The sequence below is a fragment of the Psychrobacter sp. PSi21 genome, assembly GCF_054960615.1.
Genome location: NZ_JBHNYR010000016.1, coordinates 1 through 57671 on the forward strand (window position 1 = coordinate 1; position 57671 = coordinate 57671).

Consider the following 57671-nt stretch of genomic DNA (forward strand, 5'->3'; position numbering starts at 1 on the left):
CATCGCGGGGTTTTTTATATCGATGACCACTTTTATAATGTGCTAAAAGCATGATGAATACGGTGCAGCCCCTCCGTCAATACGGATCTAGGACAGGCCACATTTAGGCGCATTTTTAAGTGCCCTTCCTCGCCATATTTTATCCCCGCGTTTAGCTCCACTTTTGCCGCACGCAGCACATCATACAGCTGCTGATCATCTTGGCTATACGCTGAGCAATCGATCCAAATCAGATACGACGCTTCAGGGCGCATGACTTTGATACTGGGCAAATGCGTTGCTAAAAAGTCTAGCGTAAATGCAATATTGTCCTCGATATAGGCCAAGGCGTGCGTGAGCCACTCGCCGCCCTCGTTATACGCGCTCTGCATCGCTGCATACGCAAATAAATTGAGCTCATACTCATCATTTAACTGCTGCTGTTGACTGATTTTTTCGATTAAACCCTTATCTTTAGCAAAAATCATCGAGCCTTTGATACCCGCGATATTAAAGGTTTTGGTCATCGATGTCAGGCTGACCACCTTGTGCTCATAGCCTTGTGCCACTGTTAAAAACGGCGTGAACGTGTGACCGCGCAAGGTCAAATCCTGATGAATCTCATCACTGACTATTGCCACATCATGCTTTTTGCAAATAGCAAATACGGCTGCTAGCTCATCCCGCGTCCATACGCGCCCGCCCGGATTGTGCGGATTGCAGAGCAAATACAGCTTCACATCGTGCTGGATAATCTTAGCTTCCATATCAGCCAAATCCAGATGATATTTGCCCTCGCTCTCTTTAAGGTTTGAGGTCACCAGCGTTCGTCCGTTTTGCGCGACCTTACTCATAAATGGCTTATAAATCGGATCATTGACCAGTACCGCGCCCCCGACTTCGGTAAAGACGTTCATCATTAAAGCTAGGCTTGGCACCACCCCTGGTGAAAACAAGATATTATTTTGATTCAGCGCCAAATCATAGCGACTGCCATGCCAGTTAATAATCGCCTCATACAGCGCCGCGGTGGGCTTGGTATAGCCCAGTATGCCGTGCTGCAAAGCTTGCTCAATTGCATTTAAAATTGGCGGCGCGGCCTTAAAGTCCATATCTGCCACCCACAGCGGGATCGTGTCATCGTCATAATGCCACTTGAGCGACCCTGTACTGCGTCGGTCGATGACTTCATCAAAGTTATAGATCACCCGCACCCCCCTTCATTTAAAATAATGGTTCAGGGTACAACAGGAATGGCGTCATCAACAATCGCTTTATACAGGATATATAAAGTCGCTATATGATTATCAAAATCACACCTATTTCGTCCCTTTTAAAACCTGATACTATTGGCTGATAGTGGTATACACTCAAGACATCAATCAAGGAGATCGATGATGACGACAGAACAAAAGCCGCGTAAAGGCACACGAACATACGTCTTGACCAAATCCGCTATCGATAACACACCTGAGACCCGCCATGTGCATCAGTTCAATGAGCACGCTATTCGCCATACGGTGTCGCTCAGTGACATCGCGGGTCTGACCAAGGTTGGCTTGCATCTGGTGCGGGTGGCAGCAGGCAATGAGACAACGACCCATCACTATCATGAGGAGTCTGATGAGTTCATTTATATGCTGTCGGGTGAGTTGTCACTGCGCTATGGCGATGAGCAGTATGTGCTAAAGGCTGGCGACTTTGCGGCGTTCCCTGCGCATGGCGTGGCGCACTCGATGCGCAATGATAGTGATGCGTACGCGACTTATTTGATGGGTGGCAGCCGACCTGATATTGATATTACCCTGTATCCAGAGATCGACCGTAAGATGTATAAGATCCATGGCAAAAAAGAGTATGTGGATTTGGAAGATTTGGGTGAGGTATAAACTATGTAATGGCAGAAAGTAGCCAATCCTGCCATCCGCTATTATCTGCTTATCTAGGCGTGGCGAGGCTACGGTTTGGGTCATTCCTGTTTGGTCACGATACTGCCCCAAAACCTAGCCTTCGCAACACGCCTATCCAAGCAGGATAGCCGATACTGTCAGGGCTAAAACGCGACTTCGTAGCAACCTTTATAGAAAAAGTAAGATTGTACTTAATCAAAAATAAAGTTTTCCACGTCATTCAAAGCATCGTTTCTATTAGTTAAAATTAGTTTTTTAATATGTTCAATTAACTCAAAGCTCCATTCTCCATAACGCGAACCACCCATACGACAAACTAGACTTTTCTCAAAATCGTCCAACTCTTCAAGCATTATAGCTTGCTTATCGTTTAAGACTAATTCAAAAAAATCTGTTTCTTCATAAGTAAAATCATGAGAATGATGTTTGTTATTCAAATAAATAATTTGACTGTAACAATCGTATTTTTTGATTAGATAGTATAGGAAATGAGAGTTTTCATTGTGTGTGAACCCTATTTCCTTTTTCCCTCTATCTTTTACCTCTTCAACTTGACTGAAGAACACTGAAATTAGGGTTATTTTATTATGTATATTTGCAATATCTAGCGGTTTTGACTCTAGAATTTTATTAATCTTTGGAAGTATCCAATTGTCTTCTATTATTTCTTTGTTCATAGAAAATGCCATATCAACAACATTATCTGAATAATATCGTCCGCACACACGTTCAAAAACCTGTTGTTTAACTGCATGATGCACTATGTAATATGCGGTAAAATATTCTTGAAATGAGCGATGAGTAAAGCAATAATTTAAGCCATCTCGCATTAGAAGAGGCACATTATTCAGCAACTCTAATTTCAAATCTTTGTAACTTACTTCAGATTTTAGATGTATTAGGCATTTTCCTAATAGTGTATTAATTTCATTTTCTGTCACTTCAAACATCTGTTTGCTATAAGTAAATAGACTAAATAAAGCGAAAATATTCCTTAACTCATACATATCTAAGTTTGTTAAGCTTTTTCTTAAAAATCCTTGCTTAGATACATCATGTTTATTGAATAATGCCTGATAGGCTAAGTCATAAAATATATAAGCCCTATCAGGAATACTTCCAAATTGCTCATAAGTTACAAGCATAATTGTGAGCAAGAGCGGGTTACTAGAAAATCCTTCCTGCTTATGAAAAAGACTATTTTGTAACGCTAAGATGAATCTTGCTTTTACATCTTCATCGTAAACTAGCTTTCTTATTACCTCTATGGCTTGAGGCAAGATTAGAGGCTGAATATGAGCGACGTTATATAGCGACCAATCAGAGAATAGATTGTATTCTGGTCTTGATGAAACTAGGATGATAAGATTTGGATACTTATCTGCTAAGTTATTAATTTCTTTCGTGAACCTATCCTTTAAATCATGGTTCACTTCATCAAAACCATCTAAAAATACTATTGTCCTTTCTCTATCAAGTAAATAGTTCAAATTATCTTTATTAAATTTTTCGTTATATATTGCTATATCTGTCCTGAGCGTTTCGAAAATAGAGTCGTTAGTCTCATTCACTTTTCTAAGTTCTAGGAATAAAGGCAGTAGATTACTCTTATCTCTTATTACACTTATAAACATACTCTTCAGAAGACAGGATTTTCCTGAGCCTGCTGTGGCACTAACTACCATTTTTTTATTTTGTAAGAGTGAATTAAAAAAAGTTTCCTGTGAGCAGAGTTTACCTCCTAAACGAATAAACTGCGCGACATAAATTTCATCAAGTTCAACTACTTGTGAGGAAAAAAAAGCCATTTTGACTTTAGAAAGGCTGCTTCGCTTAGCTTCTAAGTAGTCACTCAACGCAAAGTTGTATTTGGTAGCGAACTTTTGATAATCCTTACCAATAAAATTAGTAACAAACTGACTAACCTCTACAAAGACATCTCTAATTTCTTTGACACTTCCTGTAGTTTCAATACCCATATCAACCTACCTATTCCAACTCTAATTATCTACCGAAATCTGTTTGTTAATATTAGGGCTTAATATTAGAAAACCTATACTTAACGCCCTTTAAACTCAGCCTCCCTTCTCTCAACCATCGCCATCACACCCTCTTTCGCATCTTCTGAATGAAACAGTGGCGGCAGATAACTATGGATATTAGCCAGTGCCGTCGCTGCCCCATTGCGGCTGGCATCTTGCGCGGAAGATAGCGCGCCTCTGACGCCCAGCGGCGCGGCTTGACAGATTTCTTGTGCCAGCGTCAATGCACGCTCATATTCAGTGCCATTTGCCACCACCTCACTGACCAAGTTCAGTCGATCAGCCGTCTGCGCATCGAACGCTTTACCCGTAAGCAGATACGGCATGGCTTTTTGCCAGCCTGCCGCCGCGACAAACCGTACCGTCGCCCCGCCAAATGGCATGATGCCGCGCTGGACTTCCATTTGCGCAAAGTTGCAGTTGTCACTGGCGATGACCACGTCACAGTTGAGCATCAGCTCGATAGCCACGGTAAAGCATGTGCCTTTGACCGCCACCACCACAGCTTTGGTACGCAGGCGTCCGCTAATGCCCCACGGGTCAATGTGGTTGTCATCAAACTCAAATACACCATCACCCAGCTTGTCTTGCAGCTCGACCAGATCAAGCCCAGCGGTGAAATGATCGCCATGCGCAAAGATAAGCGCGCAGCGTAAATGCTCATCGTCTTCATATTGAGTCAACGCATCAGATAATTGGGTGATCATATGACTGTCAAAGGCATTGCGTTTGTTGGCGCGGTTGAGCCCGATCAGGCAGATAGTGCCGTCCGTGTCATACGTGATGCGCTTGTCTTGGTGGTCACTGTCCGTCGTCATGGTACTGTCCTTGTAAAATTCAGATTATTGTTATAAGTGTAGTCATTAGTGCACTTTTTTAATATAGACATCCTTACGCGATAACACAAGTAAGAGAACTGACGCGAATAAATCGCACACCGATAAAAGTTGACCTCATTTGCGATAAGTGCAACTATGATTCGGACTGGGTGACGTATCAAGGTATAGAGGGTTTTATGGAGTTTTGGCACGGGTTTTTGTTGATCACCAGCGTTCATTTGCTAGCGGCGGCCTCACCAGGGCCGGATTTTGTCTTGGTTTCACAGCAGACCTTAGCTAAGGGTCGCCGTACTGGGTTGATTTGTAGTTTGGGGATTACGTTAGGGCTGTCGGTGCATATCATCTATTCGGTGTTGGGGCTGGCGACAGTGATTGCCCACTCGCAGCCGCTATTGACCGCGATCAAATGGCTGGGCGGCGGTTATTTGATCTATCTGGGATGGCAAGGCATTCAGGCCAAACCCAAACAGCCAGCAGAAGTAGCAACGCAAGAGCGTGCGCCCGTGGATACGTCCGCTAGAAATACCAGCTCAGCCGCCACCACATCAGCCACCTTGCGCCGTGGGTTTTTCTGTAATGTCTTTAACCCAAAAGCGCCTGTGTATTTTGTGGCGATTTTTACCCTCGTCCTGTCGCCAGACATACCGCTTTGGCAATTGGCCATCTACGGTGTCTGGATGATGGTGCTACAGATGGCGTGGTTTAGCACGGTGGTGATGCTGCTCTCTATCCCTGCGATTCACCGCCGCTTTCAGCGTTTTGAGCATTGGATCGACCGCGTGCTGGGGTCGGCGATGATTGTATTGGGACTCAACCTGATCTTGCGCCATCGATAGGGTATCGATAACTCATTTGTCAGCATTGAAATCTGCTACACTGCTGACTTATAACCATATATCGTAGCCTAATATTATGACCAGCAAGCCCATGACCCGTAATCCTGCCAACAGCAAACACAGAAACCGATCGCCTGCGACTGCCAAAAAACTCGGTAAGCTGCATCCGCGCAATCCGCACCAAGGTCGTTACGACTTTGCCGTATTGACCCGCGCCTTGCCCGAGCTGGCTGAGCACACCATCACCAACCCAAAAGGCGAGCCGACGATTAATTTTTCGGATCATCAAGCGGTTCGTGTGCTCAATAAAGCACTGCTGGCACACTATTACGGCGTTAAATTTTGGGATATTCCTGATGGTTATCTGTGTCCGCCGATTCCTGGACGTGCCGATTATATTCACTATATTGCGGACTTACTGGCGCAGACCACGCATGTCAATGCCGACAACACACCGCCGACGGGTAAAGAGATTCACGCCCTTGATATCGGTACAGGTGCCAGTGCCATCTATCCGATCGTCGGCAGTCAAAGCTACGGCTGGCGCTTTACCGCGAGCGATATTGATCCGATTTCAGTCAATACGGCTGCCCTTATTTGTGATGCCAATCCCAAGCTAAAAAGTGCGGTCAAAGTTAAGCTGCAACCTGAGCCTAAGTTCATCTTTAAAAATATCATCGGTCGTCAAGATTACTTCGATGTGGTGGTGTGTAACCCGCCGTTTCACGCGTCATTAGAAGAGGCGATGGAAGCCAACAGCCGCAAACAGCACAACCTACAACGTCATCGCGGTAAAAACGAAAGCGAGCAAATCAGCCGTCATTCAACCAAGTCGGGCAATGCGGCGCAAAACCTAAACTTCGGTGGTCAGCACAAGGAGCTATGGAGCGAAGGCGGCGAGATTGCATTCCTTACCAAGATGGCAAAAGAAAGCCAACAATTTGCAGAGCATGTCGGCTGGTTCACGACGTTGGTGTCAAAGTCTGAAAACGTGAAACCTTTGCAGCTGCTCTTAAAGCAGCTCAATGTCGCACAAATGCGTATCATTGAGATGAGCCAAGGGCAAAAAAGCACCCGCGTGCTGGCGTGGCGCTTTGATACCGACGAAGCATAATTTTTATATACTCTGAATTTTGTTTCACGTGAAACAAAAAAGCACCGCTTTGACCATCGAAGCGGTGCTTTTTATTAGAAAATAGCTTGAAGCAAAAGAAATGATTAAGGCGGTGTCCCTATTTTAAAAATGGTGATAAACGTTTGAATGAGGGACACGCCCTAGCCAAAGAACATCACTTTTATACCAATCGCAATCAGCACCACGCCGCCCAATGCCTCAACCTTATCCTCCAGAAACGTGCCAGAACGGCGGCCCAGATACACCCCAAGCCAACCAAATACCGCGGTTACGACCCCGATAATCAAACAGGCAAGCCACGCATTTAACGCCAATAAATTGAGCGTAAATCCTGCTGCCATGGCATCGATACTGGTGGCAATGGCGAGGGTAAACATGGTGCGGTGATTAATGACACTACCACCTACCTCAATGTCATCCTCGTCATCATCGCCGCTGAACACTTCGTACAACATCTTGCCGCCCAGCGCGATCAAGATAGTACCGCCGATCCACGGCGCCGCCGCTGCCAACCAGCCTAGAAGCGCCGCTCCCAACAAGTACCCGATGAGTGGCATCACGCCCTGCGCAACCCCAAAGTATAACGCGGCATAAATAGCCAAACGGCGTACATATTGCTGGCTGTGTCTTTGCGACTTTGCGCCAAGGCCGATGGATACCGCAAACGCATCCATCGCGAGCGCAATCGCTAATAATATGACTTCGATCATTTGATTTCCACAAATTATGACTGCTTATCAATAGCAATCTGGACATACAAGTTTCACGTGAAACAAAAAAATACCGCCTCAGTGATAGATGCGGTATTTTTAACACTGATGCAGCAGTCACCAACTAGATGTCTAGGTTCGATACTGTCAGGGCGTTTTCTTCAATAAAGGCGCGGCGCGGCTCCACATGGTCACCCATGAGGCAGGTAAACAGATGATCAGCGGCGATGGCATCTTCGATAGTGACGCGCAGCATACGGCGATTTTCAGGATCCATGGTCGTATCCCACAGCTGGTCGGCATTCATCTCACCCAGACCTTTGTAACGCTGAATGGCCAGACCACGGCGCGCATCAAGCATCATCTGTTGCCACAGATAATCAAAGTCACGTATTGGCATGTCTTTGCTGCCACTGCTGCTCTCACGGCGGATAAAGGCGCTGTCCGTGAGCAGGCTGTTCCACTCAGCAGACAGACGCAGCAGACGCGCGTATTCTCCTGAGTTGATAAAGCTGGCATCCAGCAAGTAATGATGCGCCAATTGATGCACATAAATGGTCACACGCGGCAGCCACTGCGCTTTGCTTGAGAGCAGCTCACTGCTTGGCGCGGCCTCTACCTGCGGGGGCATGCCCAAAAGGTCTTGCGCCGCTGCATCCATATTTTCGTTTTGCGGGGCATGGATGTTAACCAGCTCAATCTCAGGACGCAGTTCAGGGGCAAAATGGGTCAGCTGGGTTTGTAGCGTCTCTTTCCATGCCTGCATCGCATCCGCGTCATACGTCATGTCCGTTGACAGCTTTGGCGTGTGCGTCAACGCATCCAGCATCACGGCAGGATAGCGAATCTGCAAACGCGCTTTGATCAGCTGGGTTTGGTTATAGTCATTGAGTAAGGCTTCGAGCGCTTGACCTGTAATGGCAGGCGCATCTTCGCTGACATGCAGCTGCGTGTTGTCAATGGTCGATGACAACAGATACGCTTTTAGCGCCTCATCGTCTTTTAGATAGAGCTCTTGGCGACCTTTTTTGACCTTGTATAGCGGCGGCTGGGCAATATACACATAGCCACGCTCGATCAACTCAGGCGTTTGACGGAAGAAAAAGGTCAGCAGCAAGGTGCGAATGTGCGAGCCATCCACATCGGCATCGGTCATGATGATGATTTTGTGATAACGCACCTTATCAGGGTTGTACTCATCAGGGCCAATACCGCAGCCAAGTGCGGTGATGAGCGTACCCACTTCTGCTGAAGACAACATCTTGTCAAAGCGCGCACGCTCAACGTTTAGGATTTTACCTTTTAGTGGCAAGATGGCCTGCGTTTTACGGCTACGGCCTTGTTTGGCTGAGCCGCCTGCTGAGTCACCCTCCACGATATACAGCTCAGAGAGTGCGGGGTCTTTTTCTTGGCAATCGGCCAATTTACCCGGCAAGCCTGCGATGTCCAGCGTGGTCTTACGGCGGGTCATCTCACGCGCCTTACGGGCCGCATCACGGGCGCGTGCGGCATCGATGATTTTGCCTGCGATGGATTTACTGGCGCTAGGATTCTCAAGCAAAAAGTCATTAAATTTATCATGCATCGCCGACTCAACCGCCGACTTGACCTCGCTTGAGACCAGCTTGTCTTTGGTTTGGCTTGAGAACTTAGGATCAGGCACTTTGACCGAAACAATGGCGGTGAGGCCTTCACGCGCGTCATCACCACTGACCGCGACTTTCTCTTTTTTAAATAAGTTTTCACGATCCATATAGCTGTTCAAGCAGCGGGTAAGTGCTGAACGAAAGCCTGATAAATGCGTACCGCCATCACGCTGAGGGATATTGTTGGTAAAGCAGTAGACTTTTTCGTTATAAGTGTCTGACCACTGTAGGGCCACTTCGACCCCGATGCCGTCTTCTTGGCTACTGGTAAAGTGAAACACCTCATTGATACTGTCTTTGCCTGCATTGATGTAGCTGACAAATTCCGATAGACCACCTTTGTGCTCAAACTCATGGCGCTTATCAATGCGCTCATCGGTTAGCACAATACGCACACCAGAGTTCAAAAATGACAACTCACGTAGGCGCTTGGCCAAGATATCATAATCAAATACAGTGCCCGTGAACACATCACTGCTCGGATAAAAGCGGATTTGTGTGCCAGTCTGTTCAGTGGCTTCTAGCTGTTCAATATCGTGATCTGGCACACCATCAGTATACGTTTGCTGATAGTGATAGCCTTCGCGCCAAATGTTCATTTCCAGCTTTTTTGATAGGGCATTGACCACTGAGACCCCAACGCCGTGTAGACCGCCTGAGACTTTATAGCTGTTGTCATCAAACTTACCGCCTGCATGCAAGACAGTCATAATCACCTGAGCCGCTGATACGCCCTCTTCAGGATGAATATCAACGGGTACGCCGCGGCCATTATCCATTACGCTGACTGACTCATCCTCATGGATGATGATGTCAATTTGATCACAGTGGCCAGCGAGTGCTTCATCGATAGAGTTATCCACCACCTCAAACACCATATGGTGCAGGCCTGTACCGTCATCGGTATCACCGATATACATGCCCGGGCGTACCCGCACCGCTTCGAGTCCGCGTAGGACGCGAATGTCTTTAGAGCTATAATCAGATGGCAATACGCCTTCAGGAGCGATGGTCTGCGCCATGCTATCGGCGGTCAGCATCTCATTATCCGTAGGTAGTGACTCATTCATGTGCATTCCTTAATTAAGCCATCCTCATCCAGCAAAAACGCGCACGCCCTACTTATACTGGTGGGCAAGCATCATAGTGTTGTCTATCAAGCCTCTCATAGGCTTATTTAATCGGCGCACGCAGCAAAAAATACGGCCGAGTCGCCGTCATCTTGTCGCATACTGCTACTGTGATCGTTGCTAAAAGCATCATAAAATAAAAGCGAGAAATAAAACGCTTTATTTTCAAATACTTAAAATAGAAATACGATAGGCTCGCAGTCGATAAAATAACCAGACAATCTGCTGAAAATTGGACAAAAACAAAGCTGTATTTTAGCATTTTTTTGGCTTTAAGTCACTGTTTACTGGGCAGTTTATGGTGACCGCTGAGCCGACTGGATAAGGCCAGCAGCACTTGTAGATTTGTACCAAATCATAGCGAGATTTAACCATTTTCAGGCCATTTAGAAACCTTCGTTCAAATTGAGCACACGCCCTAGATAGATAAACCTAAAAAACCGTAGATGGCGTATTAGGGAGGAGATATCGCGCCATGTTTCACATGAAACACATTAGGCTCTGACCAATACTTCTTGATCAATGGCAAAATATCATCGGTCAAACTGGTCATCATAATTTGGCAAGGCAGCTGCGCGAGTGTCGACAACAAGATCTCAATCGCTCGGGTATCAAGCTCGGCGGTCAAGTCATCCAGCAAAACCACTGGCGTGGCATTAGCACGAGTATTGACCAGCCGTTGATCTGCACCGTCCGCATTCAGCAATAGTGGCAGCTGTGACAAGCGCAGCGCAGTGATCAAAAGCTTTTTTTCGCCGCGTGACAGCACATTAGCGGCTTGCTCTTTTAGCGTAGGTAGCGATGCGGCTTGAGTGTGCGCTGATGCGTTATCAGCATCACTAGAGGCAGTGTTATTTTTTGCCGCGTTTGAACGCCAATGTACATGAATATCGGCGCGGTGACTGCCGATACGGGTATAACCCAATTGCAAATCCTGCATCAGACGCGCCTCAAGCTGCTCATCTAACGGAATACTGGTATCGTAGCCAGCGTGGTAGCTTAAACTGATCTGCTCTGCATAGGCAGGCAGTAATTCAGCAATACAGCGCTCAAAATAAGGCTGCCATGCAGCAAACAAATGCGAGCGGTAATGGTGGATCAGATCCGCATGATTTGCCAAACCACTATCCCATGACTTTAACTCGGCGCGCTCAGCAGTGCTTAACTGCTTGGTTTTTTTTAACAAACTGTTGCGCTGCTTGAGAAGTCGCTGATACGCCATCCACTGCGGATGAAAACCTTGTTTCATGTGAAACACCAACCAATCTAACAGCTGACGACGGCTGGCACTGCCTTGCTCCAGCATGTCCATCGATGACGGATCGATAAGCAAGGTTGGCAACTGCTCGGTGAGCATACTTTGGTTATAGACTGTGGATTGGTCGAGACGCAGTACCGTGGTGGCATCAATCTGCTTTTGAATCGCCAGCGTACTACCATCATGTAAGCGGGCATGAACAACAGCCGCTTGCTCATGATGCTGGATATAGCGCTTGGGCTGATGATGGCGAAAGCTTTTGCCACGTGACAACAAAAAAATGGCTTCAAGAAAGGAGGTTTTACCACTACCATTGGCACCGATAAATACATTGCAGGCTGCGGTTTGCAGATCAAGATGACTCAGATTGCGTAGATGCGAGACCTGCAGACGTTCGATCATAATATTCACACAATCTAAGAGAGATAAAAAAGCAGCGCAGCATAACTGAGACGTTGTTATCTATTTTTGTCTACCACGCATGCAAATAGAGGCGATTAGGGCTTGTCCCTATTTTAAAAATAGTGATAAACGTTTAGATTAGGGAGAAGCCTTAGATGCGCATCGGCATAATAACGTACTGGTGCAGCTCATCCCCCAGCTGATTGACAAGCACAGAGGCATTAGATTGGCTCATATGCATCTGTATATCACCTTGGGTAACACTAAGCACATCTTGCAAGTAAGCGGCGTTAAATGACAGCTCCATAGGCTCACCTTGATATTTCACTTGCAACATCTCTACCGCTTCGTCTTGCTCTGCATTGTTGGCACGTATTTCAACCATACCATCATTAGCAAAATTAAAAATCACGCCACGAGATTTTTCATTGCTCAAAATGATCACGCGAGTCAAAACATCACTTAGCTTTTGCTGATTGAGTAAAGACACCTTGTCATTACTATTTGGTATCACACGGCGATAGTCTGGAAACTTACCATCGATAAGGCGTGCTGTCAGCGTTATCAATAAAGTATCATCTAATTGAATATTGTTATCAAAATCACCAAAAGCGATGCTAACTTGCAAGAATTCACGTCCAAATTTTAGATGTATCTGACTATCAACAACGCCTTGATGTTTTCTTTTCTTTACCTCAGCTTCAACCAGTTTTTCAATCGTTTCTAACAATCTTTGCAACTCTAAGACAGCTTTGCGTGGCAAAATTGCTTGCATGTTTAGATCTTTATTAATATCCACAGCACTACGCGCCAAAGCAAGCCTGTGACCATCGGTCGCAACCGTCGTTAACTTTTGGTCCGACACATCAAACAGCATACCCGTCAGATAATAACGCACATCTTGAATGGCCATCGCAAACTGAGTTTTTTGAATCAAATCTGTCAAACGGCTACGACTGATATTTAGCGCCGTGATGTTTTCAGGATTGCCTAAACTTGGATAGTCCTGACTTGGTAACGTACCTAACGTAAAGCGGCTTTTACCACTGGTGAGCAAGCAGCGCTCATTGTCTTGAGTTGTTAAGGTGATTTGAGCTTGTGCTGGTAGCGACTTGCAAATATCTTTTAACTTTATCGCAGGCAGGGTAGTGCTACCCGCTTGCACACAGGCACCAGCAGGTAGCTGTAAGGTAGAGGTCAGCTCAACCTCCAAATCTGACGCTGTCAGTACCAATACTGACTCAGACAGTTGCAGCTTGATATTACCCAAAATTACCATATTGTGCCGCTTATCGGCAGCCTTGGCGATCAAATTGATGGCTTTAAGTAGTGACTCTCGATTAATCGATAATTGCATACTGGATTACTCTTATTTGAATAACACTTAGGTATATATGGGCTGTCAATAAGCTTACTGAAGCCCTTTTTGCAGCGGCACAAAGGATCATATTATAAACCATTTTGACTGCTTAAACATCTCACAACCACAATCAGCTAAGCTGCTTGTAACATCAGCGACAAAGCCTTGTAATCTTTGTCAAACGAAGGGTCAGCTGCACGCAGCTGTGCCACTTTATCACACGCATGCATCACTGTTGTGTGATCACGACCACCGAATGATTGACCAATATCAGGATAACTATCACCAGTCAGCTCTCGAGCTAAGGCCATGGCTATTTGACGCGGACGCGCAATGCTACGCGTTCGTTTTCGGCCCATAATATCTTTTACCGTCACATCATAATATTCAGCGACTATCTTACGAATGTTATCCATATTTACCGCCTGCACGCGCATGGCGACAATGTCTTTTAAAGCGTATTGCACCATCTCAAGGGTGATGGGCGCACCTGTTAGATTGGCATTGGCAAATACTTGATTAAGCGCTCCTTCTAGGCGTCTGACATTAGATACCACGTTTTGCGCGATAAACAACGCACAGTCTTTAGGCAATGCCATACCATACCATGCCGCTTTTTTTTGCAAGATTTGCACTCGCGTATCAATCTCAGGAGGGTCGACAGCAACTGTTAACCCCCAAGAAAAGCGAGACCTAAAGCGTTCATCAAACTCTGTCATTTGTGAGGGATGGCGATCAGAGGCTAAAATCAGTTGTTTATCACCACTGGTGAAATCTGCAAACAATGTTAAGAATTCATTACTACTTTTGGTTTTTCCTGCCAATACATGAATATCATCAACAATTAATAAATCCACTTTTTTTATTTTCTTTTTAAAATCTTCTATTTTATTATTTCTTAATGAATAAACTAATTGATTAATAAATTTTTCAGAAGTGAAATAATAAAAACTTCTATTTGATTTTAAATAACGATGTGCAACAGAATGCATCAAATGGGTTTTGCCCAAACCTGAAGGTCCGTAAATAAACAGCGGGTTGTGACGATTTTTTGACTGGCGTTTACCAAGCTCGTAGCAGGCTTTATAGGCTAGATTATTGGACTTGCCAGTGACAAACGTTTCAAAGGTAAAGTCAGGATTGAGATAACTCAGCGACTTGGTATCAGCGGCATCGGCAAGAGAGGCTTGCAAAAAATCATCAGAGATATTCTTCTTAGAATCAATAGCTTGCATATTAGAAACTGTAGGCACAGTCGGGGTAGGGGAGGGGTTCTCTTCAAACAACGAGACCGAACGCTCCGAGGTACTCTCGCTGATCGGAGCATGTTGACCCACGTTATCGACGCGAACCAATACCTCTTCAATAGAACCTTGACCGTGTTTTGCTACCAGCTGCTCAATATCATACAAATGGTTTTTTTTGATATAAGAAACAAAGTAATCATTGGGGGCTCGCACCACTAGCGTGCTGCCCTCTTGATGTGCTGACAAAGGACGAAGCCACATCGTGAAGACGTTGTCTTTGACTTGATAACGCAAGTCGTTGAGACATTTATCCCAAATGGTTGCCGTGTCGATCATGGAGTGTATGAACCTCTTTACCTAAAGTGATTGATATCTCGCTTATACAGACGCTACAGCGATCTTTTACTCACCAAAAATGCAATATTACTGAGTTGTCTCTAGCAAAATAGCCTGTATCAGGCTGGGCGCTAATTTAACACAAATAGGCTGTGGATAACATCTAATTTTTTGGGGATAACCTTGTGGATAGATTTGGTGACAAGTAGAAACTGCGAGTTATCCATATTTCATACACAGGTTATCCACAGGGTTACCCATAGATCAAAATGTTGATTTATATATAAAAAATAGACTTAACCCCAGATTTTACCCTCCCCAATAACAACAATACTTATATATATATTAATAATAATTATTATAGAGCAGACCAATTTCTGTGGATAACTTATCAAGCAAAACCTATTTTTTAAGAAAATTACTGCTCAGTAAGACTACGCTCTGGTCTCTATTTTACATTTACTGACTTTTAGATTCTGCATGAATAGTTCATTGACCAGTATATGATGAAATGATATAATTCTCCGTTATTGCCAATTCAGTCCATTATTTAGATAGGTGAGTTATGAAACGTACATTCCAGCCAAGCGTGATCAAACGCAAGCGTACTCACGGTTTCCGTGCTCGTATGGCAACTAAGAAAGGCCGTCAAGTTTTGGCTCGTCGCCGTGCTAAAGGTCGTCATCGTCTTACCGTCTAATATCATTAATCGGTAACACACGATAGCCATGGCGCTTATTGATTATCAACTGATATGTTTGAAGATAAGCAAAAACAGTTACTATCAATACACTGCCATATAAAAAAGCGCCCATTCAGGCGCTTTTTTTATTGCTATATTTTACTTATATATCATATGCTTATCATTAACCGCCATTATCAGGTGCTGTCATGTCTCATGTCTCTTCATCTCAATTTACCAAGGCTCAGCGTTTACTGACGCCTGCCGCTTTTCGCTATGTGTTTGATGCGCCTGAACGTAAGCTACATCAAAGCCATTTAATGGCCTTTGTACGTACCAATGATGCCCATCAAGCACGAGTGGGCATGGCCATTACCAAGCGTAAGGTGCCAACGGCGGTTGAACGCAACCGCATTAAACGGCAAATCCGCGAGCAGTTTAGAAAAAAATCAGAAAAATTAGAAAATAAAGATATAATTTTTATTATTAAAAAATTTAATAAAGAATTTTCAAACTTAGAAATAAAAAATGAAATAAATAAAATTTTTAAAAAAATAGAAAAAAAATAATATGAATTTTATATTAAAATCAATAAACAATTTTTTTTATAAATTAATTTTAAGTATTGTTTATTTCTACCAAAAGGTTATCAGCCCAATTTTACCAGCACGTTGTCGCTATTATCCAACCTGCTCACATTATGGGCAGCAAGCCATAAAGTGGCATGGCGTTTGGCGAGGCAGTTGGCTTTTACTTAAACGTCTTGGTCGCTGTCATCCACTGGGTGGCAACGGCATAGACTTTGTGCCGTTGCCCTTAGCGACTTACCGCTATCAATATCTTCCTCAGACTGCTTTGTTGCCCGCAGCTATCAATTTTTATCCATATGTCTACCGAGATGGCCACAGCTACGTCGCTCGCTTAAACGCTTGGATGGCAACAAGATAAGTTCGTCTATACAGTGCTGCGTAGCTTATCTGTGCTGTTGGTATCATTCGAAGTGGTTTTTTAGTAAAATGATGACCATTTTATGTAAATGATTGCACCTGTTAGGGCTACTTATATAAGTAGCCGTAGGGTGGCAGTCAGAATACATGCCCTAACTTCTCACTCTAGGAAAGGTTTATGCAAAAGATATTTCGGGTGATGATCCTCATTGCGATGGGCATCACCGCTTATCTGCTGATTTTGGCGTGGCGAGATGATTATGTGAATGTACCAGTAGTCAACGCAACACCAGAGATGGCCACGACAGTGGGTGCAGATATTCCATCTACCACAGGTACTGCGGGTGACATTCCAGCCTCAACCTCATCTGGCAATACCGTGATGGCACCAACAGCACCTGCTAAAGATGCTGGTTTGATTACGGTCACGACTGATCGCTACGATATCAAAATCAACCCAGAAGGCGGTGATATTGTCTATGCTGCGTTGAAGAAATATGATGCCACGCTCAATAGCGATGAGCCTTTTGTATTGCTAGAGAACAATAGCAATCGGGTCTATGTGGCGCAGTCAGGTTTGATCGGTCCTAACGGTATCGATACCGCTGCAGGTCGTGCCAATTACAGCCATAGTGCCAACAGCTATACGATGAAAGATGGTCAGCAGACATTATCAGTACCGCTGACTTATCAAAAAGATGGCGTGACTATCACTAAGACCTTCACCTTTACTCACGATAAATATCCTATCGATATCAGCTATCAGATTCAAAACCGCTCTGATCAGCCGTGGCAAGGTCAGATGTTTGCTCAGCTCAAACGTGATGACAGTAAAGACCCTGGTATGTCTAACAAAGGCGCGCTCAGCATGGCGACTTACTTGGGCGGCGCATGGGGCACACCAGACGATCCATACAATAAGCTGAAATTTAAAGACTTTAGTGATGGTGAACTGACGGCGTCTAGTGACAAAGGCTGGGTGGGTGTTGTTCAGCATTATTTTGTTTCTGCATGGACACCTGATAACTTCACGGGTAAGTTCTTTAGCCGTGAGACCAATGGCGACTACTTTATTGGCTTTAACAGCCAGCCGATCAATGTGGCAGCCAACAAGCAGATGACGCTTGATGCGACATTGTATGCAGGGCCAAAAGTACAGTCAGACTTAAAAGAAGTGGCCGTTGGTCTGAACAAAACGGTCGATTACGGTCTGTTATGGCCGATCTCAAAAGTCTTGTTTGCACTGCTTGAAGGCATCCATAAAGTCCTTGGCAACTGGGGCTGGTCCATTATCATGCTCACCATCTTGGTGAAAATTGCGCTGATGTGGTTCTCTAACAAGAGCTACTACTCAATGGCGAAGATGCGTGCGATTGCGCCACGTTTGCAAGCGCTTAAAGAAGAGCATGGCGACGATCGTATGAAGATGTCGCAAGAGATGATGGCGATCTACAAAGAAGAAAAAGTCAATCCAATGGCGGGTTGTTTGCCTATTTTGATGCAGATGCCCATCTTCTTAGCATTATACTGGGTATTGGTTGAGAGTATTGAACTGCGCCATGCCCCTTGGATTTTTTGGATTCATGATTTGTCAGCGATGGATTCTGCGTTCATTTTGCCAGCGCTAATGGGTGTATCTATGTTTGTGCAGCAGCAGCTCAACCCGCAGCCAACTGATCCGATGCAAGCAAAAGTGATGAAGTTTTTGCCGATCATCTTTACCGCTTTCATGTTGTTCTTCCCAGCAGGTCTAGTGCTGTACTGGACAGTGAACAACTTGTTCAGTATGACGCAGCAGTACATCGTCAACAAAAAGGTACAAGAAGAGCAAAAACGTCGCACAGTAAAAGTATTAGACTGATTTACCAGATAATGTATTAAAACAACCATCGCTTCGGCGGTGGTTTTTTTATGGCGTCAGAATAGCAAGTTGTATCCAGTCAAAAGCAAAACCAGATTCTTTGTAGTAGCAGTCGTGTACTATCAGATAAAGTTTATTTTGTCAGTGCTGTTATAGGTGTCTATAATGAAGCCCTGAGTCATTTAATACGATAGTGAGAGAGATTGTGGATTTTGTTAATGCAGCGGCCATGCCGACTGATGCGGCGCATGGCACGTCTGGGATGAGCACCATAGCTGCAATCGCCACCCCACTAGGACGCGGTGGTGTGGGTATCATACGTCTGTCAGGCGCTAAGGCATATGCGATTGCTTGCCTACTGACAAAAAAGCGCGAATTTACGCCGCGTTTGGCCAGCTTTTGCCGTTTTTATAATGCTGATGGTAGTGTCATCGATGAAGGATTGGTGTTGTATTTTAACGCGCCGCATTCCTTTACGGGTGAAGATGTGATCGAGCTACAAGGTCACGGCGGCGTGATTTTACAAAATCTGCTGTTAGCACGGACATTTGAGCTGGGTGCGCGGCAGGCAGGCGCGGGCGAATTTTCTTATCGCGCTTTTGATAATGATAAGCTAGATTTGGTGCAGGCTGAGGCGATAGCTGACGCCATTGATGCCACCAGTGCCGCCGCCGCCAGCAGTGCGATTCGCTCTTTAAGCGGTGAGTTTTCGGTCAAAATCAATGCCTTGCTAGAGCAGCTGATTCATTTACGCTTGCATGTAGAGGCGGCTATTGACTTTCCTGACGAAGAGGACGTTGATTTTTTATCCGATGGCGTGATTTTAGCCAAACTTGAACACACACAGACGCAAATTCAGCAGGTACTGGCAACAGCAAAACAGGGCCAACTATTGCGCGATGGTATTCATGTGGTGCTTGCAGGCAGACCCAATGCTGGTAAATCAAGCTTGCTGAACCGTCTGGCAGGACAGGAGCGTGCGATTGTCACCAATGTGGCAGGGACAACGCGGGATACCTTGCAAGAGACAGTGGTGCTGGGCGGCTTGACCCTACACCTAACCGACACGGCAGGGCTACGCGATACTGAGGATACCGTGGAACGTATTGGTATAGAACGTGCGCGTACAGCCATCACGCAAGCGGATATCTTGCTACTGGTTTATGATGTGACGCGTGATTTGGCTGGTGATGGTAACCCGTTAGAGCTGGCAAAACAGCTTTTTGGCACGCTGCCTGATGCCAAGCGCTTGCTATTAATTGCTAATAAAAGTGACTTACTAGACAGCGCATCGCAAAGCGCAGTACATGTCGAGCGTGAAGGCTACGATCAGGTAAATGTTTCATGTGAAACAAGCACTGGCCTTGATACGTTAACAACAGTGTTGTGCGATAAAGTAGGTTTTCACCCTCCTGAAAACAGCTTGATCGCACGAACTCGGCATTTGGACGCCCTTAGACGCACTGCCGAACATTTGCAAGATGCGCATGAGCAGCTGGTTATTTTCGCTGCAGGCGAGCTGGTGGCAGAGAGCCTACGCCAAGCGCAGCAAAGCTTGGGCGAGATTACAGGCGAATTCAGTGCTGATGATTTATTGGGTAAAATATTTGGCAGCTTTTGTATTGGTAAATAGGTGATGAGTACGATTATATCCAGTCTGCCATGACTATGTTATGACCGCCACGCTACCCACCACATGATGCGCGAACACAAGGAAGAAGGTATGCACTGTCCTTACTGCAATGCTTCAGAGACCAAAGTTATCGACTCACGCTTAGCGGCCGACGGCGCGCAGGTACGTCGTCGCCGTTCCTGTAGCAGCTGCCAAGAGCGCTTTACGACCTTTGAGATGGTCGAGGTGGTGATGCCAAGAATCATCAAATCAAGTGGCAAAATCGAGCCTTATGACAATGAAAAGTTGCGCCGCTCGATTTTATTACCATTACAAAAACGCCCCATTACCTTGGATGAGCAAGAGGCCATGATCAGCCGCGTGGAAAAACGGGTACGGCAGATGGGCGAGCGAGAAATTGACAGCAAAGTACTGGGGGAGATCATCATGAGCGAGCTTAAAGCCTTAGATGATGTCGCTTATGTTCGTTTTGCCAGCGTTTATCGTGACTTTCAAGATATCGATGCGTTTCATCAAGAAATTGCCAATATTCGCCCTACCGAAAAAAATAACAGCTAAGGCTATGTCCCTACGTTGTGACTGTTAAAAAATTTTGGAAATTTTGTTATGGCACTATCAACTCAAGCGATCCATGCGCAAGATGTGTATTTTATGGCGCTGGCCATTGAGCAGGCAAAACATGGCCTGTATACCACCCGCCCCAACCCTGCTGTGGGCTGCGTGGTGGTGCAGTCAGAGGCAGTAGTGGGAGCAGGCTTTCACCCACAGGCAGGTCAGCCGCACGCTGAGGTGTTCGCGCTTAGCGATGCTGGTGTGCAGGCCGTAGGCGCGACCGCTTATGTGACGCTAGAACCATGCAGCCATACAGGGCGTACGCCGCCATGTGCCAAAGCATTGATTACAGCAGGCATTGCGCGCGTGGTTATTGCAGGTCTGGATCCCAACCCGCAGGTAGCAGGACGCGGCGTACAACTGTTGCAGCAAGCGGGCATTGAGGTCAAGGTCGGTGTATTGACCGAAGAGGCCGAGGCACTCAATGAAGGCTTTTTAAAAGCGATGCGTATAGGTTTGCCGTACGTGCGGCTAAAGATTGCCACCAGCCTTGATGGCCGTACGGCGATGGCAACAGGGGAATCAAAATGGATCACCTCAGCAGCAGCGCGTGATGATGTCCAAGCGCTGCGTGCGCGTAGCGGTGCTATCATCACTGGTAGCCAAACCGTCATCGACGACAACCCCCAACTGACGGTACGCACCACGCAGCTTGGTATTCCTCTTGAACAGATACCGCAGCCTATGGTGGTCGTGCTCGATCGCCGTATGCGCTTAGCGCTTGATGCAGAGTCGACTTATCAACTTTGTCGCCGTTCAGATACCCTATTTTGGCGCAACGATGATGTGTTAACGTTATTAACAACGTTGGTCAGCGACTATCAATGTTTTGATGTGTTGGTAGAAGCAGGAGCTGGCGTAGCAGGTCACTTTTTAAGTCAGCAATTGGTCGATGAGTTGATTGTGTATCAAGCACCGTGTTTGTTGGGTGCGGCGGCACGCGCTATGGCCGATTTTAACCCGCTGTCTCTGGCGCAGCAGCTTCGCTTTGCCTTTCAATCGCATGAGCGCATGGGTACGGATATGAAACTGACGTTGATCCCTTTATAGGTTTATCTCTAGGGACACGCCCTAGACAAAAAACAACCTACAAACCATTTATCCCCAGTATTGTGAGCTATGCTGCGACTGAGGATAACCACAAAACGGATCAAAAGGTTTCACATGGAACTGTGTATAACTTTACCTTGTTAAGGTTTCACATGGAACATACTGTTGGCTAATAAAATATCAAATACGATTAAAAATATATTAAAAACATGTGCTTAACATGATTTTCAATCGTTCTATTTAATGGGCTATATGATATAAATGGGTTGTGGATAACTCATTAAATAATACTTATCTGGGCAGTTTTGACGATCAATAACGTAAGTTATCCACAGCTTATCCCACAATACAACAAAACGAGGTGGTTATGTTTACAGGTATTATCGAGAGTACTGGGCGGGTCAAATCTATGCAGCCTGTTGGCGGTGATATCCGCTTGATCATTGAGTCAGACGATTTGGACTTTAGTGATGTCGCATTAGGAGACTCTATTGCTTCTAATGGTATTTGCCTGACAGTGGTAGCATTTGGTAGCAACCATTATGCCGTTGATGTTTCACGTGAAACTATAAAACATACGGCACTTGATACTCTAAAAACAGGCGATGTGGTCAACCTAGAAAAAGCCATGTTGCCAACCACTCGCTTTGGTGGTCATATTGTCGCAGGCCACGTGGATGGTGTGGGCACAGTACGTCAGCTACAAAAAGACGCGCGTTCTATATATATCGAAATCGAAATACCAGAAACGATTGCACACTATACGGCGACCAAAGGTTCTATTACTGTCGATGGCATCAGCCTGACCACCAATTTGGTGCGGGACAATATTGTCTGTCTCAACATCATCCCGCATACCGCGCAGGTGACCAATATCGCGCAGCATTGGTTGGTGGGCAATAAGGTTAATATTGAAGTAGACATCGTTGCCCGCTACCTAGAGCGACTGTTGACCAAATCGCATAATTTGCCTACTGATAACAGTAAAGCCGCTTCAATCACCGAAACCTTTTTGGCAGACAATGGGTTTATGAAATAAATCAGTAACTAGTCATCAAGGCTGATGTTTTGATGCTAGTGATTCATTGAGTAATGAATTGCTGCAGTGCTGCTTCAAGCTTGGCCTTGTTAATAGGCTTGGTCAAAAAACCATCCATCCCTGCGGCAAAACAAGCGGCGCAGTCATCATCGCTATCGTTTGCAGTCAGCGCAACGATAGTGATGTCATCACCAGACGCCCGAATCGCCATAGTGGCCTCCAAGCCATCCATCACAGGCATGCGGCAATCCATCAAAATCAGCGCAATGTCTGCACGCTGCACGCTCAATACGCTTAGTGCTTGCTGGCCATCTTCTGCCACGGTGCTGCGATAGCCCAATTTGCTGAGCAATTTACAAGTGATTTTTTGGTTGGTTAAGTTGTCTTCTACTACCAGCACTAGCTTGGATGGTTCTGCATCTGACGTTGTTTCTGATACTGTTTTAGGTAAGGTATCTTGGCTGTCAGAGGTTACAGCGACTTCTTTTTGATTGTTTGTCTCACTACCTAACGTAGATTCTGTTGGTGCTACGGTATGCGCTGTGTTCGACGCTGTTAAGCGCGCCAGCTCTGATAGTAGCAGCGTAATGTCTAAGGGTTTGGTCAAAAAGCTGTCAAACTGCTGTAGTAGGGTGGAGGGAATACCGCGTTCAGGCTTCATGCTGAGCAGTATTTTGGGTACGTGCGCTTGTTGCAATAAAGTATCCAAATCATGCGTGACATTGGCAATGGGTAAGGCTGGTAGGTCACTATCATGGGGGGCATGAATGATATGCTGCGCGCTGTGTTTGACATAATATTCATAGTCGAGCAGTAAGACGGGCATATGTTTATCTGACGAGCGTGTGAGCTGAGCGGTAATCTCATGCTGCGCGCCGCCAGTAAAGTCTGTATAGACATGAGCGCGAATTTGCAGGTGTGCACACAACGCTTGTAAGTAATGACGGCTGATGGCGTGGTGGACGATCGCAATCAGTTCAATACGCGAAAAATCGGCGCGAGAGTGGTATACCGGCTGATAAGTGGGTGATTCACAAGGCAAGTACAGATGAAAAGTGCTCCCTGTTTTCACTTGGCTATCAAGCTGCATAAAGCCGCCCAACAACTGAGCAAAGCTATTGGAGATGGCTAGACCCAGTCCTGTCCCACCAAATTGTCCGCCTATGCGTGTGTTGGCTTGGTTAAAATACGCAAACAGTTGGCTTTGTTCGGCTTGATTGATGCCAATGCCTGTATCTTGTATTTCAAAATGCAACCATGTGTCATGTAGACGGGTGGTCTTTTGCAGCCACTTCTGATGACCAGACTCTAGCGCTGCGATCTGATCGGTTGCAATCACTTGCTGCATTTGAGCATTGTCTAGGGTTTTTATGATCAAGGCCACATAGCCTTTACGGGTAAATTTGATGGCGTTGTCTAACAAGTTTAATAAAATCTGCCGCAAGCGGTTGCTGTCCGTACAGATATAACGTGGGCAGTTTGGCATAAAAAAATACAATAGCTCAATACCTTGACGCCGTGCATTGCCAATCATCAAATCCGTAGCTTGTCGACTGGTGTCAAAGACATCAACAGGTTCACTGACGATATCAACCTTACCTGCTTCAATTTTGGCCATATCCAGCATGTCATTGAGCATGGTCAGCATAAACTGACTGGACTCGGTGAGAATGGTCATAATCTCTTTTTCTTTGTCCGACAGCCCGTCTACCTCGATCAAATCTAATGTACCGATAATGGCATTGAGTGGAGTGCGCAGCTCGTGACCCATGACCGACTTTAAGCGCGTCATTGCTGACAACTGCTGACTCAGTTGCTGGTTTTGCTGCTCGATATGATGATTTTCGGTGATCAGTTTTTGTACGTTACTAAAGATGGCCGTGAAACCATGTACTTGTCCATGCTCGCCAAACCAAGGTGTGATATGTAGATGATAGGCTTGCTTGTCCTCTATTCCGGTAACCAGTAAGGTACGAACCACGCGCTGTGCATTTATTTTTTGTAGTTGCTGCTGCACTGTTTTGTCACTACCGACCACAAAGTCGGTCAGGGTATAGTTGGCATTACGCTGAATGGTAGTGGCAAACACATGCTCAAAGCGCTGATTGAAAAAACTGATCTGACCCAAGCGCGTGACCATCAGCATGGGTAGTGGCGAGCGTTCAACCAATCGCTCTAGGCGGTGGTTAAGATTTTTGATACGTCGTTGTTTGCTGTGCAGCTGGTAACTGATACGACTTAATGAGTGACCTAAACGTAAAAACTCAGATGTATTGCCTGCCTCTTCAAAAGGTGTGGGGGCATAATGGTCTTTTTCGGTGGTGGTAATGGCCTCTGCATAGCGCAGTAGCTTTTGCCAATCATTACGGCGTTTTAGTAAATACAAGGAGGCAATCACAAAGAGAATAATGGCCGCCATAAGCGGTGTCCATACCTGATAGGCAGTCCACTCTATATGTACTGGTCGATGATTCATTATCGCGTACATCTGCTGATCATTGGGTAGGTTCAGATGACCGATAAGGTAGTGACGGCTCACTTGATAGGCACTGCCAGCATTTTTTGGCTGAGTGGTGAGAACTGGAAAACTAACGGTGGCGAAATCATGATCACCCTCTCGTACATGGCGATACACGGCTGTTTCACCAGAAGGCATCATCATTACCAATTGATAGCTGATGTCCTGAAAAAACGGCCGATCAAGTATGGCATTGATGTCATCATCGGTTGGAATCCCCGTTTCTGTCAGTTCATGAATCAGGGCCTGAAAAATAATCTGACTGTACTCTTGACTATGAGACTTGAGTGTCAACAGCATCATGGAGTAATACAAGACCAGCATCACCAGCAAGGTCAAGGCATAAAAAGAAAGTAAGCGTTTTAGTGATTGATACTGTTGCATGGATAAAAATCCTATATCTACACGTCTTAAATATTACTCTGATCGTACTGATAGGTTCAGGTGATTTGTTGTCACGGATGATTCTGCGCTATGGCCACGTAGCCACATAAAATGGGTCACTGTTATATCTTATACCACAGTCGTCGGTATAACCGCTATGGTGTCTAAAAGCGGTATTGTTCACAATGCGTATCCATGGCAAGCGTGATTTGAGACCATATGAGGTCATCGCGGCGATGGATACAGGTGATCGTATCACTATGTACTTTGCTTAAAAGTCGTTCAGAATAAAAAGTCATCTGCAACGATACCTTGTTTATCAGATATTATTGTGACTGATCTTAATACGAGGTATTGGCTAGCGCACAACACAACCCTCTATTGAAAACAGGACGCTCGTATGATTTTTGGCGGCTATTCTAGCGCATTTTGCTAAAAGAGACGCCATTTTAAAGGTGACCTATTGCCAGATGGCACATCACTACAAACTCCCTTATAATGTGGCGGGTCTTTATCAATCATATTGAGCAGGTGCGACCACGATGACCGTTTTATCCTCTATAGCAGCAGATCCTTTGTCTCACTCGCCGCTGCGCGTTGTTTTTGCAGGGACGCCTGAGTTTGCGGCGGTCAGCTTACAGGCATTAATCGATCAGCAAGACGATCTCAATATCGATATCGTTGCCGTCTACACCCAGCCTGATCGTAAAGCAGGCCGCGGGCAAAAACTATCCGCTTCAGCGGTAAAAGAAGTGGCCTTGGCACATGATATTGTGGTTGAGCAGCCAGTGACCTTTAAAAAATCGAGCACAGAGGGTATGGCTGCACGGCAAGTGCTGCGCACTTATCAGCCAGATCTTATGATTGTCGCCGCTTATGGGTTGATCTTACCTATTGGCGTCTTAAACACGCCCACGCATGGATGCTTGAATATTCATGCCTCATTATTACCGCGTTGGCGCGGGGCGGCGCCTATCCACCGTGCTTTATTGGCGGGCGATGAGGAGACAGGCATCACCATTATGCAGATGGATAAGGGACTGGATACGGGTGACATGCTCTATAAAGTGAGCGCCAGTATCGCATCCGATGAGACGGCAGCGAGCCTACACGATAAGATGGCGGCGCTGGGTGCGACAGCGGTGAGTACGGTACTCAAAGCGTTACCAGAGTATCAAGCTAACGCAGTTGCTCAAGATGACAGTCAGGCCAATTATGCTGAAAAATTGGTCAAAACTGAAGGTGCAATTGACTGGACGAAGCCTGCTGCTACCATTGAGCGCCAAATACGCGGCCTGACGCCATGGCCAGGTGCTTATACTTTTTTAAATGGGCAACGCGTCAAAATACTCGCGGCACTACCCATAAATAGCACGCAAAAAACCGACAAGCCTGCTGGCACGGTGGTCAGTGTCGGGCGCAAGGCCATTTTGGTGGCTTGCGGTCAAGAAACAGACGCTGAACAAGCGGATACTGATTCAGCGCCTGACAAAAAACCACGCAACACGTTAGCCATTACCAATCTGCAATTTGCTGGCGGCAAGCCGATGAGCGCCGAACAACTCTGTCATGGCAATCAGCTAAACGACGGCGACCAGTTCACAACAGAATCCAAATAGCTTTTATAACATTAGCATCCAAATAGCTTTTATAACATTTAACCCTACTGGCATAAGACGCGATCGATCATACGTCAAGGAAACACAACTTCATGAGACAAACCAACAGCGCGTCTAACAACCATGCGTCTAGAAACAATAAGCTTAAACCGTCAAGTAACCTGATCATGAACGGTAGCGTACGTGTGCGCGTGATTCGTACGCTCATTGCTATCCAAAACGGACAGTCGCTCTCAAGCGTGCTTGATCCATTATTAAACAGTCTGCACGATGGTGATAAAGGCTTTGCACATGCGCTATTGCTCACCACGTTGCGCCAATGGCATGCGCTGGCGCGATTACTCGACACGCTAGCGGACAATCCGATTGACGAGATCGAAGTACGTACCACGATTCAGGTGGGCTTGGCACAGCTGCTGTATTTAGAAGTGGCGGATCATGCCGCGATTCATGAGACAGTAGAATCGGCAAAAGAGATCCAGTTTGCGCATGCCACAGGCTTGATCAATGCCATCTTGCGTAAAGTCGCCAAAAACCCGAGCAAGTTTCGCAAGAAGTGCGACAAAAAACACAGCTTGCCCAATTGGCTTGCTTATCAGTTAAAACAAGACTGGAGTGAGCACTATGATGCGCTTACCCAAGGCTTGCGCCAAGCAGCGCCGATGTTTTTGCGGGTCAATAATGCCATGACCTCGATTGCGGACTATCAGCAAGCATTGTACGGCGCAGAGATTGACGTCGACTTGGTGGAGCTAACCAGCGGCCTGCAACTGGCAGACTCAAACTCATCAGAGACAGCCGCTTTGATGCTGTCTACCAAAGGGTTAAGACTGCATCAAAGCACAGCGGTTAACGCTTTGCCACAATTTGCCGAAGGGATTACCAGCGTGCAAGACATGCACGCTCAGCTTGCCGCGCCTATTATCAATCAAGCGTTAACAAACAAAGTGGCCTGCGACAGCGACCTTACTGACCTTCATGTCTTAGATGCCTGCGCCGCCCCTGGTGGTAAGCTTGCGCATTGGCTAGAGCTGCTCAGCTCAGAGGATGCTTCATTGTTTCACGTGAAACAAGACGATACAGAAGCAGGTTCGTCAGTCTCTACCCTCAAGCTCACGGCGATCGATAACGAAGCGCCGCGTATCGAACGCATCTATGATAATTTGCAGCGTCTCAATATCACCCAGCAAGACCTGCAGCATGCTGAAAAAAATATTGCCCTTAATATCGTTTGCGCTGACGCCACCAGATGGCAGCATGGCAAAAATAAAAAAGCTGCCACCAATGAGCCCGTTTTTGACGCGATATTATTGGATTCGCCTTGTACCGCGACAGGCGTGATTCGCCGTCATCCTGATATCAGTATCTTGCGTACTGAGGAAGATATCGAACAAACGGTGCTGCTACAAGCTGATATTTTGCACAACCTTTGGCCACAACTAAAAGCGGGCGGTTATTTGCTGTATGTGACATGCTCCATCTTAAAGCAAGAAAACGTGGCGCAAATGCAGGACTTTATCAGCCATCATAATGATGCGGTAGTGATTGGGTTTACTGAGGACTGCAATTGGGGTATTGCCCAAGCAATTGGTCGTCAGTGCTTGCCAATTGATAGCGAGAGCGGCGATGGTTTTTATTATGCGCTGCTTCGTAAAAAGTAGGTATGGGTATGAATCAATTGTCTGTTGTCAGAGTGCAAAATAAGTGGCGGCCTGAAATATTTTATTCAGTTTTTGCCATTGATGGTATGGTTATTAATGAATGGATAGCCCAGTTTACCGATAGCTCTCCAAATATTTTAAATGGTTTTAGTGCTAGAGACTTAACGGTCAGCCTAGAATTGTACGACTGCTCAGATACAGAGTTAGTGTGGCAATACTTAGGACTACCAAGTAATGCGCCTACAACATACGTGCCTATATTGGCTTGCCCTGATGATTTAGATTTGGATTGTTCTGTAGTCGTTACTGAACAGTTCTCAGATGAGAATTATGTTTACTGGGAAAGGTTCGGGGCTTTGTTAGATGATTTAGAAAAACAAGATCCAGGAATAGTTGAATGGTTTGCTGATGTGCCTAAAGTGACGTTCGAAAAAACCAACTTTATGCAGGTATTTGGTCAACTTAACGCAGAAGTCGTTAAAGAGTTTCAAGATCGAGGTAAGATGATAAAGATACCTTTCCCTGCAAAACCTTTGAGAGAAGATTGGGAGAAAATCGTAGACAGTTGGTTTTAATCTGTCTGTGCCTTTTACTTTTGACCGTTTTGGCTCAAAAAGATGCTAACCTTTTTCCATTTTTACTTACATATTATATGACTCTTTAATAGGACAATCTAATGAAATATATCAGTACCCGTGGTCAGACAGCGCCAATGGATTTTAGCGACGTACTATTGATGGGGCTTGCGCCAGATGGCGGTTTGATGCTGCCTGAGCATTATCCTACCGTTGACGATGCTGTCCTTGATGAATGGCGTACATTGAGCTATCCGAAGCTGGCGATGGCGATTATGCAGCGCTTTGCCACAGATATTCCTGCGGTGGATTTGCAGGATATTATCGAGCGTACGTATACCGCTGAAGTATTTGGCTCTGACGATATCGTTCCTGTGCGCAAGCTTGAAGACAATTTATACATTTTGGGACTGTCAAATGGCCCCACACTGGCGTTTAAAGACGTTGCCATGCAATTCTTGGGCAATGCCTTTGAATATGTCCTGAAGCAAAAAGGAGCGCGCATCACCATCATCGGCGCGACCAGTGGCGATACGGGTAGTGCCGCAGAATATGCCCTGCGCGGTAAGGAAAACGTCGAAGTCTTCATGCTGTCACCACATGGTAAGATGAGCGAGTTTCAGCGCGCGCAAATGTACAGCTTGACCGATGACAATATCCATAATATCGCCATCGACGGTATGTTCGATGACTGTCAAGATATCGTCAAAGCGCTACAGCAAGACGCTGACTTTAAAGCCCAGTATGACTTGGGTACGGTCAACTCTATCAACTGGGGACGTATCCTCGCACAAATCGTCTATTACTTTAAAGCCTATTTTGCAGTCACAACCAGCAATGATGAAAAAGTGAGCTTTAGCGTGCCATCAGGTAACTTTGGCAATATTTGTGCCGGTCACATCGCTCGCGAAATGGGACTGCCTATTGAGCGTTTGATCGTCGCCACCAATGAAAACGACGTGCTCAATGACTTCTTTAACCAAGGGGCTTATCAGCCGCGCCCCACTGACAAAACCTATGTCACTTCAAGCCCATCAATGGATATCTCTAAAGCCTCAAACTTTGAGCGCTTTGTTTATCTGTTACTTGAAAAAGATAGCGCGCGTGTTCATGAGTTGTTTGATGGTGTCAAATCAGGGCAAGGGTTTGATTTGTCTGAGCTTATGGAAGCGGTCAATACGCGTTATGGCTTTGCTGCTGGCAAATCCACACACAATGACCGCCTAGCCACCATTAAGGCGCTCTATGAGCAGTATGGTGAGCTGGTCGATCCACATACGGCTGATGGCATCAAGGTCGCCAAAGAGCTACAACGTGAGAATGAAGTGATTGTTTGTGCTGAGACCGCGTTGCCTGTTAAGTTTGCAGACACCATCGTTGAGGCAGTCGGTCAAATCGACATCGAGCGCCCCGCGCATACCGAGGGGCTAGAGGACTTGGCGCAGCATGTGACTGTACTGGACAATGCTGCGGCATCGGTCGCCGAGCAAATTCGTCAGCATGTTTCTACCCGTTAAATGGTTTTTTCAGCTATTTTCTGAATAAGTTAGAGAGTCTTTTTATCTTATAACAACCTATTGTTTCACATGAAACAGTAGGTTTTTTTATAGCACAAAACCTGAGTATTGATTTGATATGATGTATTCGATATAAAAACGATGCGGTGAGACTAGGGCGTGTCCCTATTTTAAAGATGGTGATAGACGTTTGAATTAGGGACATGCCCTAGACCGCATTTTTTCATCAGTTTTGGAAAAACTATCGAGATGCAGTGGTTTTTTGCTGATCTTGGCCTTTTTTAACTTGATATAGCGTATCGTCGTGGTGACTCTGTTTTATTGAGTATTGACTATAAGATAGGGCATCAATTGATGTACTCATAGAATAAAGCAGTGTGACTGGTTTTGGATTAGATGCGCTACATTCAAGGTTTACTTATTTTTCTAAAAAATATGGTAATAAAGGTTACGCTTGTGTAAAAAGTTGTTTAATATTGTGCTATGGTAGCTTTTATTTTCTACGTTAAGAGCAGCTACTGGCCGCCTGTATTGAACTCGATGAATCACGAAGTCACTCTGTTGACTGCGCCAGTATTTTACCTGACACATTATGGATATGATCATGAAAACAAGCCTAACAAAAATGGCAAAAGTGCTGCTGATGACAGCCTTTAGTGGTGTGATGCTGATGTCAACTGCGCAAGCCAATAATCCCGCGCCCACCATCAAAGCCGATGCACCCAACCGCTATATCGTCAAAAAAGGCGATACTTTGTGGGATATCTCAGGACGATATCTGGACAGCCCATGGCGCTGGAAAGAGATTTGGGCCACCAATAAGCAGATCAAAAACCCAAATTTAATCTACCCTAATGACGTCCTCATTCTGTGTGTGATTCAAGGCCAAACCTTGGTAGGGGTTGATACGGGTGAAGGCTGCGCCGGCATAGAAAAACAATTGACTGGCACAGCGGTTGCTACGGCGGTTACCGTGACGTCAACGGCCAATAGCATTCCGCCTGTACCGTGGTCAGCAATCAAGCATTGGCTCGATAAAACCATTATTGTGAACCCTAAAGATTTCAACACCACGCCTTATATTATTGCCTCTAAAAACCGCAATCTGTTAACTGCACGTGGTGATAAAGTCTACGCCAAGGGTGTACCTTTGATCGTGGGACAGCGTTACGGTGTGTACCGTGAAGGCAAGCCGTATGTTGACCCTAAAACGCAGAAGAGCATTGGCCTTGAAGTCACGCAAGTGGCCACTGGTCTGGTCACGTCTGTCGAAAGCAACGGCGTCACCAGCTTACAGCTGATCGATACTTATGACAAAGAAGTACGTGAAGGTGACCGCGTGTTTGTCGAGCTTGATGACTCTATTCCGCCTGTGTTTTACCCGACGCCAGCGTCAGTCACACGTGGTGGCCTGATTGTACGGGTGATGAATTCTATCAACTCAGCGGCACGCGGTAGTGTGGTAGCGATTAACCTTGGCAGTACCCAAGGTGCCAAACCTGGGGATGTATTGACCGTTTATCAAAAAGGGCCACTGGTGCGCGACATACGTGACAATGATACCCCTGTACGTCTTCCCAGTGAGCCGACGGGCATGGTGATGGTATTCAATACCTTTGATAACATCAGCTATGCCTATGTGCTTAGCTCTGAGCTACCGCTTAATGTTGGCGATCAATTGCTACCGCCACCTTACTTGTAAAACCTTCGTGCCGTATGATTATGGATAACCGCGCCTGTATGAGCAGACGACTATGACTACTTTGACGCCACCTTTGTCCGACGAACAGCGCGCTATCGTCGCGCTATGGTATGAGGTTAACGCATCATTGTCTGCGTATCATAAATTGATCACAGCGTTTGGTAGTGCGGGACAAGCATGGGCGGCGAGCGCAGGCTTATGGCAACAGCGGCGCATTCATCGCAGTCACATCGTGCGGCACGAACAACATCAGCAGACGGTAGATGCCGTTACGGCTATTGAGCAGGCTTTGGCAGCAGGTAAATATCAGCTGGTCTTTGCTGAAGATGTGCGGTTCCCTCAGCAACTGCTGAATATTTATGATCCGCCGCCATTACTGTTTTATCATGGTGATATTGAACGTTTGCAGCACGTGCAAATAGCGATGGTTGGTAGCCGCAACCCCACAGCACATGCCCAAAAAACCACGTTTGATATGGCGCAGTATTTGGCACAGATAGGCTACGTCATTACCAGTGGCCTTGCCATGGGTGTGGATAAGCGCGCGCATCTTGGCGCCTTGTCTCAGACCGATCCTGAGTGCCAAGGGCGCACGATCGGAGTGATGGGTACTGGTATCAATGTCTGCTATCCCAATCATCACGATGCGCTTTTTGCGCATATTATCGAGCAAGGTGGCTGCATCATCAGTGAGCTGCTACCCGATACCCCGCCCAACCAGCATAACTTTCCACGCCGCAATCGTTTGGTGGCAGGTTTGAGCTTGGCGACCATTGTCACTGAAGCGGCTGTCAAAAGCGGCTCGCTGATCACTGCACGACTGACCTCAGAGCAGGGCAAACAAGTTTTTGCCGTCCCCAGTCATATTGATAATCATAACGCTGAAGGCTGTCACTACCTGATTAGAGAAGGGGCAACCTTGATCTATCACCCGCAGCAGGTGGCCGATGACGTTGGCCTACAGTTGATACGTCCAGTCGTTGGCATGGATACCAGCCAAACGCTCAGCGATAGCATTGAAGCGAGCAAAACAGCTGCTACGTATGATCCTGCGCCGTCTGCTTTACCACAAGCCACCTCCGCCCCTAAGGCAACCTCCAGCCCTAGCACTACTGTACCTGAGCACTTATCAGGCGTGTACGGACAGCTCGATTGGCATGGTCAAGACCTTGATGCGCTGCTTTTGACATTATCAGTGGCACCGCCGCAACTGATTGGCCAGTTGATGGAGCTTGAGTTGTTGGGTCTGATCAAAGAGCAAGGCGGACGTTACGCCCGTCTGTAATCTAAAATCACTATTTTTAAAATAGGGACACGCCCTAATGACGGTGAGCATATCTGCCTGATTTTCTCATTTTGCTATTATCGTGATTTGCCATTATGCTTAGCCTTTATGATCACCTATGACCACTGCTATGAACGCCTCCACACCTCCGCCAGCATTCACGACTTCTCAAACAGTAATGACCACCGCAACCTGTGCCAGCACGTGGCTACAAAAAGGGCGACTGTTGGCCTATCCGACAGAAAGCGTCTGGGGTATTGGCTGTGACCCTTTTGATCAAGCAGCCGTGCAGCAGCTTTTGTATATCAAGCAGCGCCCGATAGAGAAGGGCATGATCGTGGTCACTGATGAGGTGCGCCGTATTGCCCCGTTGCTCGCGGTGCTTAATGACTCACAGCGTAAAGCGGCCATTGGCAGTTGGCAAACGGCAACCGACATCAACACGCGCCAAGCGCACACGTGGTTGCTACCTGTATCTGACGCATTGCCTATAACCATTCCTGACTGGATCACGGGTCAACACAGCAGCGTGGCGGTACGTGTGATCGCGCACCCGCTGGTACAGCAGCTGTGCGCGCAGATGGTGTCGGCGCACAATCCTTATGGATTTTTGGTGTCGACCAGCTGTAACCCCTCTGGTCAACCACCAGCGCAGAGTTTGACTGAGGCACAAGCGTATTTTGCGACACCAGATTATATCGATCAAGTGGCTTTTTTGGCGGGTGAGACGCTCGGTTATACGCTACCAAGCCAAATTCATGATGCGCTAACGGGTCAGATTCTGCGCTGATTGGTAGTCGGCTGCAAATGAGGTTCGTTTGGATGAGCAGCCAGTCATACCGCCTTTTAAATGAACGAACATTATTTTATTTCACTATTGACAGAAATTAAAGAATAGCGCAAGATGGATTGAGGTTTTAGATTTTGGGACAGAAAATATATTATAATTTCTTTTAAAACAGAAATTTATGTAATAAGTATATGCATCATATCCCAATATTAAGCTAAGCATCAGTGATAACAGCAATGCCAAATGGATGTATAACATGCCAGCAAATCAGCCCCATCTTACCAAACAGAGCACCATCAAGGATGCGATTGCGACCGTTGAGTGGCGAGACCTATGCCAGCTGACTCGTGGTCAACGGATGTATAACGTCATATTGCCTTACCCCTTTTTATTGATGTCTTGGTGGTTTGCCAGTCAGTCTTGGTATCTCTTAGCTTGCAGCGCATCTTATCTGTTTTTTGCGGCAGCGTTTCGCCAAGCTCATGATGGCTATCACCACAGTTTGGGAACCAGCAAGCGCATGACGACAGCCATAGTACTGCTGCTGAGTGTATTACTGATGACCAGTTTGCACAGCATTCGAGCCACACACATGGCGCATCACCGTGATCCGCTGGGCGACAGCGACATTGAGGGCAGTTTGGCAAAAACCTCATGGTGGCAGGCGATGCTGGGCGGCGTGATGTATCGACTGGCCATCTATCGTCAAGGACTGCGTTTAAGCAGCTGCCGTAATCAGCGCATCGCTTGGCTGGAGTTTGGGTTGATTGCTGCCGTTATGATGATTGCCACCGTATTGAGCGTTTCTGTGATACCTATTGATATGACGTTCATGCAGGTACTGCTGTATCACATAGGCACGATGATGTTGGCCAATGCCAGTGTCGGCATCATCGCCGTATGGGGCGTACATCATGATTGTGAGGATACCATCGCCCGAACCGAGCGCAACCCTATTGTCAATATGCTGACTTTTAACTTGTTATATCACGTCGAGCATCATTTGTTTCCTGCGGTTCCCTCCAATCATCTGCCCACGCTTGCCAAGCGCTTAGATAGGGCGGCACCGCACCTGACCAAGCGTCATGTCTTACCCAGTCGCACGGTAGTGATGAGTCTCATCAGTCGTCGATGGGAAAACATAAAAGAAGGGCATGACAAGCGTAAAAATGACACCGACTGTCCGCTTCGTCGGCATTTTGTGTAGCGTGACTATTAAGCGATCGCCAAATAAAAGGATGGTGGTATGAAAAAACTATTGACTCAGCCACACGATCATTTGGACGTTTATCCTGAGCAAAAGGTACAGAGAATTTTTATACTCGCTGGTACTTTATTTCAACTCATTTTGTTTCCATTTGCGGCAACGTTAGTCACTGCTGACAGTAGCATCGGTGTGCTGGCGGTGTTGTTTTTCCCAGTGTATATCGTTGGTGGTGGTCTGTTTGGCATGGTCATTATGTCTGGCATCAGCACTTGGTTGGTGCACAAAAAGTGCGTTATCAAACAGGGATGGTGGAGGCAAGCTTTCTTGGTTGGTTATCTTATAACGACGATCTTCTACGTTATTTTTTTGAATTCTATGATACATATTCCCCATTTGCTGGCTATTGGTCTGACAGGAGGCATCAGTACGGTATTAGCAGGTATGTCAGCCTTACCTACAGAGGAAGAGGAAAAAGCGTTTAATTGATTTTTAAAAAGTTAGAAGATCGTTTGTGAGGCTATGGCTATGGAATCAAATACGAGTACAAGTGACAAAAATTATCCAAAATCAAAAGTCATCACTGCCTATCTGTGCTTTGGCGGAGCAATAGGTGGCGGTGTGATAGGGTTAGTACTCAGCATGCTTTTGATTTTAGAAACGATTGTAGAGGTTGGTTTCCCGCAGAAAATCGTGTTTAACCTTGTGCTCGCGCTATTAGCAATACCTAGCTTTGCATTTTGGGGTCTTATTATAGGTTTCATCCCTGCCACATTGACTGGTTGTTTAGTCGCGCGGTTGAAGCTATACCGCAATGATAAAGGTTTATTACAGTCAGCTATCATCGGTGTCATATCGACGGTTATTTGTGCTTTGCTATTTACAGTTTTTAGTAATACCACTTTTTCATTTAGCTTTTTTATCTTTGTGGTCTTTGCTGCCTTTCTTGGCGGGGTTAGCGCCTATGTAGTAGGACTATTTGTCCTACCCAAGCCCTCATTAGATATCAGCAATTCAACAAGTGCTCATCAATGATTCACAGCAAATCCATCATACGATACGTGGCTTTACCTATACTGAACCTATAGCCAACACCAATAGGAACATGATGATGAACAGTATAACGAGTGATGACAACCAGCCACCAGCCAGCAATGAGGCATATGGTAGCCAAGCAGAGGGCAGTGGCGCCAAGACGGCGACTTATCCTTATCTACAAGTTATTATCTTGTTTTCAGGATTGGGCAGCGTGATTGGTGGGGTACTGCTTGAGCTGATCGTGTTACTGGCATTTGGTATGGATAACTTTGTCAGAATTGGCTATGAGCCATTTATTTTTGGTACTTTGATAGGCTTTGTACCAGCACTATTCACAGGTATGCTATTGGCTTATCGCCAAGCACGGCGCGGCTTTGAGCACAGTATTGGCACGATATTTTTAGTCAGCTTTATCATCTCAGCGCTTTATATGGGCTTGATTGCTGGATTTTTGGGTATATCCTCAATCACGACAATAGGATTGGTGCTGGTGATGATGTGCGGAGTTGGCCTTTTTGGCAGTATCAGCGCGGTGATTACCAGTATGGTTGCATTACCAAAACCGATCTAACACATATTTTTTCAAAACAACTGTCTATAATCGATGGATATACCATAAAAGGATAACAGAGCATGAACATACTCATCAGTGGTGGATCAGGATTTTTAGGCAGTGCATTTAGTGACACGTTGATAACGTCGGCACAAAGTCGTCAGCAGCCGCTACAGATCACGTGGTTGACGCGCAATGCCAGTCAAGCGCATCCTGAGGCAGTCAAGATGATGACCTATGAGGCCTTGGCAGAAACAGACAATCATTATGATGTCATCATCAATCTGGCAGGTGCTGGCATCGCTGATGCGCGCTGGAGTGAATCGCGTAAGGCGCAGTTACTCGCCAGCCGTACCAAGCCTACTGAGGCATTGCTGGCATTTATTGAGCGTACCGCGGTAGCGCCCAAATTGTTGATCAGCGGTTCAGCCATTGGTTGGTATGGCACGCAAGGCGATAAACCTTTGACCGAAGACAGCGGCTTTGAGGATGATTTTGCCCATCGCTTATGCCAAGAGTGGGAAATGCTGGCAGCAAAAGCAGCAACATACGGTGTCCCTGTGGCGATCGTACGCACTGGAGTGGTGATTCACCCTGAGGGCGGCATGCTGGGTAAGCTGTTGACGCCGTTTAAGCTGGGTGTGGGTGGACAGCTGGGCGATGGTAACCAAATCATGAGCTGGATCAGTCGTGAGGACTGGGTCAACGCGATTTGCTTTATCATGTCGCAACATATATCCGAAACCAAAGCTGCACCAGATCAGAATGACGACGCGACAGTCACGGTATACAATCTGACCGCGCCCAACCCTGTCAGTAACCACACGTTTACCAAAGCTGTTGGTTCGTGGTTACATCGTCCAACGATATTCACCTTACCAAGTCCGTTGTTAAAGCTTATGTTTGGTGAAATGGCCACCTTACTGATTGATGGACAAAAGGTATTGCCAGAGGCGCTACTGACGCAGGGCTATGCGTTTGAGCACACCACCATACAGCAAGCCCTAAATGCGCCGCGAGGATAAATTAGATGCGTAACCAGTGCTGCGCCGTAGCAGCACGTTGCGCTACAACGTGGATAAGAGAAGTATGTCGGTTGGCCATTTGTTTTTGATCTGACGAATACTGATATTGGCTAGAGCGTGTCCTCATTTTGGTAATAGTGATAAAAAATTTTAACAGGTTATTTCTGTTTTTACAGAAATAAAAATATAAAAATAAGACAAGGAGCGAGCGATGCGACATCCATCTTTAGCAGCGGTAGCGTGGCAGGATTTGTGTCACTTAAGTCGCAAGCAAGTGTTATACAATCTGATACTGCCTCTGCCTTTTTTATTGGCATCATGGTTTTTTGCTGCAAAGTCATGGTGGCTGCTGGCACTGATGGCCTCTTTTTTATTTTTTACCGCCGCGCTCAGACAAGCACATGATGCCTATCATCGAACGCTTGGGGTCAATAAAGCAGCTAACGAGCTGGTATTACTGCTGCTTAGTATCACCATGCTATGCAGTACTCATGCGATTCGCCGCACCCACCTCAACCATCACCATGACCCACTGGGCGCAGGCGATGTTGAGGGCAACTGGGCACGTCTGCCGTGGTATCAAGCCATATTGGGCGGCGCGTGGTTTTCTGTACGTATCCAGTGGTTTGGGTTATGCCATGGTCGTATGCACCACCGACTGTGGGTGGTCATTGATATGTTGTTGATCCTTTCGGTTGTTGCCGCCGCCGCCATAATTCAGCACCCCGTACTGCTGTATCATGTTGCCGTCATGCTACTGGCCAATACGCTGGTGGGGTTTTTTGCGGTGTGGAGCGTGCATCATGACTGTGATGAAACCGTTTATGCCCGTAGTGAGCGCCGACCACTGGCAAACTTACTTACCTTTAACCTGCTCTATCATATTGAGCATCACCTGTATCCTGCGGTGCCGACCAACCATCTGCCTATGTTGGCTGCGCGCCTTGAGCGTCACGCGCCGCAGTGGACTCAGCAGCCCGTATTGCCGAGACGTAAGACGGCCAATATCGTCGACACTCAGACCGTGTTTGTGCCATCACGCACGGCAAATGTTAATGGCTCTAGATATGGACGTGCTCATGTCCCTTATCTCTGAACCATCGCTATCACCATGAATCACGCCAAAAAAAACCACTGCACGAGTGGTTTTTTGGTGTTATATATCAGTGTTTCTAAACAAAGAGGGCGTTAAAGACCAGCGATGGACTTGAAGGCCGCCTCGTCATAATCTTCGCTGTGGGTGACCACAATGATGCCTTTTTCGGTATTGATATTGATCCATTTGACGCCTTGAACCGCGCCGCCATCGCTTACAACTTTGTCGGCGGTATCTTTATCACTGATGCTGGTTTGGTAACTGGTCTGCGGCATAGTAGCCTCCATTATTTATTAAATTTTATTAGATGGGTCAGCAGCTGATCGGCGACTGCGTGGTTATGTACTTACTCATGCGGTAACATGATGCATTCATTCACCCAGTAACACCACTAAGCTGTGATGAACCACATGTAGCGCGTCGCCAGTAATTGGTCTTGACCATCACAACGGACAAGATTGCCAATCTCATAGGGTTTACCTTAGCAAACCACTATACATAGTGATAGACAGCTTATCTGTAAATAAGACGTTCTGTCCTATTTTTTGTTAAAAACAAAAATTAAATAATTACAACAACATAGTAGAGCCTGTCAGTGGGGTATGGTGTCAGAGGCTACAAAAATCCGCCATGCTTGTGAGACGATTTAGCACTCTTGTTGCACCTTGCATAAAAAATTCCTAGCGTTTAGGCTTGAAATTTACCTGCATAACCTTTATCAAGCAGCTAATCCGCTTGATTGGCGTCCAATAAATAAAACAGGCGTGGGCTGGCCATATCACCTGCACTCAGACTAACGCAGTGACTACAGACCATGACCGATTTGATTTTGAATTTGAGCATCATTATTAATCATCCTAAGGAGTTATCATGAGCGAACAAGCACCCAACCATGAGTTTGATACTACCGACCCAAAAGCGACACACAGCAATATTGACCATGACACCAGTATTCTAGAAGAAGCCATTGATGAGTTTGATCCTGAAAATAATTCAGGCGACAACGCGACCATCAAGAACGATGTCAATTTGCAAACCTTTGAAGCGCGTATCGCTGAGCTTGAGGGCGAAGTCAAACAAGCCAAAGAAGGCACCGCCCGCGCCAATGCAGAAGCTTACAACGCGCAAAAGCGTATGGAGCAAGAAGCCGATAAGAGCAAAAAATTTGCCCTACAAAAATTTGCCAAAGAGCTGCTCGACGTGGTTGATAACTTAGAGCGCGCCATTGACAACGCTGAAGGCGATGATGCCGTAATTGAAGGGGTGCGTTTGACTCATAAAGCCCTATTAAATGTACTGACTAAAAACGGCGTTGAAGTGGTCAACCCACAAGGTGAGAAGTTCAACGCGGATCTTCATGAAGCCGTGGGCATTGACCCGAACGCAGACGCTGACACGGTTGGTAACGTCCTACAAAAAGGGTATAGCCTAAATGGTCGCCTATTGCGCCCAGCCATGGTACAGATTGGTCAGTAACCCTTATTAAAGGTGAGGATATTCACAAATCTTCACAGAAAAGCGAATGATTGCGTCACCGTAGACTTGAAAAAATACAGGCGCAAACCGATATAAAGCAACAAGTGACCACTTACGGTCTGATATGTCACGCCGAGCCGCGCTTAACCGCGCGGATTCTTACGCGCGTTGGCAGCATATATAACACAATCATTTCATTGAAACAGTAACTTAAAAAAATTGGGAGTAATTGATTATGGGTAAAGTGATTGGTATTGACTTAGGTACAACCAACTCTTGCGTAGCTGTGATGGAAGGCGACAAAGTCAAGGTCATCGAAAACGCTGAAGGTACCCGTACAACACCTTCAATCGTTGCCTACAAAGACGACGAAACCCTTGTTGGTCAGTCTGCAAAACGTCAAGCAGTGACCAACCCAAATAACACATTGTTTGCCATCAAACGTCTGATTGGTCGTCGCTTTGATGACAAAGTGGTACAAAAAGACATCGGCATGGTGCCATACAAAATCGCCAAAGCCGACAATGGTGATGCATGGGTCGAAGTGAACGGCAAAAAGCTGGCGCCGCCACAGGTATCTGCTGAAATCTTGAAGAAAATGAAGAAAACAGCAGAAGACTATCTTGGTGAGTCAGTCACTGAAGCGGTTATCACCGTTCCTGCTTACTTTAACGATTCACAGCGTCAAGCGACCAAAGATGCCGGTAAAATCGCAGGTCTTGATGTGAAGCGTATCATCAACGAGCCAACGGCAGCTGCCCTTGCTTATGGCATGGACAAAAAGCAAGGCGATCGCACCATTGCCGTTTATGACTTGGGTGGCGGTACTTTTGACGTGTCAATCATCGAAATTGCAGACGTTGATGGCGAACAGCAATTTGAAGTATTGGCCACCAATGGTGATACCTTCTTGGGCGGTGAAGACTTTGACTCAGCGTTGATCGACTATTTGGTTAACGAGTTCAAAAAAGAGCAAGACGTGAACCTAAAAGGTGATTCTCTTGCCATGCAGCGTCTTAAAGAAGCCGCTGAAAAAGCCAAAATTGAGCTATCAAGCTCTCAGAGCACTGAAGTGAACCTACCTTACATCACTGCTGACAGCAGTGGCCCTAAGCATTTGGTCATCACCATCAGCCGCTCAAAACTTGAAGGCTTGACTGAAGATTTGGTACAGCGTACCGTAGAGCCTTGCAGAATCGCCCTTGAAGATGCAGGCCTAAAAGCTGGTGACATCAATGACGTTATCTTGGTCGGTGGCCAGACGCGTATGCCATTGGTACAGAAAAAAGTAGAAGATTTCTTTGGTCAAGAGCCACGTAAAGACGTGAACCCTGATGAAGCGGTCGCTGCAGGTGCTGCGATTCAAGGCGCGGTATTGTCTGGCGACAAAACTGACGTCTTGCTACTTGATGTGACGCCATTGACCCTTGGTATTGAAACAATGGGCGGTGTGATGACGCCAATCATTGAGAAAAACACCATGATTCCGACTAAGAAATCACAAGTGTTCTCAACGGCTGATGACAACCAGCCAGCAGTAACCATTCAGGTGTATCAAGGTGAGCGTAAAATCGCTAACCAGAACAAACAGCTTGGCCGCTTTGACTTGACGGACATTCCACCAGCACCACGTGGTATGCCACAAATCGAAGTGACCTTTGACATCAACGCTGACGGCATCATGAACATCTCAGCGAAAGACAAAGGTACGGGTAAAGCACAAAGCATCCAAATCAAAGCAGACTCTGGTTTGTCGGATGACGAAGTCGAACAAATGGTACGTGACGCTGAAGCCAATGCGGCTGAAGACGAAAAATTTGCCAACCTTGCGCAAGTGCGTAACGAAGCAGATGGCCGTATCCATGCGGTACAAAAAGCGCTTAAAGACGCTGAAGATAAAGTAACTGCAGACGAAAAAGAAATGGTAGAAACGGCCATTTCTGATCTTGAAGCGGCGGCAAAAGAAGACGATCACGACGAAATCAAAGCCAAGCTTGAAGCGTTAGACAATGCGTTTTTGCCAATCAGCCAAAAAATCTATGCTGATTCTGGTGCAGGTGCTGAAGGTGTTGACCCAAGCCAGTTCCAACAAGGTGCTGAAGGCGCGGCAGACAACAACCAAGCAGACGATGACGTGGTTGATGCAGAATTCACTGAAGTGAATGACGACAAAAAATAACTATCCCAGTTCATCTGAGATAACTATGCTGTTGTAATAAAAAACGCACCTTAAGGGGTGCGTTTTTTTATGGCGTTAATTCATGATAAATGTATAACAGCTTTCTACCACTAAATATCCACGCCATCTCAAGGCAAATGCGCGTCGATAATCAAGATCTCATAAGTCAGATAGACACATGGCTGACCGTCTGCATCGGTTCCTGAAAATTGCTGCCAGTAATCTTGTTCAAACGCCTGCAGACGCGCTTTTGTCCATCGAAAAGAGTGTCCGTCGCCATAAGGTTGCTGCTGCGTTTGATGGGTAGAAACACCTGTTAGTTTCATGTGTTTGAGCACGTCATAAGGACTAGTAAAAGGTACCTCAAAGCGCTGCGTGGATAGTGTGACGCGCTCAAGCTGGGTCTCATCGAGTGCGTGCTGCCACGCAGATAGTGCGGGATAGTCAAGCCCTTGACCCGTCAGCGCTTTGATCTGCAAAAAGTTATTGGGCGTAAAGGTGCTGGCCAGCAGTTGTCCGCCCGATTGCAGCCTTGTGGCAGACTGTGCGATAAAATGTAGCGGTGCATCAAACCATTGAATGGCATTGGCACTGATGATTAAGCTGTGGTTATCGCCCAAGTTTAGGCTTTCGGCATCACCAATGGACATCGTAGCGGTTGGCAGTAGCGTTTGCAGGCGCGCGGCTTGCTCAGCGCACAACTCGTTAATCAACCAATACGGACTGTCAATAGTCTCCGCGAGTAGCCGCGTCAGCTGGCCTGTCCCTGCGCCCACCTCCAGTACACTGTCATGCTGCTGACAGCTAATGCAATGAAGCAGCTGCTCACAAACCAGCTGCTGAATATGGGCATGCTGATCGTATTCAGCCGCCTTGGCAAAGTGGCGGGCGATGGTCTGCTTACGTGCGCTCAGCACCGATGCAGTGGCGTGGTGTTTCATAGTAGTTCTTCAATATCAAACGAATGAGGCTGACCAAAAGTGATGTCCTTCACGTATCCAACACGGCAATCAACCGCTCACAGTCGGCGTGACTGATTGCTGCGTTGAGTACCAAACGAATACGGGCGGTATTGGCAGGCACGGTTGGTGGCCGAATTGGCAACGCATAAAATCCTGCCGCTTGCAGCTGTTGGGCTTTGGCCATGGTAGAGGCATTATCCCCCAGTATATAAGGCACAATAGGCGACTGATAAGTCAGCGTTTGCGGCGCTGATGATACACGATGATCGACGCTGATGGTTTGGCTAAGTTGTAAAGAAATCTGTGCCAGATGCAGACGTAGGGGCTGCATCTGTGGCATTTTTGCCAAGATAAAACGCGTCCACGCGTGATTGATCGGTGGTAGGGCGGTGCTAAAAATCAGCGGCCGCATGTGGTTGATCAGCCACAACTTGACCACCTCATCACATAACATATAAGCTCCTACTGAGGCAAAAGCCTTGCCAAAGGTACCGACCAGATAATCAATATCAGCCAAGGTTTGCGTCTCTTCTGCCAATCCCAACCCTTGCGCACCCAGTACTCCAACGGCATGTGCTTCATCGACATACAGCTCAATACGGTCATCCAGCGCTTTGAGCGCGACCAAAGCAGGTAGATCCGCGCGGTCGCCATCCATACTAAAGATACTTTCGGTGACAATGATGATACGCTCTATATCTTCGTCCGCTTGGGCGAGCATGGTCGCCAGCTGTGCATAGTCATTATGCCGATAGCGACGATAGGTACACAGCTTGCTTTGACTGAGACGAATACCGTCAATTATGCTGGCGTGTACCAGTTTGTCGGCTAAGATCAGTGTCTTGACGGGCAAGGCGGTGAGCGCTGGCAGAATACCAATATTGGCATGATAGCCGCTGTTAAACACCAATGCTGACTTGGGCGCGGCTTGATGCTGCGTAGCGGACACATACCATGCCTGCAGCTCGGACTCTAACACCGATAGCTGATGGTCATTACCCGTCAGCAGGCGCGATGACGTGGCACTCATTTTGGGTAGGTGGTCTATAGGCTGCTGCTTTATATGTGCTAAAAACTCGCGCTGTAACTCAGCATTGCTACCAAGCCCCAAATAGTCATTACTGGCAATATTCACTAGCGACTTACCGCCGCTGATCACATAACGACCTTGGTGCTCAATATCAGGTAGCTGACGATATTGCTGTTTGTCCTTGAGTTGGTCTAAGGCAGCGCGCAGCTGCGTTTGGATAGAAGCGGGCATATGAACGGATTCCGTAGATTGGGTTTATCCAAAACGAATAAAAAATGGATAATACGTAGGAAGTATTGCACAAAAACGAGGCATGTAACAAAAGATTTCATATCCTAGCCTTTGTAACCCGCCCGCTGATAATTACTTGCAAAACTTAACTCGCATACCCTCAAACGATGACAGTGTGTCTGACACGATTTGTTACTATGTATTCATCGTTAGCAAGCAAGGCGATATGACCAAGATAGTCAATACAATTACATGACTTGCTTTGCTTAAATTGATTCTAAGGAGATGACGATGAAAACACTACAAAAAACATTACTTGCGTTAACTGCGGGCTCATTGATGACTGTTGGCGCACAAGCAGCAGTGTCTTATGGTAGCGGTTATACAGGTCAGCCATACGTGGGTGCTAAAGTCGGTCAGTTCGACGTTGATGTCGATGGCGCAGACGATCCAACCGCTTATGGTGTCTATGCAGGCTATAACTTTGATCCAAACTTCGGCGCAGAAGTCGAATATGTTGGATCCGATGATGCAGACTACAATAACGGCGATATCGATGCCAAAACGTATGGCGCTTATGGTACCTATCGTTATGCTTTCCCAAATACAGCAGTCTATGCCAAAGGTAAGCTGGGTATTGCCAAAACTGAAGTTGATGGCGACTATACTTTAATTAATGGCGTAAATGCTACTAAAGTTAATTACTCTAGTGACGATACCAGTTTAGCTGGCGGTGTTGGTCTTGGTTACAATGTCAATCCTAACTTTGGTATCGAAGCAGAATACGACATGCTCGGTAGCGATAACGATTTGATGACCATTGGTGCTAACCTAAAATTCTAAGTCCACTATGATGCAACTATAGCAACTGGACAAACAAAAAAGCGGTCACCTTGTGTGGCCGCTTTTTTTATATCATTAGGTCGTGTCCCTATTTTATTAAATCACTTTAGAAAATCGATCTTGGTGCTTGGTTTTTAAATATGTATCAAACACCATGGCCACATTACGCCCTAGTAACCGTCCCTTGGGCAAAATACGAATACCCGCCGCATCCATATCAATCAACTTATCTTGCTGCATGTCACTCAGTTGCGCAATTTCATCAATAAAATAGGTGATGGCATCGATACCAAATTTTTGATTGACGTCTTTAAAATCAATATAGTCATGACACAGTAGGTTCATGATAACGTATTCGCGCAAGCGATCTTTGATTGAGGTTTTGATGACTTTGACCGCTGGCAAGCGCGCAGGGTTACGCATCGCGGTAGTGATATGCTGTTGATATAAGGTCAAGTCAGTTGCGTTTTGCAAAATATAACGGGTGCTGGCATTGCTGATTTGGCTGATGGCAGAGACACCAAAGCCCAGCAAGTCGCAATCACCCATGATGGTATAGCCTTGGAAATTGCGGTGCAGCTTACCCTCACGCTGTGCAATAGCCAGCTCGTCATCAGGTTTGGCAAAGTGATCAATACCGATATATTGATAGCCAGCCTCAGTTAAGGTATTGATGGTGTTGCCCAGCATGGTCAGTTTGTCTGCAGGCGTGGGCAGCTGGTCATCTTTGATTTGCCGCTGCGCTTTAAAGCGTTCTGGCAGATGGGCATAGTTGAAGATAGATAACCGATCTGGTGCCATCTCAATAATACGGTGAATGGTGTGATCCAAACTGGCTGGGGTTTGCTGCGGTAGGCCATAAATCAGATCAATATTAATGGAGTGAAAGCCCAGCTCGCGCGCTTCTGCCAAAATATTGGCGATCAGTTCTGCTGAATGTACGCGGTTGACCGCAATTTGTACCGCATCTTCTAAGTCTTGCACGCCCAAGCTGATACGATTAAAACCAAGGCTGCGCAAAGTTTGTAGTGTCGAATCACCAAGCTCACGCGGATCAATTTCGATGGAGTAATCGCCTTCATCTTCTGGTAAAAATTCAAACTGTGTCTGCAAGAACTGCCACAACTGCACCAACTCTTCATCGCGCAAGAACGTAGGCGTACCACCGCCCAAGTGCAGCTGCTTAACCAATGGTTTATCGCCAGTTTCAGGGGTAGCCAGCAGACGGCGTTTTTGTTTGACCTCGGCGATCAAATACTGCAGGTAGTCACCTGAATCGCTATTTTTTTTGGTGATGATTTTATTACAGGCGCAGTAGTAGCAAAGGTGACGACAAAACGGAATATGAAAATATAGCGAGAGTGGCGCGCGCGATTCACGGTTTTGTAGAATCCGCAGTTCTGTATCTGCCTCAATGGGCGTGAACTCTAAAGCGGTGGGGTAGGAGGTGTAGCGAGGCCCTGAGCGATTATATTTGTGAATCAGCGTTTCATCAAAGGCTGGCAGCTGCTTGCTGCCCAGTGTGCCGCGCGGACTGGCGTAAGGGCTTTGTGTCTGCATTACAGGACGTGTGGTCGATGGTGAAGCTTCAGCATGGTTATAAGGCTGCGAAGTATTCTGTTGAGAATGGTCTGTCATGCGGTGTTCCTCATATTACTTCAGTGTATGACAGCACAGGGATCAAAAGTGACCAAAACTGGACTGCCAGATGACCGTAGCATGCACCTGTACTATTGGCTACCTGTTATGAGTCATCAAAGATGGTCACTATTATAACAAATCCTTGCTTAGAGTGTGGTGTGATCACCATGACGATGATTGACGATAGTTGCCGAGCTCCTGTTATTTTTTCGATACGCATTAGCTGCTGCCTTTGATAAAAAAGTCTTGAGACACAACATTTGCGCGCTGATAGAGAATACATTATTATCATTAGCTCCTGCCTCTGGAAGCTGCCTTATGTCATTTGCTCAAGTCTATACCCGTTCGGTCGTTGGTTTACATGCACCCAAAGTCATTATTGAGGTTCATCTATCGCAAGGACTACCAGCACTAACCATTGTTGGTCTACCAGAAGCGGCCGTGCGCGAGAGCAAAGACAGAGTGCGCTCTGCTATTCTGAACTCTGGCTTTCAGTTTCCCAATCGGCGGTTAACGATTAACTTAGCCCCTGCCGATCTGCCCAAAGATGGCGCGCGCCTAGACTTACCCATCGCCATCGGTATATTGGCGGCAAGCGGGCAGCTGGAACCAGAGGTACTATCAGGGTTTGAGTTCATCGGTGAGTTGGCACTCAACGGTGAGCTGCGCCAAGTGACAGGCAGTTTGGCAGTTGCCCGTGCGATCAAAGCCAAAGGATTGGCATCAACACTAGCGCAGAGACCGCAGCTTATTGTACCCGTTGATAATGGACGTGAGGCCAGTCGCGTCGATGGGGTGACGATATTGGCCGCGCAGAGTCTCAAAGCGGTCTGCGACCACCTGCAGTCACTGACTGATCCAAGCGGATCTTATGAGTGTTTGGAGGTGGTGCAGCCTAGTCCAGCACCGCAGCAGGTCGGCTATCAAGTAGATTTAGCGGATGTCAAAGGACAGCACCACGCACGCCGCGCCCTTGAGATTGCCGCTGCTGGTGGTCATTCATTGTTATTCACAGGGCCGCCAGGTTCTGGTAAAACGCTGATGGCGTCACGGTTGCCGACGATATTGCCGGATCTAAGCGATGAAGATGCGCTTGAGGTGGCCAGCACGTATTCGGTAGCAGACAGCGATTATGACTATGGGACAAGGCCATTTCGGCAAGTGCATCATACCATATCCGCTGTAGCCTTGGTTGGCGGCGGCTCACGGCCCAAACCAGGTGAGATCACGCTGGCCAATAAAGGGGTGTTGTTTTTAGACGAGCTGCCAGAGTTTGATCGAAGCGTGCTTGAGGTGTTGCGCCAGCCGTTAGAAGCCAAGCAAGTCACCATCAGCCGAGCCAACTCGCAAATGACCTTTCCCGCCAATTTCCAACTGGTCGCTGCTATGAATCCGTGCCCATGCGGATATGATGGCGATACCTCAGGTCGCTGCCGCTGTCGACCTGAGCAGATCAAACGCTATCAAGACAAGCTCTCAGGGCCACTATTAGACCGTATTGATCTGCATATTACCGTACCAGCATTGCCGATTGCTGACTTGCAAAATGCGCAAGCAGGTGAGACCTCAAAACAAGTACGCGAGCGAGTCGCCGCCGCGCATCAGCAGCAAGTAAAACGGCAGCAAAAAGTCAATAACGAGCTGAGCCCGAGCGAAATTGATCAGTATATTGAGCTTGGCGATAGTGAAAAGCAACTTTTGCAACTTGCGCAGCAGCGCTTGAATTTATCCGCACGTGGCTACCATCGAGTGCTGCGTGTGGCGCGCACCATCGCTGATTTGGCGAATAGTACAGATATTAATAGCGCCCATGTATCTGAGGCGCTGAGTTATCGCGCTAAATAAAAATTATTTCAACCTGTCTTTCAACCATCTAGAAGTCTATCGATTAACTTGAGGTTTACCCTTATTTATTTAAGGATGGTCAACTATTACCTACTTCAGTAAGTATAAAAATAGAATCAAATAAAAGGAAGTATTTAGATGTTTATTATCAATCTGACTTACAAAGCTGAGCTAGAAATAATCGAACAGTTGCTTCAAAAGCATGTTGATTTTCTAGATGAACAATATGAGCTTGGCAATTTTTTAGCTTCTGGACGCAAAGTACCGAGAAGTGGCGGTATCATTTTATCTCATATAAAATCGAAAGATGAGTTGGAAAAAATCATTGCCAAAGATCCTTTCAAACAAAACAACGTCGCTGACTATGACTTGATTGAATTCATACCAAGTAAAACTGATAAGCAACTGGTATTCTTATTAGAATAAGAATTTAGGTGTAAGCGTGGCTAGTAAAAATCTTTTTATCAGATGACATAAACAAAAAGGGTCGTATGTACTTTTGACGGTTCAGTGTGCTTAATCATGTTGGCTCAATATATAACCCACCAAATCAGCAAAATTATCAAAGGCTTTGGTCGGGTTGAGCTCGCGAATATCTTGTCCGTAGTTATAGCCATAAGACAGCCCCAGCGTGTCCATATTGGCGTTTTGACCCGCCAAGATGTCGTTTCTAGAATCGCCAATCATAATCGCTTTGTCAGGAGTAATCCCCAATTGAGTACAGACATGCAGTAGGGGCGCTGGGTCTGGTTTTTTGACGGGCAAACTGTCACCGCCCATCACTTCGCTAAACAGCTCTTGCCAGTCAAATGAGGCTAATATTTTTGGCACAAAGCGAATGGGCTTGTTGGTGACTAGAGCGAGCGTATAGCCTGCGGCATGGAGTTTTTTAAGTCCGCTATCGACATCTGGATAGGCGACAGTCTTGCTACCACTGAGGTTTTTATAGGCTTCAAAAAATACTTCCTCTGCGTGATCGGCTTCGGCTTGAGTCAGTGCGCCCTCTGGCACAGTGACATCACCGACTAAAGCGCGTTCTACGAGCATTCGTGAGCCATTGCCTATCCAATTGCGTATCGTCTCAATTGGATAGGTGTCTTTGTCAAGGGTGGTCAGCATCGCGTTGGTGGCATCAGCCAAATCAGGTACGCTATCGATCAAAGTGCCATCAAAATCAAAAATCAAAAGTTGCTTGTCGTTATTGTTCATTTCTTTTTTATTCATTGCTGTGCCTATTGGTTAAAGTGTTTGCATTTTCTCTTGCGGTTATTCAACGTCTTTATAACGCTCGCGGTGTTCTTTTTTCATTCTTAGATAATCTTCGTTCTCACGACACTTATCCCACTTAACCTTAAATATACGCGCCGATTCTGCTTTAATTGGGTCCTCGATTTGTCGTGGTAATTCTTCGCGCCCATGTGCACCGCTTTGGCCTTTTTTATCGTCAGGGACAGCGCCTTTATATTTTTTACCGCCTTTATGATTGGCATAACGGCGGGCGCGGGTATAGCCCATTTGGATAAATTTACGCGCCATGTCCGCACCGACAAAGTCATCGTCAGCCAAATAGTCCAAAAACATCTGGTAAATCGTCTCACTACTCTCGGTGGCAATCTCAGGCGTGGCAAAGCGCCAATGCGGTAAGATTTCAGACTTATATGGCTCGACCAGTAAGACACCTTGCTCGCCGCGACCGACGCGGTACAGCTCAGGATGGGCGCGTAGATCTAGGTTTTTATAATCTAAGTCGTAATCAAACTCTCTCATATTTGCCACCTAGGCTCTGTATTATAATGGGTATCTACTCGTCTTTGATGATTGAGTATACTGAGCCAAGCGGTGTAGAAAAAAGCACAAAAGTGTTATGCGATGGTGACGGTGTGTGATGAGTATAAATAATAAACATAAAAAAAGCCCCAAACATCGCTGTTCGGGGCTTTTAAGAATCTGATTAACGAATGGTGGCTCGAGGCAGGATCGAACTGCCGACACACGGATTTTCAATCCGTTGCTCTACCTACTGAGCTATCGAGCCGTCTTCGTTGAGGCGCTATTAAACTAAATATGAGCGCTTCTGTCAAGACATTTCTATAATATTTGCAATAAAAAATCAAAAAAAGTAGGTAACGTAGATTTATCAGGCATCTCTTAAGCGGTATATTTACGGTAAGCAGTCTTAGTTTTTAACACGTAGCAGCTCATATTCACTCATAATACGGTGAATCTCGTCATCGGCAGGCACAAACTGCCGAGTGCCTTTTTTGACTTCGGCATCATAGACCATCTTGATAAATTTACCTTCAATACCGCGATTGTGGTTTTGCGGATGGACAGTCAAATACTGCAAGCGCTTGGCATCGGTTTGCCCATCGTCAAAACAGGCAAGCGCGGCAATGGGCTTGTCGTTAAACATGCCCACATACAGCCAATCACCGCGTGCAAAACCTTGCTCGATAATAGCCAACACGTCGGTGTCAGTCGCGCTGTAGTCGTTGCTTGCGTACAACGCACGCAAACGCTCTGCCAGCTCATGCTCGCGGCTGGGCTTTTTGATCAGTGGTGCATCCAAGCGGTTGATGGCAATGGCTTCTAAAGGCATGGCAAGCTCCTCAGTAATGCGGCGCTTAAGATGAGCGCTTGGCAAGATGATTGATAATATCAAAGACGTTATTTTAGCAGAATACGGCATATTTGCGCGCAGTTTGCGGTTAGATCATGGCAGTAGCCCCGTGGGTTTGCTATGATGAGAGGCATTTGCGCCGATCCGTTATGAGAGCGTGTTCCTAATTCAAACGTTTATTACTACATGGGCTAAAAATGGCTCAATATCTTTGCCAAACGGCGTCAAATAGCGGGTTAATATCTCGATATTACCTGCGCTATTTTGCTTGTTTGTCTTCGATTGATCTCATTTTTATCACCATTTTTAAAATAGGAACACGCCCTAGGCCTGCGCCACCATCCATAGTTACGGTTTTTATTGATTTTATCGTTATAGAGAGTCGCCATGACAGCCAATGTAAACACGCAGCAATCAGAGCCCACCCAAACGACCACCAGCCAGCATTTGCATGGCCGTACCGCGCGTACCGCCAGCGTCACACGGGATACTGCTGAAACCCAAATCACTTGCACTGTCAACCTAGATGGCACAGGCCAAGGGGTTATTGATACGGGCGTGCCATTTTTGGATCATATGCTCGATCAGATCAAGCGTCATGGTTTGTTTGACCTCGATGTCAAATGTACTGGCGATGTGCATATCGATGACCACCATAGCGTTGAAGATACGGGTATCACCATGGGACAAGCGTTTGCTAAAGCGCTAGGTGACAAAAAGGGCATTCGCCGTTATGGGCATTTTTATGCACCGCTTGATGAGTCGTTGACGCGCGCCGTGGTGGATATTTCAGGCCGTCCGGGTTTGCACATGGACATTCCATTTACCCGCTCACATGTGGGCAGCTTCGATGTTGATTTGTTTAGCGAATTCTTTTATGGCTTTGTCAATCATGCATGGATGACGGTGCACTTGGACAATCTCAAAGGCAAAAACAGTCACCATCAAATCGAGAGTACCTTTAAAGCCTTTGCCCGCGCCCTGCGTATGGCCTGTGAGTATGATGAGCGCGCACTGAACACCTTACCATCGACTAAGGAGGCGTTGTAATGCCTAACGCAGTTAAGGTTGCGGTATTAGATTATGGCATGGGGAACCTACACTCAGTTGGCAAAGCGCTTACCGTGGTTGGTGCCGAAGTGTCGATCACCAACGATCCAAAAGTGGTGGCGGCAGCCGACAAAATCGTCTTCCCTGGTGTTGGCGCGATGCGTGACTGTATCGCTGGTATGAGAGAGGCAGGCATCGATGAGGTGGTACGTGATGCGGTGTTTAACAAGCCTGTGATGGCCGTTTGCGTTGGTATGCAGGCGCTGTTTACCCAATCCGCAGAAAATGGCGGTACGCCGTGTCTTGGTATCTTGGACGGTGAAGTACCTGCGTTTGACCCCACGTGGCGCGATCAGCAAGGTGCGTTGATTAAAGTGCCGCATATGGGCTGGAACACCATCAGCGAGATGAACCGCGCCCACCCGCTGTGGCAGGGCATTGAAGACAACGAGCACTTTTATTTTGTACACAGTTATTACTGCGCGCCTGCCGATAGTAGCATCGTCGCGGCCATCTGTGACTATGGGCAACCGTTTTGCGCCAGTGTCATCAAAGACAATCTGTTTGCCACTCAGTTCCACCCAGAAAAAAGCCATACCGCAGGCTTGCAACTGCTGAAGAACTTTGTAGAGTGGGATATTTAATACCTTGATATCCAATAGTAATCGCACGGCCTATCTGGGTGGTTTGAGCGCTTAGCCCTTAAGTTACGATAGAGGTACTCAGGCTCAGCGTTTGCGTGATACAGCAGCGTACAAACTGATATACACTGCGTAAACTTATAAGATAGATAACGCGTGAGAGAGACGATTGGAATTTCATGTTTTTAAGCAGCATGTTATTGCTGCGACGGGATTGGAAAAAGACGCCTTACATATTTATGTGGGCATCGGGGTCTATTTGCTGACGTTAGCGCTCTCTCGGCCGCTGTTTCGTCACAGCAATGCGCCCAAATATATCGCGTTAATCGCGGCTACTAGTATTGCATTACTGGGCGAATATTTAGACATACGCTATAACCTCAGAACAAATACAAAGGTAGCTTGGGGCGACAGTATCCATGACCTGCTCAATACCTGCTTTTGGCCTTATATGCTGTTTGCGATAACACGCTGGACAAAACTGTTTCATCCCACCAGCCAACCCAAATCTGTCGTCAGACGCCATAAAAAAACGGACTATTAATCAGTCCGTTTTTTATTTATTCGTTTGAATCTATGACTACTTGCTTTGTGCTTCATCATACAACTCGCGCACCACATCCCCAATCACTCTAATACCATCCGTTAGCGTCTGCTTATCGGCGGCGATACTCATCCGAATACACTCGTGTGCATGCTGATAATCCGTCACGTCAACACCGGGGAAGAAATACTCGCTTGGCACAATAAGCGTACCTTTTTCTTTGAGGCGCTCGTATAGCTCAAGGGTGCTAATCGGCAAATCTTTAAACCATAACCAAAAGAATATCGCGCCTTCAGGCTTATGAATCATCAACGGATAATCGCCTAATGCTTCTTTTAATAGTTTCACCGCGAGTGTCGCCTGCTGTTGATAAAACGGCTTAATCTCATTATCAGATAACTGCTTGATACGGTCATTTGCGACCAGTGGCGTGGCTATTGCTGCACCAAAACGTGTCGGTGCTAGATTGACCACGGCATTCATCGCGCTGACCGCCTTAATCACTTCGGCATCAGCGACGATAATACCCGTGCGCATACCGGGCAAGCCAATTTTGGACAGGCTAAAGCACAGAATTGTATTGTCATCCCAGTTCAAAGTGACATCAGAGTAGATGATATTGGGGAAGGGCATACCATAAGCGTTATCGATAATCAGTGGAATGTCATAGCGCGCCGCAATCTCGGACAAATGCGCCATTTCGTCATCGGTCAGCACGTTGCCCGTTGGGTTGGTCGGGCGTGAGCAGCAAATAGCCCCGATACGACCTTCTTTTAGCGCTGGCAAGTTTTCTAACGCGTCAAAATCCACACGATATTTAAAGAAACCCTCTTCGCCATCATGCGTCACTTCATCGATATGCGGCAATACGGCGGTGAAATGCTGACCTTCCACATGCACATCACTATAGCCGATATACTCAGGGGTCAATGGCAGTAGAATGGACTTATCGACAGATTCGCTCTGCTCGTTTGTGAACGCCCCGCCAAACAGATTGAACAGATAGAAAAACGCATTTTGTGAGCCATTGGTCAAGGCAATGTTGTCCGCCGTGAGGTTCCAGTCATAATGACGGTTAAAAAAGCCAACCAACGCATCGATAAAAGCGGCATCGCCTTGCGGATTGGAGTAGTTCGCCATGCTGATAATCGCGCTACTATTGGGTACGCCTGCATCGTTATCGACACCCAGCGCCTTATAGGTCTCCAAAAATAACTCATTGACGGCATCAATTTTGGCAGGGTTACCACCGCCCAGCATATTGACGGGCTGATCGCTTTTTAGCGCATCGCCTAGATCATCCATCAATTGTGAGATACCAGTGGGCTGGGTAAATTTTTGACCGAACTTTGAGAATTTCATAAGGCTACCATGCTGTTTGGGAGGGTGTTATAAGTGGGTATTGAACCGATAAAGTTGGGCTAGTATAGCAAAAGGTGGGGATGATGAGAGCTAAGTCTAAGAAATCTCCAACATGATTTTTGAAGATTACTTTATAATTTTTAGAAGTGTTATTTATTTAGATTTTATAGAGAATGGAGTGCGGTGAATGTCTGCTAAAAAGAAGTATAAAAAAGATACGATGGTTAAAGGGTGGATTTTACAAGACAAGCTAGGAGCTGGCGGAAGTGCAGAAGTATGGATTGCAAAAAAAGGTAATAAAGTGGGTGCTATTAAATTGCTACAGTACTTAAGAGAAAATCCATATTTGAGATTCAAAAGAGAAGTAAGTTCTTTGCTAGACAATCAAAATATTGATGGTGTTATGAAGATAACAGAATATGACCTAGATACAGATTTTAAGAAGAACCTACCTTATTTTATAATGCCAGTAGGGACTGAATTTAGTAAATGGAGAGAAGGTAAAAGCATCTTAGAAGCTATTAAAGAACTAACTAATTTGGGTGAAACGATAAAAAATCTACATGAAAAAGGGTACTATCATCGAGATATCAAACCTGCAAACATTTTGTTTGTAGGCGATAGGTTGTATTTGGCAGACTTTGGGCTTGTTAAATTCCCTAATAATAAAGACATTACTGAAGAAAAAACAGATGTTGGTCCTAAGTTTACTATGGCACCAGAAATGAGACGCAATGCAAGTGTAGCTAGCGGTGAGTTTGCAGATGTATATTCGTTTGCCAAAACTCTTTGGATTACAATCACTGGTAATCATAAATGTTTCGACGGACAGTATAATGTTCTATCAACTGTAGGTCTGAGCAATTACTATGGAGGACTATACTCTAAATCATTCGATGTTCTATTAACAGAATGTACAGAAGATTCACCAACCCAGCGACCAAAAATGGTAGAGGTTGTTAGAAGATTAAAAGAGTGGACAGAAATTAATAATGATTTCCATTCGAGGAATTTAACAGAATGGTTTGATTTACAACGTAGTATATTTCCTGCTGGAGCACCGAAATCGGTAACTTGGGTCGATAAAAATGATATTTTAATTATATTAAATCAAATTGCGCAGGTTGAAAATTTAAATCATATGTTCTTACCTGATGGGGGAGGCAATACATTCATTGGTGCAAGTATAGCTAACGAAGAAGGGTTTATAGCTATACAAACAAGTCCAAAGTCCTACCATATTTTAAAACCCAAAAAACTTACTTATGAATCTTTCGGTATGGACTCCCAGTGGAATTATTTTAGATTAGAGGTTGAAATATCTCCACATACAGATGTATATGAAAATTTGCATTGCAATTACTCATATGAAGAGGTCGTTGAAGTTGAACCAACACTGTATGTTGATAGAATTCATTGGGACGAGAATGAGTACAATGGTGAATATTTACCAGAATCTGCAAACCGTATATGTAGGTATGTTAGCGGTTCATTTGTAATATTCAGTACACGTTCAATTTATAATCGCGTATCAGGTACTTATGATGGAAGACATAATAAGATGTCAGAAGATGAGTTTAGAGACTACATAACTAAGGGGGCTATAAGTCATGCAGAGCATCTTAC

50 protein-coding genes and 1 tRNA gene (1 of these 51 running past the window's edge) are annotated in these 57671 nt (G+C 46.1%); 33 read left to right on the forward strand and 18 right to left on the reverse strand.

From position 1 onward, the window contains the following. Positions 1–32: 32 nt before the first annotated feature. The gene (locus tag ACFI32_RS11165; protein WP_462626668.1) at positions 33–1193 is read right to left on the reverse strand and encodes a MalY/PatB family protein; all 1161 of its coding nucleotides are present in this window, start codon (positions 1191–1193) and stop codon (positions 33–35) included. Positions 1194–1376: 183 nt separating this feature from the next. On the opposite strand from ACFI32_RS11165, the gene ACFI32_RS11170 reads away from it, so the two are divergent. After that, positions 1377–1868 carry a cupin domain-containing protein gene (locus ACFI32_RS11170; protein WP_462626669.1) on the forward strand — a complete coding sequence of 164 codons (492 nt, stop codon included), beginning with the start codon at positions 1377–1379 and terminating at the stop codon, positions 1866–1868. 212 nt (positions 1869–2080) lie between these two features. Here ACFI32_RS11170 and ACFI32_RS11175 read toward each other — a convergent pair whose 3' ends face one another. Both ACFI32_RS11175 and ACFI32_RS11180 read right to left on the reverse strand, forming a co-directional pair. Next, positions 2081–3868: an NACHT domain-containing protein gene (locus ACFI32_RS11175; protein WP_462626670.1), complete on the reverse strand. Its 1788-nt coding sequence runs from the start codon at positions 3866–3868 to the stop codon at positions 2081–2083. A gap of 80 nt (positions 3869–3948) precedes the next feature. Beyond that, a complete protein-coding gene (locus ACFI32_RS11180) occupies positions 3949–4749 on the reverse strand; it encodes a crotonase/enoyl-CoA hydratase family protein (RefSeq protein WP_462626671.1) in 801 nt (266 codons plus the stop codon). A gap of 197 nt (positions 4750–4946) precedes the next feature. Here ACFI32_RS11180 and ACFI32_RS11185 point away from each other — a divergent pair, with 197 nt between their 5' ends. Both ACFI32_RS11185 and rlmF read left to right on the forward strand, forming a co-directional pair. Continuing rightward, positions 4947–5606 carry a LysE family translocator gene (locus ACFI32_RS11185; protein WP_462626672.1) on the forward strand — a complete coding sequence of 220 codons (660 nt, stop codon included), beginning with the start codon at positions 4947–4949 and terminating at the stop codon, positions 5604–5606. A 76-nt stretch (positions 5607–5682) separates the two neighbouring features. Beyond that, a complete protein-coding gene (gene rlmF, locus ACFI32_RS11190; RefSeq protein ID WP_462626673.1) occupies positions 5683–6720 on the forward strand; it encodes a 23S rRNA (adenine(1618)-N(6))-methyltransferase RlmF in 1038 nt (345 codons plus the stop codon). Between the two features lie 161 nt (positions 6721–6881). On the opposite strand, the gene ACFI32_RS11195 is transcribed toward rlmF, so the two are convergent. The 5 genes from ACFI32_RS11195 to dnaA form a co-directional block, all read right to left on the reverse strand. Then, positions 6882–7451, reverse strand: a complete 570-nt coding sequence (locus ACFI32_RS11195) for a manganese efflux pump MntP (protein WP_462626674.1) — start codon at positions 7449–7451, stop codon at positions 6882–6884. 124 nt (positions 7452–7575) lie between these two features. Then, entirely contained in the window at positions 7576–10137 is a 2562-nt protein-coding gene (gyrB, locus tag ACFI32_RS11200; RefSeq protein ID WP_462626734.1) for a DNA topoisomerase (ATP-hydrolyzing) subunit B, read from the reverse strand. Positions 10138–10681: 544 nt separating this feature from the next. Continuing rightward, complete coding sequence (gene recF / locus ACFI32_RS11205) at positions 10682–11887, reverse strand: DNA replication/repair protein RecF (RefSeq protein WP_462626675.1); 1206 nt, start codon at positions 11885–11887, stop codon at positions 10682–10684. Between the two features lie 151 nt (positions 11888–12038). Next, positions 12039–13244, reverse strand: a complete 1206-nt coding sequence (gene dnaN / locus ACFI32_RS11210) for a DNA polymerase III subunit beta (RefSeq protein ID WP_462626676.1) — start codon at positions 13242–13244, stop codon at positions 12039–12041. A gap of 137 nt (positions 13245–13381) precedes the next feature. After that, positions 13382–14830: a chromosomal replication initiator protein DnaA gene (gene dnaA, locus ACFI32_RS11215; protein ID WP_462626677.1), complete on the reverse strand. Its 1449-nt coding sequence runs from the start codon at positions 14828–14830 to the stop codon at positions 13382–13384. A gap of 565 nt (positions 14831–15395) precedes the next feature. Between dnaA and rpmH the strand changes: the two genes are divergently transcribed. From rpmH to ACFI32_RS11255, 8 genes are all read left to right on the forward strand, one after another. Continuing rightward, positions 15396–15530: a 50S ribosomal protein L34 gene (rpmH, locus tag ACFI32_RS11220; RefSeq protein ID WP_007394757.1), complete on the forward strand. Its 135-nt coding sequence runs from the start codon at positions 15396–15398 to the stop codon at positions 15528–15530. A 191-nt stretch (positions 15531–15721) separates the two neighbouring features. Then, complete coding sequence (gene rnpA / locus ACFI32_RS11225) at positions 15722–16081, forward strand: ribonuclease P protein component (RefSeq protein WP_462626678.1); 360 nt, start codon at positions 15722–15724, stop codon at positions 16079–16081. A 1-nt stretch (position 16082) separates the two neighbouring features. Continuing rightward, positions 16083–16460, forward strand: a complete 378-nt coding sequence (yidD, locus tag ACFI32_RS11230; protein WP_462626679.1) for a membrane protein insertion efficiency factor YidD — start codon at positions 16083–16085, stop codon at positions 16458–16460. Between the two features lie 177 nt (positions 16461–16637). After that, on the forward strand, positions 16638–18320 hold the full coding sequence (gene yidC / locus ACFI32_RS11235; protein WP_462626680.1) for a membrane protein insertase YidC: 1683 nt from the start codon (positions 16638–16640) through the stop codon (positions 18318–18320). A gap of 229 nt (positions 18321–18549) precedes the next feature. Continuing rightward, positions 18550–19953 carry a tRNA uridine-5-carboxymethylaminomethyl(34) synthesis GTPase MnmE gene (gene mnmE, locus ACFI32_RS11240; protein WP_462626735.1) on the forward strand — a complete coding sequence of 468 codons (1404 nt, stop codon included), beginning with the start codon at positions 18550–18552 and terminating at the stop codon, positions 19951–19953. A 90-nt stretch (positions 19954–20043) separates the two neighbouring features. Beyond that, a complete protein-coding gene (gene nrdR / locus ACFI32_RS11245) occupies positions 20044–20511 on the forward strand; it encodes a transcriptional regulator NrdR (protein ID WP_462626681.1) in 468 nt (155 codons plus the stop codon). A gap of 48 nt (positions 20512–20559) precedes the next feature. After that, entirely contained in the window at positions 20560–21615 is a 1056-nt protein-coding gene (ribD, locus tag ACFI32_RS11250; RefSeq protein ID WP_462626682.1) for a bifunctional diaminohydroxyphosphoribosylaminopyrimidine deaminase/5-amino-6-(5-phosphoribosylamino)uracil reductase RibD, read from the forward strand. Positions 21616–21982: 367 nt separating this feature from the next. Further along, positions 21983–22654 (forward strand): riboflavin synthase, encoded by a 672-nt coding sequence (locus ACFI32_RS11255; protein WP_462626683.1) that lies wholly within the window; start codon positions 21983–21985, stop codon positions 22652–22654. Between the two features lie 43 nt (positions 22655–22697). Here ACFI32_RS11255 and ACFI32_RS11260 read toward each other — a convergent pair whose 3' ends face one another. Next, complete coding sequence (locus ACFI32_RS11260; RefSeq protein ID WP_462626684.1) at positions 22698–25556, reverse strand: response regulator; 2859 nt, start codon at positions 25554–25556, stop codon at positions 22698–22700. A 542-nt stretch (positions 25557–26098) separates the two neighbouring features. On the opposite strand from ACFI32_RS11260, the gene fmt reads away from it, so the two are divergent. The 13 genes from fmt to ACFI32_RS11325 all read left to right on the forward strand — a co-directional run bounded on the left by fmt (position 26099) and on the right by ACFI32_RS11325 (position 39621). Continuing rightward, on the forward strand, positions 26099–27175 hold the full coding sequence (gene fmt / locus ACFI32_RS11265) for a methionyl-tRNA formyltransferase (RefSeq protein ID WP_462626685.1): 1077 nt from the start codon (positions 26099–26101) through the stop codon (positions 27173–27175). A gap of 92 nt (positions 27176–27267) precedes the next feature. Next, positions 27268–28836, forward strand: a complete 1569-nt coding sequence (locus ACFI32_RS11270; RefSeq protein WP_462626686.1) for a transcription antitermination factor NusB — start codon at positions 27268–27270, stop codon at positions 28834–28836. An 8-nt stretch (positions 28837–28844) separates the two neighbouring features. Next, a complete protein-coding gene (locus ACFI32_RS11275; protein WP_462626687.1) occupies positions 28845–29411 on the forward strand; it encodes a hypothetical protein in 567 nt (188 codons plus the stop codon). A 101-nt stretch (positions 29412–29512) separates the two neighbouring features. Continuing rightward, complete coding sequence (gene thrC, locus ACFI32_RS11280; RefSeq protein WP_462626688.1) at positions 29513–30928, forward strand: threonine synthase; 1416 nt, start codon at positions 29513–29515, stop codon at positions 30926–30928. Between the two features lie 604 nt (positions 30929–31532). Further along, complete coding sequence (locus ACFI32_RS11285; RefSeq protein WP_462626689.1) at positions 31533–32630, forward strand: LysM peptidoglycan-binding domain-containing protein; 1098 nt, start codon at positions 31533–31535, stop codon at positions 32628–32630. Positions 32631–32682: 52 nt separating this feature from the next. Beyond that, a complete protein-coding gene (gene dprA / locus ACFI32_RS11290) occupies positions 32683–33915 on the forward strand; it encodes a DNA-processing protein DprA (protein ID WP_462626690.1) in 1233 nt (410 codons plus the stop codon). Between the two features lie 118 nt (positions 33916–34033). Beyond that, on the forward strand, positions 34034–34705 hold the full coding sequence (locus tag ACFI32_RS11295; RefSeq protein WP_462626691.1) for a Sua5/YciO/YrdC/YwlC family protein: 672 nt from the start codon (positions 34034–34036) through the stop codon (positions 34703–34705). A gap of 256 nt (positions 34706–34961) precedes the next feature. Beyond that, positions 34962–35912, forward strand: a complete 951-nt coding sequence (locus ACFI32_RS11300; RefSeq protein WP_462626692.1) for a fatty acid desaturase family protein — start codon at positions 34962–34964, stop codon at positions 35910–35912. Between the two features lie 39 nt (positions 35913–35951). Further along, the gene (locus tag ACFI32_RS11305) at positions 35952–36398 is read left to right on the forward strand and encodes a hypothetical protein (protein WP_462626693.1); all 447 of its coding nucleotides are present in this window, start codon (positions 35952–35954) and stop codon (positions 36396–36398) included. A 39-nt stretch (positions 36399–36437) separates the two neighbouring features. Further along, positions 36438–36944 carry a hypothetical protein gene (locus ACFI32_RS11310; protein WP_462626694.1) on the forward strand — a complete coding sequence of 169 codons (507 nt, stop codon included), beginning with the start codon at positions 36438–36440 and terminating at the stop codon, positions 36942–36944. Between the two features lie 76 nt (positions 36945–37020). Next, on the forward strand, positions 37021–37518 hold the full coding sequence (locus tag ACFI32_RS11315) for a hypothetical protein (RefSeq protein ID WP_462626695.1): 498 nt from the start codon (positions 37021–37023) through the stop codon (positions 37516–37518). Between the two features lie 62 nt (positions 37519–37580). Continuing rightward, positions 37581–38525: a TIGR01777 family oxidoreductase gene (locus ACFI32_RS11320; RefSeq protein ID WP_462626696.1), complete on the forward strand. Its 945-nt coding sequence runs from the start codon at positions 37581–37583 to the stop codon at positions 38523–38525. Between the two features lie 211 nt (positions 38526–38736). Further along, positions 38737–39621 (forward strand): fatty acid desaturase family protein, encoded by an 885-nt coding sequence (locus ACFI32_RS11325; protein WP_462626697.1) that lies wholly within the window; start codon positions 38737–38739, stop codon positions 39619–39621. A 92-nt stretch (positions 39622–39713) separates the two neighbouring features. Here ACFI32_RS11325 and ACFI32_RS11330 read toward each other — a convergent pair whose 3' ends face one another. After that, the gene (locus ACFI32_RS11330; protein WP_462626698.1) at positions 39714–39896 is read right to left on the reverse strand and encodes a hypothetical protein; all 183 of its coding nucleotides are present in this window, start codon (positions 39894–39896) and stop codon (positions 39714–39716) included. Between the two features lie 595 nt (positions 39897–40491). On the opposite strand from ACFI32_RS11330, the gene grpE reads away from it, so the two are divergent. Together grpE and dnaK are read left to right on the forward strand one after the other, a co-directional pair. Then, entirely contained in the window at positions 40492–41097 is a 606-nt protein-coding gene (gene grpE / locus ACFI32_RS11335; RefSeq protein ID WP_462626699.1) for a nucleotide exchange factor GrpE, read from the forward strand. 235 nt (positions 41098–41332) lie between these two features. Next, the gene (gene dnaK, locus ACFI32_RS11340; RefSeq protein WP_462626700.1) at positions 41333–43276 is read left to right on the forward strand and encodes a molecular chaperone DnaK; all 1944 of its coding nucleotides are present in this window, start codon (positions 41333–41335) and stop codon (positions 43274–43276) included. Between the two features lie 128 nt (positions 43277–43404). Here dnaK and ACFI32_RS11345 read toward each other — a convergent pair whose 3' ends face one another. Together ACFI32_RS11345 and ACFI32_RS11350 are read right to left on the reverse strand one after the other, a co-directional pair. Then, the gene (locus ACFI32_RS11345) at positions 43405–44217 is read right to left on the reverse strand and encodes a methyltransferase domain-containing protein (RefSeq protein ID WP_462626701.1); all 813 of its coding nucleotides are present in this window, start codon (positions 44215–44217) and stop codon (positions 43405–43407) included. Between the two features lie 49 nt (positions 44218–44266). Further along, positions 44267–45499: an 8-amino-7-oxononanoate synthase gene (locus ACFI32_RS11350; RefSeq protein ID WP_462626702.1), complete on the reverse strand. Its 1233-nt coding sequence runs from the start codon at positions 45497–45499 to the stop codon at positions 44267–44269. Positions 45500–45790: 291 nt separating this feature from the next. On the opposite strand from ACFI32_RS11350, the gene ACFI32_RS11355 reads away from it, so the two are divergent. Continuing rightward, positions 45791–46342 (forward strand): porin family protein, encoded by a 552-nt coding sequence (locus ACFI32_RS11355; protein WP_462626703.1) that lies wholly within the window; start codon positions 45791–45793, stop codon positions 46340–46342. A gap of 96 nt (positions 46343–46438) precedes the next feature. Here the strand turns inward: ACFI32_RS11355 and hemN are convergent, their stop codons facing one another. Further along, positions 46439–47902 carry an oxygen-independent coproporphyrinogen III oxidase gene (hemN, locus tag ACFI32_RS11360; RefSeq protein ID WP_462626736.1) on the reverse strand — a complete coding sequence of 488 codons (1464 nt, stop codon included), beginning with the start codon at positions 47900–47902 and terminating at the stop codon, positions 46439–46441. Between the two features lie 399 nt (positions 47903–48301). Between hemN and ACFI32_RS11365 the strand changes: the two genes are divergently transcribed. Together ACFI32_RS11365 and ACFI32_RS11370 are read left to right on the forward strand one after the other, a co-directional pair. Then, on the forward strand, positions 48302–49828 hold the full coding sequence (locus ACFI32_RS11365; RefSeq protein WP_462626704.1) for a YifB family Mg chelatase-like AAA ATPase: 1527 nt from the start codon (positions 48302–48304) through the stop codon (positions 49826–49828). A 138-nt stretch (positions 49829–49966) separates the two neighbouring features. Then, positions 49967–50254, forward strand: coding sequence for a YciI family protein (locus tag ACFI32_RS11370; RefSeq protein ID WP_462626705.1), 288 nt, complete (start codon positions 49967–49969; stop codon positions 50252–50254). 90 nt (positions 50255–50344) lie between these two features. On the opposite strand, the gene ACFI32_RS11375 is transcribed toward ACFI32_RS11370, so the two are convergent. From ACFI32_RS11375 to ACFI32_RS11390, 4 genes are all read right to left on the reverse strand, one after another. Continuing rightward, positions 50345–51052, reverse strand: coding sequence for a phosphoglycolate phosphatase (locus ACFI32_RS11375; RefSeq protein WP_462626706.1), 708 nt, complete (start codon positions 51050–51052; stop codon positions 50345–50347). A gap of 42 nt (positions 51053–51094) precedes the next feature. Then, entirely contained in the window at positions 51095–51595 is a 501-nt protein-coding gene (locus ACFI32_RS11380; RefSeq protein WP_462626707.1) for a DUF4385 domain-containing protein, read from the reverse strand. 192 nt (positions 51596–51787) lie between these two features. Continuing rightward, positions 51788–51863, reverse strand: a tRNA-Phe gene (locus ACFI32_RS11385). A 141-nt stretch (positions 51864–52004) separates the two neighbouring features. Continuing rightward, entirely contained in the window at positions 52005–52517 is a 513-nt protein-coding gene (locus ACFI32_RS11390) for a hypothetical protein (RefSeq protein ID WP_462626708.1), read from the reverse strand. A 318-nt stretch (positions 52518–52835) separates the two neighbouring features. Here ACFI32_RS11390 and hisB point away from each other — a divergent pair, with 318 nt between their 5' ends. The 3 genes from hisB to ACFI32_RS11405 all read left to right on the forward strand — a co-directional run bounded on the left by hisB (position 52836) and on the right by ACFI32_RS11405 (position 54683). Next, on the forward strand, positions 52836–53498 hold the full coding sequence (gene hisB / locus ACFI32_RS11395; RefSeq protein ID WP_462626709.1) for an imidazoleglycerol-phosphate dehydratase HisB: 663 nt from the start codon (positions 52836–52838) through the stop codon (positions 53496–53498). Beyond that, positions 53498–54142: an imidazole glycerol phosphate synthase subunit HisH gene (gene hisH, locus ACFI32_RS11400; protein WP_462626710.1), complete on the forward strand. Its 645-nt coding sequence runs from the start codon at positions 53498–53500 to the stop codon at positions 54140–54142. Before hisB ends, hisH begins: the two co-directional genes overlap by 1 nt. A 166-nt stretch (positions 54143–54308) precedes the next feature. After that, the gene (locus tag ACFI32_RS11405; protein WP_462626711.1) at positions 54309–54683 is read left to right on the forward strand and encodes a hypothetical protein; all 375 of its coding nucleotides are present in this window, start codon (positions 54309–54311) and stop codon (positions 54681–54683) included. A 36-nt stretch (positions 54684–54719) separates the two neighbouring features. On the opposite strand, the gene ACFI32_RS11410 is transcribed toward ACFI32_RS11405, so the two are convergent. Beyond that, a complete protein-coding gene (locus tag ACFI32_RS11410) occupies positions 54720–56045 on the reverse strand; it encodes a valine--pyruvate transaminase (protein WP_462626712.1) in 1326 nt (441 codons plus the stop codon). Positions 56046–56232: 187 nt separating this feature from the next. Between ACFI32_RS11410 and ACFI32_RS11415 the strand changes: the two genes are divergently transcribed. Next, positions 56233–57671 carry the 5' portion of a protein kinase domain-containing protein gene (locus tag ACFI32_RS11415; RefSeq protein WP_462626713.1) on the forward strand. Its footprint extends 10 nt past the window's final position, so the window shows 1439 of its 1449 coding nt (coding positions 1–1439); the start codon lies at positions 56233–56235; its stop codon lies beyond the right edge, outside the window.

Bases quoted from the DNA above. Each gene is read 5' to 3' on its own strand.
- ACFI32_RS11170 (WP_462626669.1), top strand. From the start codon at position 1,377: ATGACGACAGAACAAAAGCCGCGTAAAGGCACACGAACATACGTCTTG.
- ACFI32_RS11175 (WP_462626670.1), bottom strand. From the start codon at position 3,868: ATGGGTATTGAAACTACAGGAAGTGTCAAAGAAATTAGAGATGTCTTT.
- ACFI32_RS11180 (WP_462626671.1), bottom strand. From the start codon at position 4,749: ATGACGACGGACAGTGACCACCAAGACAAGCGCATCACGTATGACACG.
- ACFI32_RS11185 (WP_462626672.1), top strand. From the start codon at position 4,947: ATGGAGTTTTGGCACGGGTTTTTGTTGATCACCAGCGTTCATTTGCTA.
- rlmF (WP_462626673.1), top strand. From the start codon at position 5,683: ATGACCAGCAAGCCCATGACCCGTAATCCTGCCAACAGCAAACACAGA.
- ACFI32_RS11195 (WP_462626674.1), bottom strand. From the start codon at position 7,451: ATGATCGAAGTCATATTATTAGCGATTGCGCTCGCGATGGATGCGTTT.
- gyrB (WP_462626734.1), bottom strand. From the start codon at position 10,137: ATGCTGACCGCCGATAGCATGGCGCAGACCATCGCTCCTGAAGGCGTA.
- recF (WP_462626675.1), bottom strand. From the start codon at position 11,887: ATGATCGAACGTCTGCAGGTCTCGCATCTACGCAATCTGAGTCATCTT.
- dnaN (WP_462626676.1), bottom strand. From the start codon at position 13,244: ATGCAATTATCGATTAATCGAGAGTCACTACTTAAAGCCATCAATTTG.
- dnaA (WP_462626677.1), bottom strand. From the start codon at position 14,830: ATGATCGACACGGCAACCATTTGGGATAAATGTCTCAACGACTTGCGT.
- rpmH (WP_007394757.1), top strand. From the start codon at position 15,396: ATGAAACGTACATTCCAGCCAAGCGTGATCAAACGCAAGCGTACTCAC.
- rnpA (WP_462626678.1), top strand. From the start codon at position 15,722: ATGTCTCATGTCTCTTCATCTCAATTTACCAAGGCTCAGCGTTTACTG.
- yidD (WP_462626679.1), top strand. From the start codon at position 16,083: ATGAATTTTATATTAAAATCAATAAACAATTTTTTTTATAAATTAATT.
- yidC (WP_462626680.1), top strand. From the start codon at position 16,638: ATGCAAAAGATATTTCGGGTGATGATCCTCATTGCGATGGGCATCACC.
- mnmE (WP_462626735.1), top strand. From the start codon at position 18,550: ATGCCGACTGATGCGGCGCATGGCACGTCTGGGATGAGCACCATAGCT.
- nrdR (WP_462626681.1), top strand. From the start codon at position 20,044: ATGCACTGTCCTTACTGCAATGCTTCAGAGACCAAAGTTATCGACTCA.
- ribD (WP_462626682.1), top strand. From the start codon at position 20,560: ATGGCACTATCAACTCAAGCGATCCATGCGCAAGATGTGTATTTTATG.
- ACFI32_RS11255 (WP_462626683.1), top strand. From the start codon at position 21,983: ATGTTTACAGGTATTATCGAGAGTACTGGGCGGGTCAAATCTATGCAG.
- ACFI32_RS11260 (WP_462626684.1), bottom strand. From the start codon at position 25,556: ATGCAACAGTATCAATCACTAAAACGCTTACTTTCTTTTTATGCCTTG.
- fmt (WP_462626685.1), top strand. From the start codon at position 26,099: ATGACCGTTTTATCCTCTATAGCAGCAGATCCTTTGTCTCACTCGCCG.
- ACFI32_RS11270 (WP_462626686.1), top strand. From the start codon at position 27,268: ATGAGACAAACCAACAGCGCGTCTAACAACCATGCGTCTAGAAACAAT.
- ACFI32_RS11275 (WP_462626687.1), top strand. From the start codon at position 28,845: ATGAATCAATTGTCTGTTGTCAGAGTGCAAAATAAGTGGCGGCCTGAA.
- thrC (WP_462626688.1), top strand. From the start codon at position 29,513: ATGAAATATATCAGTACCCGTGGTCAGACAGCGCCAATGGATTTTAGC.
- ACFI32_RS11285 (WP_462626689.1), top strand. From the start codon at position 31,533: ATGAAAACAAGCCTAACAAAAATGGCAAAAGTGCTGCTGATGACAGCC.
- dprA (WP_462626690.1), top strand. From the start codon at position 32,683: ATGACTACTTTGACGCCACCTTTGTCCGACGAACAGCGCGCTATCGTC.
- ACFI32_RS11295 (WP_462626691.1), top strand. From the start codon at position 34,034: ATGACCACTGCTATGAACGCCTCCACACCTCCGCCAGCATTCACGACT.
- ACFI32_RS11300 (WP_462626692.1), top strand. From the start codon at position 34,962: ATGCCAGCAAATCAGCCCCATCTTACCAAACAGAGCACCATCAAGGAT.
- ACFI32_RS11305 (WP_462626693.1), top strand. From the start codon at position 35,952: ATGAAAAAACTATTGACTCAGCCACACGATCATTTGGACGTTTATCCT.
- ACFI32_RS11310 (WP_462626694.1), top strand. From the start codon at position 36,438: ATGGAATCAAATACGAGTACAAGTGACAAAAATTATCCAAAATCAAAA.
- ACFI32_RS11315 (WP_462626695.1), top strand. From the start codon at position 37,021: ATGAACAGTATAACGAGTGATGACAACCAGCCACCAGCCAGCAATGAG.
- ACFI32_RS11320 (WP_462626696.1), top strand. From the start codon at position 37,581: ATGAACATACTCATCAGTGGTGGATCAGGATTTTTAGGCAGTGCATTT.
- ACFI32_RS11325 (WP_462626697.1), top strand. From the start codon at position 38,737: ATGCGACATCCATCTTTAGCAGCGGTAGCGTGGCAGGATTTGTGTCAC.
- ACFI32_RS11330 (WP_462626698.1), bottom strand. From the start codon at position 39,896: ATGCCGCAGACCAGTTACCAAACCAGCATCAGTGATAAAGATACCGCC.
- grpE (WP_462626699.1), top strand. From the start codon at position 40,492: ATGAGCGAACAAGCACCCAACCATGAGTTTGATACTACCGACCCAAAA.
- dnaK (WP_462626700.1), top strand. From the start codon at position 41,333: ATGGGTAAAGTGATTGGTATTGACTTAGGTACAACCAACTCTTGCGTA.
- ACFI32_RS11345 (WP_462626701.1), bottom strand. From the start codon at position 44,217: ATGAAACACCACGCCACTGCATCGGTGCTGAGCGCACGTAAGCAGACC.
- ACFI32_RS11350 (WP_462626702.1), bottom strand. From the start codon at position 45,499: ATGCCCGCTTCTATCCAAACGCAGCTGCGCGCTGCCTTAGACCAACTC.
- ACFI32_RS11355 (WP_462626703.1), top strand. From the start codon at position 45,791: ATGAAAACACTACAAAAAACATTACTTGCGTTAACTGCGGGCTCATTG.
- hemN (WP_462626736.1), bottom strand. From the start codon at position 47,902: ATGCAGACACAAAGCCCTTACGCCAGTCCGCGCGGCACACTGGGCAGC.
- ACFI32_RS11365 (WP_462626704.1), top strand. From the start codon at position 48,302: ATGTCATTTGCTCAAGTCTATACCCGTTCGGTCGTTGGTTTACATGCA.
- ACFI32_RS11370 (WP_462626705.1), top strand. From the start codon at position 49,967: ATGTTTATTATCAATCTGACTTACAAAGCTGAGCTAGAAATAATCGAA.
- ACFI32_RS11375 (WP_462626706.1), bottom strand. From the start codon at position 51,052: ATGAATAAAAAAGAAATGAACAATAACGACAAGCAACTTTTGATTTTT.
- ACFI32_RS11380 (WP_462626707.1), bottom strand. From the start codon at position 51,595: ATGAGAGAGTTTGATTACGACTTAGATTATAAAAACCTAGATCTACGC.
- ACFI32_RS11390 (WP_462626708.1), bottom strand. From the start codon at position 52,517: ATGCCGTATTCTGCTAAAATAACGTCTTTGATATTATCAATCATCTTG.
- hisB (WP_462626709.1), top strand. From the start codon at position 52,836: ATGACAGCCAATGTAAACACGCAGCAATCAGAGCCCACCCAAACGACC.
- hisH (WP_462626710.1), top strand. From the start codon at position 53,498: ATGCCTAACGCAGTTAAGGTTGCGGTATTAGATTATGGCATGGGGAAC.
- ACFI32_RS11410 (WP_462626712.1), bottom strand. From the start codon at position 56,045: ATGAAATTCTCAAAGTTCGGTCAAAAATTTACCCAGCCCACTGGTATC.